Raw genomic sequence first — 54641 nt, 5'->3', positions numbered from 1 at the left:
AGGCAACAAAAGCGGTCTGCAGCGCGTCACCCTGGGCACCATCACCGCTCACATTGCCGTCCTTGCACAGCTGGTCCATCAACACATGCAACATGCGCCCGCAGGCGTTGGTCGAGGAAATCTTGCCGAACATCGGGCCACTGCCCTGCACGTACTTGCGCACCTGCTCGCGTGACAGCGCCAACGAGACGTGCTCGATCAAGCCGCTGGGGGTGATCTCGCAACGCCCGACCGAATCCATCAGCAGCAACTCGCCCGGCGCCAGGCTGACCTGCATGCCGCCTTGGGACACGGTCGAGTGGCCCGCGCGCTGGCTCACCAGAAAGCAATGCTGGTCATCGTCGAGGGTGGGGTTTTCGCCCAGCCGGCGGATGTTGCCGGCGTTGGTGCGCAGGTTGGCCAGCGGCAAGCCGGCGCGGGAAAAGGTGGAAACCTCGCCAATGAACAGCGAGTGATTGGACGCAAGCTCCGTCTCGAAGCGGCCGCAGATCTGCTGCATGGCCGTGGTCCAGCGTTCCAGCCCCTGACGGTTGGATTGTTGAGTATGCATGGCTGCCCTCGACGCAGGATTTGTTGTTATGCGCACATTGTTAACATGTTATCTATGTGCGCACAACTGTCATCATTTGTCGGTAGACACAGCAAGGCGTATGCCAAGCGTCATCAAAGAGCGGGTAGCAAGGTGCTGAAATGGGCCAGGCTGGCCATCAGATGCGCCCGTTGTTGCGGGCTGATCGAAATGTAGCGGCGAAACGCAGGCATGCGGTTGACCACTTCGCTGCCCCCCATGTGCTCCAGCGTCAGCAGCCACTGGCCCTCGTGGCAGGCCAGGGTCAGGCGCTTGAAGTCCAGCGGCATCAGTGCCGCCCGCAATGCGTCATGCTGTTGCAGGCCATCACGCAGCCGGGTGAAGCGCGCCTGGTCGCCCTTGCGGTATACACAGGTGAGGCCCGTGCGGCGCAACGCACCGGCATGGCGCACTTCAAGGCTCACATCGCCCCCTTGCCGGGCAGCGACCTGCAACTGGAACTCGCAGGTGACGATGTGCATCAGCAAGTGTGCCTCGACACGCTCATGCACCTCGGCCCGCCAGCCTTGAGCCGGGTCTTGAAACACCCCGGCCGACGCGATGCCCTGCTGCCCTAGGTTGCGCGCCAGACACACCAACGTCGCCCCTGGGCGGTAGCCGGAAGGCGCCCGAGGCGCCAACAGCTGCTTACGCAAACTTTTGATCATGCACGACGTGCTCCACGGCATGGCCAGGCTCGGCGGCGAACTCCTTCTCAAGCACATCTTCCACCCGCGCCGGCTTGAACGGGTTGACCTTCTGCACGCACAGCGTCCAGAACAATGCGTAGGCCGCAGTCGCCCCCAGCATGATGGCAAACGGCACATAGACGTCGGCGGGGTTCATGCCTGGCGGCGTGATGAACGCCATGCCGATCAGAATGCCCGTGCTGGAGACGATTTGCGGCAGCGGGAACAACGGCGAGCGGTAGGCACGCGGCAGGTCCGGGCGGCGGATGCGCAGGATCACCACCGACAGCGTCACCAGCAGGTAGGCGGTGCTCCACGCACACACGGCGGCCAGCACCAGGTGCAGGATGTTGTCCGGGTTGCCGCCCAGGTACCACGCGTGCAGGCAAGGGATCAGCGCCACCACCAGGATGCACAGCAGCGGCGTCTTGAAGCGCGGGTGCAGGTAGGTGAATACCTTGGGCAGCGCGCCGTCGACCGCCATGCCATAGAGAATGCGCGGCACACCGGCCATCAGCGTGTTGATCGTCGCAGCGCCAGCAAACAGGAAACCAATGCCCAGCCACACCGGGCCGATATCACCCATCACCTGCTCGGCAAAGCGCGGGATGGCCATGGGCGTGTCCAGCAGGTGCACGCCGCTGGCGGCATCGAGCAGCACGTTTTCCACCTGGCGCTTCATCGCCGCACCGTAGATGAACATGCAGCTGGCCACGCCGAACAGCCCAAGTGCCATTGCACGCGGCAGCACCCAGGCCGAACGACGCAGCTCGGGCGCCAGAGGCGTGACGAACTCGCAACCGACGAACATGAACATGGCCATGCCGATCAGCGACAGGATGGTCATCAGGTCAGTGCCCACCAGCGATACGCCGAACGGGCCGTCCAGCTCCACTGCCGGTGCTGCGATCAGGCCCAGCACACCGAACACCATCAAGGTGGTCCACATACCGAAGGTGAGGACCACTTCTGCACGGCTGAAGGCGCTGACGCCAAAGGCATTGAGCACCGCGAACGCCAGCACGAAGCACACCCCCAGCAGCCACGATCCGCCGGCGGATTCTGCCAGGGTGTTGAGGTGTTCGAAGTTCACCAGCGCCATCACGCCCGAGAGGATGGTTTCGGCGGTACCGGCAAACACATGCACGATCAGGTAGGCCGACAGCGTGCCGGTGATGGCGAAGAAGCGGCCCAGGCCGCAGTTGATGTAGTCGTACACCGAGCCTGTAGTCGGCAAGATCGACGCGGCCTCGGCGAAGGTGGTGGACTGCGCCAGCATCATCAGCGCGGCAATGACCATGGCCACGGCAAAGGCGCTGCCGCCGATGCCAAAGCCCATGGTCGCGGTGAGAATCACCGGGCTGGCCATGATCAGCCCGACAGTGCTGGCCAGTGCGGTGGGGAAACCGACCGTACCGCGGTTGAGGTGCTCGGTGAGCTTGTTATTGAGTGACATCGTTGTGCCCCGGCTTGTTTTTGTGGCGTTGAACGAGTGATTACTCTGCGCTGTGGGTGGCATTGCGTCTTGCCAATGGCTGCCGCCGGGTTTGTTGCTGCCTGCCAGCACCTGGCAGCCACAGTCATGCCGCTGTCACGCTGGCACAAGAACCGCTCTCGCCCGCTCACTAAGCTGCAGGCTTTGGCTTCCTGCCCCCGGAGTTTGCATGAGCGACATTACCCTCCTTCCTGCCGTCACGGCATTCCTGGCCCGCGAGCATGGCGTGTTCATCCACGGTCAGCACCTCGCCAGCCAATCGTCCGCGAAAGTTGCCGTGATCAACCCGGCCAACGGCCAGACCATCGCCCACATCGCCGACGCCAACCAGGCCGATGTCGACCAGGCCGTCAGCTCGTCGCGCCAAGGCTTCACAACGTGGTCGCGCACCAGCCCAGCCGCCCGCGCCGCCGTACTGTTCAAACTGGCCGACCTGCTGGAAGCCAACCGTGAAGAACTGGCGCAGCTGGAAACCTTGCAGTCCGGCAAGCTCATCGGCATCTCCCGCGCCTTCGAAGTAGAGCAGGCGGCACACTTCCTGCGCTACTACGCCGGCTGGGCCACCAAGATCACCGGGCAAACCATCACCCCGTCGCTGCCCTCGTTTGCGGGTGAACGCTACAGCGCCTTTACCCTGCGCGAACCGATCGGCGTGGTGGTGGGCATCGTGCCGTGGAACTTCGCCACCATGATCGCCATCTGGAAGCTGGCCTCGGCGCTCACCACCGGCTGCAGCATCATCCTCAAACCCAGCGAGTTCACCCCGCTGACGTTGCTGCGTATTGCCGAACTGGCCACAGAAGCTGGCCTGCCGGCCGGGGCACTGAACGTGCTGACCGGTGGCGGCCTGGTGGGCAAGGCGCTGATCGAGCACGCGGGCACCGACAAGGTCTCGTTCACCGGCTCCGTGCCCACGGGTATCGCCGTCGGCCAGGCCGCCATGGGCGCCAAGCTGACCCGCGCGACGCTGGAACTGGGCGGCAAGAACGCAGTGGCCTTCTTGCCCGATGTGGCAACCGACAAGGCCGTTAACGGCATCATCGAAGCCGGCTTCCTGCATTCGGGGCAAATCTGCGCTGCGGGTGAGCGCTTCTACGTGCACCGCTCGCGCATCGACCCGCTGCTGGACGCCCTGTCCCAGCGCCTGGGCCAGCTGAAAATCGGCTCGCCGCTGGACGAAGCCACCCAGTTCGGCCCGGTGGCCAACAAACCGCACCAGCAGAAGCTGGCCGAACTGTTCGCCATCGCACGCGCCGAGGGTAGCCAGATCATCCATGGTGGCAAGGTAGGCGATGGCCCGGGCTGCTTCGTCGAACCCACGGTAATCCTCGCCAGGTCGGCCAGCGACACCCTGCTCAATCAGGAAACCTTCGGCCCGGTAGCCACCTTCCTGCCCTATGACGACGAAGACGAACTGCTGCACCTGATGAACGCCTCGCCCTACGGCCTCAGCGCCAGCCTGTGGACCAACGACCTGGCCAAGGCCATGCGCATGATCCCGGAAATCCAGGCCGGCACCCTCTGGGTGAACATGCACACTCTGCTCGACCCGGCGGTACCGTTTGGCGGCATCAAGGCATCCGGCATCGGCCGCGAGTTCGGCTCGGCGTTCATCGATGACTTCACCGAACTCAAATCGGTGATGATCCGCTACTGACCCACCCCTTGGCCAAGGCGTGCAAGCGCCTTGGCAGCCACGAACAAGACCCCGCCCCAGCGCACACGCCCTAATAGGCCATCGCCGCCAACCGCGATGGCCCCTCGCCAAGCCGAGGGTGCCCCCGAACAACAAAGGCCCCCGTGAAGCGGGCCGAGAACAATCGAGGGATGTGTAATGGTCAAACCGCAAACGCTGTCCACCCTGGCACTGGCCACCCTGCTGGCCAGCCAGGCCGCGCAGGCTGTTGAGTTGTACGCAGACGACGACAGCCACCTGAACGCCGACATGCTGGCGGTTTGGGGCATGTTCAACAGCCGCAAGAACTACGACGGCACCTCGGGGGGATCAACCTGGCGCGAGGGCTTCATCAAGTATGGCCTCAGCGGTGACCAGGGCCTGGCCGGCAACGGCACACTGTATGGCAGCCTGAACTGGGTAAGCTCGGCCACCTGGGACGATGGCGATGCAGCCGGCAACACCGACGGCTCCGAACGCACCACCAAGATCGAGGACGCCTTCCTCGGCTGGCGCTCGGCCGACCTGTTCCCCGTGCTGGGCAAGGATGGCGTGGATATTTCCGCCGGCCGCCAGACCATTCGCCTGGGCAGCGGCTTCCTGATCAACGATGACGGCCCGAACCTGGGCAATGGCGTGGCAGAGGGTGCGCTGGACCGTGGTGGTGCCTACTACCTCGCCGCCCGCCACGCCTTCGACCGCACGGCGATGCTGCGCCTGGGTGGCAGCGAAGGTTTGCACGGCAGCCTGCTGTGGCTGAAATCCGACAACCGCGCCCAGGCCGAAACCGAACTGGCCGCTGGCACACTGGACTACACCCATGCGCTGGGCACCGTGGGGTTGACCTGGATCCACGGCATCGACGTCGCCGACCAGTGGGCCAGCGACTTCCAGAAGGCCCGTGAAGGCATGGACGTGTACAGCGTGCGCGGCGAAGGCAGTGCCGGCATCGACAATGCCAGTTTCGCCTTCGAATACGCCTGGCAGGACAAGACCGACGGCCCAGAGCAAGCCTGGTACCTGCAGGCCGGCTACACCTTCGCCGACCTGCCCTGGGCCCCCTCGATCACCTACCGCTATACCCGCTACTCGGCTGGCTGGGACTCGCTGTTCAGCGGCTTGTCCAGCGGTTACGGCACCTGGTTCCAGGGTGAAGTCGCGGCCAACTATGCCGGCCCCTTCAACAGCAACACCGGCATCCACCATGTGGGCGTGAAGGCGACGCCGCTGGAAAACGTTACGGTCGGCGCCCTGTACTTCGACTTCGACACCGTGCGCACCCGCGACAGCCTCAACCTCGATGCCCGCGAGCTGGACCTGTACGTGGAATGGGCGGTCAACGAACACCTGATCATCAGCCCGCTGGTGGGCCTGTACCAACCACGCAAGGACGAGCGTAACGGTGGCAACCAGGTGGGGGGAAATGGCACCAATGTGTACAGCCAGTTGACCGTGGCCGTGCCGTTCTGAAGCCACCTTTGAAACTGGCAGGATCCCTGTGGGAGCGGGCATGCCCGCGAAGCAGGCGACTCGGTGTATGGCACCGGCTTTGCCGGTGTTCGCGGGCATGCCCGCTCCCACAGAGGTGGGTGACTGGCCCACAGATGGGTTTGACCTTGCCTGGCCTGGCGAATAATATTCGCCAACCTACCGACCGGTAGGCGAAAAATCAACCAGAGAAAACCATGCAAGCAGATCCCTCCCCCCCAATACGCTTCAGCTTCGCCCTGGGCCTCGGCCTGGTCGGCGCCCTCGGCCCTTCCGCTGTCGACATGTACCTGTCGAGCCTGCCGGAAATCGCCAGCCACTATCAGGCAAGCTTCACCCGTGTGCAGCTGACGCTCACCTTCTTCCTGCTGGCCATGGGCGCCGGCCAGTTGATCTTCGGCCCCATCGTCGACGCCTATGGCCGGCGAAAACCGCTGCTGGCCGGCCTGCTGCTGTTCATCCTCTGTTCGCTCGGCGCAGCCGCAGCCCCCAGCCTCGATACCCTGATTGCGCTGCGCTTCTTCCAGGGCCTGGGCAGCGCACTGACCCTGGTGGTGATCATGAGCATGGTCCGTGACGTGAGCCAAGGCGTTGCCGCGACCAAGCTGTTCGCCTTGCTGATGACCATCGAAGGCGTGGCACCGATCCTGGCACCTGCCTTGGGCGGCGTGATCGATGCGCACTTCGGCTGGCGGGCAGTGATGCTGGTACTTGCCGGCATGGGCCTGGCGGTGCTGGTCAACAGCTTGCTGAACCTGCCGGAAACCCTGCCCGTCAGCAAACGTGCCCCCCTGCACCTCGGCCACGCCTGCCGCACCTACCTGGCCATCCTCGCCGACCGCCGCTTCCTGCGCCCGACCCTGGCCGTGGCTGCCGTGTTCTTCTTCCTGTTCGCCTACATCGGCGGCGCCACACTGGTGTACCAGGCCCACTACGGCCTGAGCGCCCAGGCCTTTGGCCTGTTGTTCGGTGCCACCGGGGTGTCGATCCTGTTCGGCGCCATGGCCGCAAGCCGCCTGATCGGCCGCCTGGGCCTGAACAACCTCACCCGCCTGGGCGTGCTGTGCATGGCTGGCGGCGCCTGCATCAGCCTGCTCGGTGCGCTCACTGGCCTGGGGCTACCGGGAGTGGCTGGCGGCATGGTGGTGGCGCTGTTCGGTTTAGGTATCGCCGAGTCGACGCTGATGTCATTGGTCATGGCTTCGCAAGACAAGGCTTTGGGCTCCACCGCAGCCCTGCTGGGCGCCATCCAGCTGTCGGTGTCGGCCAGCGCTGCCCCGCTGGCCGCCGTGGTACTCGGCCACGGTCCCACCGCATGGGCCGCGCTGCTCGCCCTGTGCACCCTGGTGGTGTGCCTGCTGACGGCCTTCAGCTTGCGCGACACCCCCGCCAGCTTCTCGCTCGCTGGCCATTGAAGCCCTGGCACTGACGGTCAACTCGGCTGGCAGGCAGGCACAAGACGACCTACCAGTCGTTAGCGAAACTGGCTGCCACGTCACCAACAATAAATCCGACGGCAGCCAGCCCCGCGAGACCCGCCATGACCCCCGATACCAGAATTGATTTCATCTACCTGTCCGAACAGGACATGATCCGCGCCGGCGTGACCGACATGCCCGCCTGCGTCGACACCATGGAAGAAATGTTCGGCCTGCTGTACCAGGGCGACTACCGCATGGCCGGCCCGAACAGCGACTCGCACGGCGCGATGATCACTTTCCCCGAGCACTCGCCGTTCCCCACCATGCCCAAGCCCACCGCCGACCGGCGCATGATGGCGATGCCGGCGTACCTGGGCGGCAACTTCCAGACCGCAGGTGCCAAGTGGTACGGCTCGAACATCGCCAACCGCGAAAAGGGCCTGCCGCGCTCGATCCTGATGTTCACCCTCAACGATGCCGACACCGGCGCTCCGCTGGCGCACATGTCGGCCAACCTGCTGTCGGCCTACCGCACCGGCGCCATCCCGGGTGTGGGCGCACGCCACCTGGCACGCAAGGACGCCAAGGTCATCGGCCTGGCCGGCCCGGGCGTGATGGGCAAGACCACGGTCGCCGCGTTCATGGCCGTCTGCCCGCTGATCGACACTCTCAAGCTCAAGGGCCGCGGCCAGAAGAACCTGGATGCCTTCGTTGCCTGGGTCAAAGCCACTTTCCCGCAAATCACGACGATCCAGGTGGTTGAAACCCTGGAAGACGTGGTACGCGGCTCCGACCTGGTCAGCTACTGCAGTTCGGGCGAAGTCGGTGACCCCAGCCAGTACCCGCTGGTACGCCGTGAGTGGGTCAAGCCCGGCGCGTTCCTGGCCATGCCGGCGCCGTGCAGCATCGACGCCGGCATGGAGCAGGACGACGTGCGCAAGGTGGTGGACAACACCGGCCTGTACGAAGCCTGGTTCGCCGAGTTGCCCAAGCCCGCACACAACCACGTACCGCTGGTTGGCGTGCGCTTCATGGACATGATTGCCGAAGGCAAGCTGGCCGCCGAGCAGGTGGAGGACATCGGCAAGATCATCAGCGGCGATGCACCAGGGCGCCTGCACGACGACGAAATCATCCTGATGTCGGTCGGCGGCATGCCCGTCGAGGACGTGGCCTGGGGCACCGTGGTGTACCGCAAGGCGCTCGAACAAGGCATCGGCGTAAAGCTCAACCTCTGGGAAACCCCCGTTCTCAGCTGATCCCTCCACTACCGGATAACAAGGCAAAGCCCATGACACAGATCACCAAACTGAAAACCGGCTCCAAATTCGAAGACATGGCCAGCTACTCCCGCCTGGTGGCGGTGGACAACTGGATTCACGTCTCCAACACCGCCGGGCGCAACCCGCAGACCCAGGTCATCCCGGAGGATGTGATCGAGCAGACCCACCAGGTGTTCGCCAACATCGAAACCGCCCTGGCCGCGGTCGATGCCAGCCTGGCCGACGTCATCAACTCACGCGTGTTCATCCAGGACCCGGCCGATGTGCCACGGGTAATGGACGTGATCGGTGAGAAGTTCCGAGGTATCGACCCGGCCACCACGGTCACCTGCCCGCCTCTTGGCTCGACCGTGTACAAGGTCGAGCTGGAAGTCACGGCCTATCGCGGCGCGGGGCAAGCACACGTGACCATGATCCGCCTTGGCCAGTAAAGGCTCTGACTGCCCCTGAGCACTCCCCTGTCTGACCTGTATCGAGTAAAGCCATGTCTCCCACGATCGCCCCTGTGCAAACCAGCGCCCGACACCCCGACGCCACCACCGTGGTCATCATCGGTGGCGGCATCATCGGCCTCACCGCCGCATTGACCCTCGCCGAACGCAACATCCCGGTGGTGGTGCTGGAAAAGGGGCGCATCGCTGGCGAACAGTCGTCCCGCAACCTGGGCTGGGTGCGCAAGACCAACCGCCACGCCCACGACATCCCCCTGGCGCTGGCGGCCGACCGGCTGTGGGCCGAAATGCCGGCACGGGTGGGCAGCGACGTCGGCTATCGCCAGGCCGGCATCATGTTCATCGGCCGCAACGACACGCAGATGGGCATGCATGAAGGCTGGCTGAAAAGCGTCAAAGCACTGGGCCTGGACTCGCGCTTGCTGAGCGCGCGTGAAATTGCCCAGATGGTGCCGGGTGGCCGGGCAGACTGGGCGGGCGGCATCTTTACCCCGTCGGACGCACGCGCCGAACCCACCCTGGCCGCCAGCGCCATTGCCCGTGCGGCAATGGCCAAGGGCGCGGTGGTGGTAGAGCACTGCGCAGTGCGCACCCTGGTCACCGCTGCTGGCCGAGTCAGCGGCGTGGTCACCGAGCAGGGCGAAATCCGCTGCGACCAGGTGTTGCTGGCCGGGGGCCTGTGGTCACGCAAGTTCCTCGGCAACCTGGGCATCAACCTGCCAACCTTGCCGCTGACCTGCTCCGTGCTGCGCACCGAGCCCATGGACGGGCCCACCGACATCGCCGTCGGTGCACCGGACTTTTCCTTCCGCAAGCACAAGGACGGCGGCTACATCATCACCCAGCGCGGCGCGCTGGATGCCTTCCTGACCCTGGACCACTTGCTGCTGGGCAAGCGTTACCTGCCCCAGTTGCGTGCCCAGCGGGACTTCCTGCGCATCAGCTTTGGCAAGTACTTCTTCAAGGATCTGGCCCTGGCCCGGCGCTGGAAAGCCACCGATGTCACCCCCTTCGAGCGCATACGGGTACAAGACCCGCACGCCAACCCGGCACTCAACGACGAAGCCATGCGCAACCTCAAGGCGGCCTGGCCCGTGTTCGAACAGGCCCGTATCGCCAGCGCCTGGGCTGGGACCATCGACGTCACCCCCGACTCCAACCCGGTGATCGGCCCGGTGGCCAGTCTTCCGGGCCTGACCCTGGCCACCGGTTTTTCCGGGCATGGCTTCGGCACCTCGCCTGCGGCCGGCCAGCTGGCAGCGGACCTGGTATCCCAGGCCACTCCGCTGATCGACCCCGCCCCTTACCGCTTCGAACGCTTCGCCTGACACCTGCGGGAACGGGCTCATCTGCAGCAGCCGTTCCCGACTATCCAGTTTACGCATAGTTGCATCCCAGTCCTTGGGGCCGATTGCCCATGGCGCCGGTGCTATATTCGGGGCCTCAGACAAGTGGTCCATGTCCCGAACAGGAGCAAGCGTGAATTCTTTCACCTACACCATCAGCCCGGACGTTTTTGCCGATCATCCGCACTACCTGCGCGGAGTGCTCGTCTTCAAGCACCTGGACAACAGCCAAACCCACGAAGCACTGACTGCCCAGCTCCGGCAGGCCGAAAACCAGCTGCGCCAGCGCATTACCGGCAACCCGGCCGAATACCCCAATATTGCCGCCTGGCGTGACGCCTACCGCCAGTTCGGCGCCAAGCCTTCAGAGCACCGTAGCTCGATCGAGGCCCTGGGCCGGCGCGTGCTCAAACCCGACAACCTGCCCGACATCAACCCCTTGGTCGATATCGGTAACCTGGTGTCCCTGCGTCACGTGCTGCCAGCCGGCGTCCACCCGGTAGGCCCTCAGTCGAAGCGCCTGGCGTTGCGCAAGACTCAAGCCGATGACCGCTTCCTCGCCACACCCGGTGAGGAACCAGAAGCCATCCAGCCGGGCGAAATCGTGCTGGCTGCAGACAGCCGCGTACTGACCCGCCGCTGGACCTGGCGACAGGCCGGTGATACCCGCACCCTCGCCGATACCGATTGCGTGTTTTTCGACATCGATGGCCTGCCTCCGGTATCGCGGGAAACCGTCAACGCCGCAATGGCCGATATCGTCGAGCTGGTGACCACCTACTGCGGCGGCCAATGCGTCGGGCAAGCGATCCTCGATGTCAAACAGCCCACCTTCACAGTCAGTCTTGGCTGAGCCCGCCAATGAACAGTGCCTTCAGCAACCTGAGCATTTCGCAACTGACGGCACTGTTGACCATCCTGGAACTGCGCAACCTCAGCCAGGCCGCCCTCCGTCTGGGCACCAGCCAGTCGGGCGTCAGCCGCCACCTGGCCCAGTTGCGCGACGCCTTCGCCGACCCGCTGATGATCCGCCAGCAACGCGAATATGTGCTGACCGAACGCGGTGAAGCCTTGGTGGAGCCAGTGCGCACCCTGCTGGAAAGGCTTCAGGAAATGAGCCGGCCCACCACCTTCACCCCGCAGGCCTGCAACCGACGCTTTCGCCTGGCCGGTTCCGACTACGTTGCCCAACACATCCTGCCAGGGTTGCTTGAGCACCTGGCAACAGTCGCGCCACAGGCCGACGTGGATTTTCGCCTGTGGCAACCCGACCGTTTCGACTGGCTGGCCACAGGTGAACTGGACATCGCCGTCAGCATGCTGCAGGACACGCCGGCGGCCTATCACGGCAGAATCATTGGTGAAGACCGGGCCGTTTGCTGCATGCGCGCCAACCACCCACTGGCCACGCGAACGGCACTGGGTATCGACGATTACCTGGCATGGAGCCATGTGAAGATCACCACTGGCGGAGACAAAGATGGCTTCCTCGACGCCTACCTGCGCAGGCACAGCCTGCAGCGCAACCTGAAACTTTGCGTACCGTTCTACTCCGCAGCCCTGGCCGTGCTTGGGACCAGTGACATGCTGCTGATGCTGCCCGAACACATTGCCCGAAAATGGTCAGCACAAGACGCTGTCTGCTACCGCCCACTCGACTTCATCGAACACCAGTTCCGTTATTGGGTGGTATGGCACAGCCGCACGCACAGCTCGCCGGAACAAGCGTGGTTCCGTCGCCTGGTGCACACACATTGCCAGCAGTCGCAGTCGTTGCGCCCTGACAACAGCCACTATCCAGTCTCTGCATAATTCACTTTCAGAAACCGGAATTCACATTAAGCCGATAACTGTTAACTTGTTAATCAACGCGGTGGCACGTTAAACACACGACACCTCGCCTAACAATAATATCGCGCGCAAGCCCCTATTATTCTGCCAAATCATTCTAGTGCGCGAGAAGGCATTCGCGCACCTGAAACAATCGAGAATAAAACGATGAGCAGAACAGAAAGTACCGAACCTACATTCGAGCGAAATCTTTCAAACCGACATATACAAATGATCGGCCTGGGCGGGGCCATCGGCACTGGCCTCTTCCTTGGCAGTGCGGGGGTTATCAAGTCTGCTGGCCCAAGCCTGCTGGTGGGTTACATGATCGCCGGCCTTATTGCATTCCTTATCATGCGCCAACTTGGCGAAATGCTGGTTGATGAACCGGTTTCCGGCTCCCTCAGTCATTTCGGCAATAAATACGGCGGTGGTTTCATGGGCTACCTCACCGGCTGGAACTATACCGTCACTTACTTCCTGGTCGGCATGGCCGAACTTACCGCACTGGGCAAATACATGCAGTTTTGGTGGCCCGAACTTCCCACGTGGGCAACCGCCGGTTTTTTCCTGCTGCTGATCAGTGGCATCAATACCCTCAACGTGAAAATCTACGGCGAGTCGGAGTTCTGGTTCGCCATCATCAAGGTCGGCGCTGTACTGCTGATGATCGTGATGGGCGCCTGGTTCCTCTTCGGCCCACATACGCCACCCCAGGCAACCATCGCCAACCTGTGGAGCCACGGCGGCTTCATGCCCAATGGCTGGCAGGGCTTGATCATGGCGCTGCCACTAATCATGTTCGCCTTTGGCGGCCTGGAGTTCATCGGCTTTACCGCTGGGGAGGCGCGCGAGCCGGGCAAAACCATCCCGCGTGCGATCAATGCCGTGCTCTATCGCATCGGCCTGTTCTACGTCCTGGCCTTGGCAGTGCTGCTGGCGCTCACCCCGTGGGACAACCTGGTCGCATCGCTGAGCGCGGCGGGAGACCCCTATAGCGCCAGCCCGTTCGTCAAGATACTGAGCTTGCTCAAGGTGGATTACGCCGCCCATGCGCTGAACTTCGTCGTGGTTACCGCTGCCCTTTCGGTCTACAACGCAGTGGTGTACTGCAACTCCCGCCAGTTGCACGCCATGGCACGACAAGGCCATGCACCACGTGCCCTGGTCAAGCTGAGTGATCGGCGCATCCCCATCAATGCCCTGCTGCTCACCGGCCTGGTGACAGCGGCTGCGGTGGTGCTCAACTACCTGTCCCCCGATGGCGCCCTGGAAACCCTGATGTCGCTGGTAGTGGCGACCACCATGATGAACTGGGCGCTGACCAGCGTCATCCACCTGAAATTCCGCAAGGCCAAACGCGAGGCCGGGCAACCGACCGCCTATCACTCGCCGCTGTACCCGCTGACCAACTACCTGTGCATCGCCTTCATTGCCGGCCTGTTGCTGATCATCGCCTTCATTCCGGGCATGCGCATTTCCGTCCTGCTCATCCCCTGCTGGCTGTTGGTCATGGCCATCACGTATCAAAAAGTCAAAAACAGCCCCGCTGCCATTCACCCCGTTTCCAGCAACGCCTGAAAGGTACCCCAATGAAAAACCACCCAACACCCGTGCAGACGCTGACCGGTGGCGATGCCCTCGTCGCCAGCCTGAAAGCCCACAACGTCGACACCGTGTTCGCCCTGCCCGGTGCGCAAATCTATGGCCTGACCGACGCCTTGGCCCGCAACAGCGACAGCTTGCGTATCTTCGGTGCACGTCATGAGCAAACCAGCGCCTATATGGCCTTCGGTTATGCCCGCTCCTCCGGGCGCCCCGGTGTGTTCGCTGTGGTACCCGGCCCTGGCATCCTCAACGCCAGCGCGGCGATGCTCACTGCGCACGGCTGCAATGCCCCGGTGCTGGCACTGACCGGCGACGTGATGAGCCCGTTCAAGGACCGTGGCCGCGGTCAGTTGCATGAACTGCCACGGCAACTGGAAGTGCTGCAAGGCATCGGCAAATGGGCTGCACATATCGAACAACCTGCCGAGGCGTCCTGGCGCGTTGCCGAAGCATTCCAGCACATGCAATCGGGGCGGCCTGGTGTGGTCTCACTGCAAGCGTCGTGGGACTTCTTCACCCGTCCTGCTGCGGTGCAGATTCAGCCGCCGCTGGCCCTGCAGCCAACCCCGCCGGTGGACAGCGATGCAGTGAGCGTGGCGGCAAAGCTGCTGAGCCAGGCCGCCAACCCGATGATCTTCGTAGGCTCCGGTGCGCTGGACGCGAGCGCCGAGGTCAACCAGTTAGCCGAGGTGCTGGGCGCGCCAGTGGTCAGCTTCCGTGGCGGGCGCGGCGTAGTGGCCGATGACCATCCGCTGGGTTTCACCGTGGCGGCTGGCGCGCGGCTGTGGCCAAAGACCGATGTCGCCGTCGTCATCGGCTCACGCTTCGAGCTGCTGGATATTCGCTGGCGCCATCGCCCGGCCGGGCTGAAGCTGATCCGGATCGACATCGACCCGGCAGAAGTGCGGCGCATACCGGCGGATGTCAACCTGGTGGCCGATGCCGCCGAAGCCTCTGCCGCGCTGGCCGAAGCCGTGCTCAAGCAGGGCGCGCCCAAGCTTCGTGACGCCGAACTGGCCGAAGCCAAGGCGGCTGCGGAGCAGGCTATCCAGTGTGTGCAACCGCAACTGGACTACCTGCGGGTGATTCGCGATGTACTGCCACGCGATGGCTTCTTCGTCGAGGAAATTTCCCAAGTCGGTTTCACCTCGATCTTCGGTTTCCCGGTATACAAGCCACGCACCCTCGTTACCTCGGGCCATCAGGGCACCCTGGGCTTCGGTTTCCCGACGGCATTGGGCGTGAAGGCAGCCCACCCGGACAAGGCGGTGGTGTCGATCTGCGGAGACGGCGGTTTCATGTTCGCCGCCCAGGAACTGGCCACAGCCGTGCAGTACCAGCTCAACCTGGTCACCATCGTGTTCAACAACAACGCCTTTGGCAACGTGTACCGCGACCAGCAGGAAAGTTTCGGCGGGCGCTTGTTGGGCTCCGAGCTGGTCAACCCGGACTTCATCAAGTTTGCCGAGTCGTTCGGCGTCGAGGCGCACCGAGTTGACAGCCCCGCCCGCCTGCGGCCGGTGCTGGAACGCGCCTTCGCCGCCGACAAGCCCGTGCTGATCGAGGTCAGTGTGCCACGCGGCAGCGACAGCAGCCCCTGGCAGTTCCTGCACCCCACTTTCTCCAACTGATTACCGAGGTAACCCCGATGTTCGAACAGGTCGAAGCCTACCCGGGCGACCCCATTCTGTCGTTGATGGATGATTTCCACGCCGATGTACGTGCCGAGAAGGTCAACCTCAGCATTGGCTTTTATTACGACGAAGCCGGGCAAGTGCCCGTGCTCGATACCGTGCAGGCCGCCAAGGCGAAACTCGATGCCCAGCCCCCGTCGGCCAACCTGTACCTGCCCATGGATGGCCATCCGGCATTTCGCAGCGCGGTGCAGGCCTACTTGTTCGGTGAACTCGACCGGCAAACCAGCGAGCGCATCGTTACCCTGCAGTCGGTAGGCGGCTCCGGGGCCCTGCGGGTGGGGGCCGACTTCCTCAAGCGTTACTACCCACAATCACAGGTGTGGGTCAGTGACCCGACTTGGGACAACCATCTGGCCATCTTCAGCGGTGCCGGGTTTACCGTAAAACGTTACCCCTATCTGGATGAAACCGGCAGCAACGTGGCGTTCGAGCGCCTGCTGGCCTGCTTCGAGCAATTGCCCGCGCACGCGATCGTGCTGCTGCATGCCTGTTGCCACAATCCGACGGGGATCGACCTGTCGCCCGAGCAGTGGGATACGGTATTCGAGCTGTGCCGCCAGCGTCGTCTGATCCCCTTCCTGGATGCCGCTTACCTGGGCATGGGCGACGGTGTCGAAGCGGATGCCTATGCCATCCGTGCTCTGGCCAAGGCGGGCATTACCGGGCTGGTCGCCAACTCGTTCTCCAAGGTGTTCTCGCTGTACGGCGAACGCGTGGGGTCGTTATCGGTGATCTGTGAGCACGCGGCCATCGCCACGCGTGTTGCCGGGCAACTGAAAGGCACCGTACGCACCAACTACTCCAACCCGCCACGGCACGGCGCCGAACTGGTGGTGACAATTCTCAGTGACGACGGCCTTCAGCGCGCCTGGCGTGCAGAGCTGGAGACCATGCGCACTCGCATGATCGCCATGCGCCAAGCACTGCATGACCGGATCAAGGCGCTGAACCCCGAGCAGGAAGTAAGCTACCTGCTGCAACAGAAAGGGATGTTCAGCTACACCGGCCTCAGTGCGCAGGCCGTTGACCGCATTCGCGAACAACATGCGGTGTACCTGATACGCAGTGGGCGCATCTGCATTGCCGGCCTTAACCAGGGCAACCTCGACGCCGTGGCCAGCGCCGTGGCCAGCGCCTTGGCCAGCACCAGGTAACTGCGCGCCCACAGAAGCAGCGCATATCGGTAGAGAGAACGCAAACAGCCCCGCTGCACGAGTGGGGCCGTTTGCAACAGCGGCCACACGTAACGATGGCAACGGCGATTTCGCAAACGCCATGACTGGCCAAGAAAGGATTTCCCCCGACAAGCTGTTGCGAATTTACTTACAGTGAAATACTGTATGTGCATACAGCAAAACAAGGAAATGCCTGTGTCCAGCACCGCCTCCGCCACCCCGAGCAGCTATGAACAGCTGGGTGTACGCATCCAGAAGATCATCAACAGCCCTACCGCCCAGCGCAGCCGAGCGGCGCTGATCTTCCGCCTGGAACAGGAAAGCCCGGAAGACTGGGAAACCTTGCTTGAGGAGATCGCAGAAAACGACAACGTCACCCTCGCTCACCGCGACGACGGTGGCGTACAGGTTTTCTGGACCGTACCGAAGGAAGACTGACCCCGCATGAGAGTTTCGTTTTTTGCCGCAGCCTGCCTGTTACTGACCGCTCCACTTGCCCAAGCCGATGCCCCACGCACCTTTCAGGAGGCCAAGAAGGTCGCCTGGAAGCTGTATGCGCCGCAATCGACCGAGTTTTATTGCGGCTGCAAATACAAAGGCAACAAGGTCGACCTGGCGTCCTGCGGCTATGCCCCGCGCAAGAACGCCCAGCGCGCGTCACGTATCGAGTGGGAGCACATCGTGCCCGCCTGGCAGATCGGCCATCAGCGCCAGTGCTGGCAGGACGGCGGGCGCAAGCAGTGCTCGCAGCATGATGAGGTGTACAAACGTGCCGAGGCTGACCTGCACAACCTTGTACCGAGCATCGGCGAGGTCAATGGCGACCGCAGCAACTTCAGTTTTGGCTGGCTGCCGGAGCAACGCGGCCAGTATGGCAGTTGCCTGACCCAGGTCGACTTCAAAGCCAGGAAGGTCATGCCACGCCCCTCGATACGCGGCATGATCGCCCGCACCTACTTCTACATGAGCAAGCAGTACAACCTGCGCTTGTCCCGGCAGGACCGCCAGTTGTTCGAGGCCTGGAACAAGACCTATCCGCCGCAGGCATGGGAGCGGCAACGCAACCAGCAGGTGGCTTGCGTGATGGGCCGGGGGAATGAGTTTGTCGGGCCGGTGAACCTCAAGGCCTGCGGCTGAGCCTCAGGCCAACGCCTGCAAATAGGCGCTGGCTTCCCGGTAGCGGGCCAACCGCGCCAGGTCGGCGGGGCCAGGGCAAGGAATGCGCGAAATGTCGCTGTTATCGGCCAGATCGGCCAGTTTGACGGTTCGCGCCAGCGGGTCATCGCCCAGACGCACCACGAAGTCCTGGTAAGCCTCACCCTCGCGGCGACTGAGCGCCAGCAAGGCTGCAAGGATTTTAAGCGCGAAACCCTCGCGCGCCAGGTCGGACAGGGTCAGCGGGGTGTCCTCGATCACATCGTGAAGTACTGCGACAATCCGTTGTTCGGGTGTGGACACCCGCATCATCACGCGTAGCGGGTGGAGGATATAAGCTGCCCCACCCTTGTCGTATTGCCCTTCATGCGCCCTGGCGGCCACGGCAATGGCCCGCTCCAGTGTAGACATGAGGCCCCTCCCCGTTCGGCATCGTCCCTCCAAGCATAGCCAAACTTGTGTGAACATTGTCTAGCGCAGGGTTAACTGTGCCTTGCGGGGCTGACAGGAGCGGTTAGCGTGTGGCCCCGTGCTGGATAACCACCGAATCGGTGCCCAGCTTGGCCATCACTTCATCTCTGCGCGCTTGTGCTTCTTCGCGGGTAGGGAATGGCCCCATCAGCACCACTGGCTTGCCGTCGCGGTATTCCACCGAAGACGGGATGCCCTTTTCGATAAGCCGTGCGGTCATGTCGCTCAGCGCGCCCATGTTGGCACCCTGAACCACCTCCACATCCCAGCCCTCGGGTGCCGGTTGGTCTGCCAGCGCCTCGGCACGGCGCTGCAGGTCGGCACCGCCGCACATCTCGCGGATGCGCAGGTTGTTGCCGGTGTCGTCGACGATGATGTCGTACTGGCCATCGCGCTTGATCGCCACGTAGCTGCGGTAGGCTTCGTACTGCCCGGCATCATCCTTGCCACGGACCTGGCCGCAGATGGTGCCCTGGGTGTCGATCCGTACGTTGCCGAACTTGGCGGTTTTGGGGTTGTGCAGGTGTTCGGCCACCTGCTTGTGCACGCCTTCGACCTCGTTCTCACAGCCCGCCAGGGCGAGCACTGCCATTACCACAGCCAGTTTGCGCACGCGTGTACCTCCAGATTCGAAGGGGCGGATTCTAGCACGCCGACCTCGGTCCCGAACCGCGACCAAACGTTACACGCTGCTTCACGCGCACATGCAAAAAGGGCGATCATTTCTGATCGCCCTTTTCGGATTTGGTAGGCACAATTGGACTCGAACCAACGACCCCCACCATGTCAAGGTGGTGCTCTAACCAACTGAGCTATGTGCCTGTCGTGTGGTGCGCATATTAGTGATCGAATGCACACCTGTAAAGCTTTTTTTTGAGAAAAATCAAAAACTTTCGAATGTAAGCGCTTCGCGCCCACGCAACGGTTTGCAGCACCCGAAACCGGGCAATGAAAAAAGGGGTGACCCTTGCGGATCACCCCTTCTTCGATTTGGTAGGCACAATTGGACTCGAACCAACGACCCCCACCATGTCAAGGTGGTGCTCTAACCAACTGAGCTATGTGCCTGTCGTGTGGTGCGCATTCTACGCATTCCTAAAACCCTGTCAACACTTTTTTTCGCGCTAAGCTACTGAATCTTAAACTCTTTATAGATAGAAGGGCTGTCAGGTACCCCGTAAAGGATTTTCATCAGACGACTAGCGGGTGTTTATTATTATTGATAGCATCGGTACATTCGTTAAAAATATAAAACACGAGGTTCCTGCAGCATGGCTAACACCCCCTACCCCCAGTCCTACTACGCCGCCTCGGCCAACCCGGTGCCGCCACGTCCGGCGCTGCAGGGTGAGGTGGAAACCGATGTGTGCATCATCGGCGCCGGCTACACCGGCCTGTCCAGCGCCCTGTTCCTGCTGGAAAACGGCTTCAAGGTAAGCATCGTCGAAGCGGCCAAGGTCGGCTTCGGCGCGTCGGGCCGCAACGGCGGCCAGATCGTCAACAGCTACAGCCGCGATATCGACGTCATCGAACGCACCGTTGGCCCCAAGCAGGCGCAACTGCTGGGCCACATGGCCTTCGAAGGCGGCCGCATCATTCGTGAGCGCGTGGCCAAGTACAACATTCAGTGCGACCTGAAAGACGGTGGTGTGTTCGCCGCCCTCACCAGCAAGCAGATGGGCCACCTGGAGTCGCAAAAGCGCCTGTGGGAACGTTTCGGCCACAACCAGCTGGAGCTGATGGACCAGAAGCGCATCCGCGAAGTGGTCGCCTGCGACAGCTATATCGGCGGCATGCTGGACATGAGCGGCGGCCACATCCACCCGCTCAACCTGGCCTTGGGCGAAGCCGCTGCGGTCGAATCGCTGGGCGGCATCATCTATGAGCAAACCCCGGCGGTGCGCATCGAGCGCGGTGCCAACCCGGTCGTACACACGCCACAAGGTAAAGTGCGCGCCAAGTTCATCATCGTCGCCGGCAACGCCTACCTGGGCAACCTGGTACCGGAACTGGCCGCCAAGTCCATGCCGTGTGGTACCCAGGTGATCACCACCGAGCCGCTGGGTGACGAACTGGCACGCACCCTGCTGCCGCAGGACTACTGCGTCGAAGACTGCAACTACCTGCTCGACTACTACCGCCTCACCAGCGACAAGCGCCTGATCTTCGGCGGCGGCGTGGTGTACGGCGCGCGTGACCCGGCCAACATCGAGGCGATCATCCGTCCGAAGATGCTCAAGGCCTTCCCGCAGCTGAAGAACGTGAAGATCGACTACGCCTGGACCGGCAACTTCCTGCTGACCCTGTCGCGCCTGCCGCAGGTTGGCCGTATCGGCGACAACATCTACTACTCCCAGGGCTGCTCGGGCCACGGCGTAACCTACACCCACCTGGCAGGCAAGGTGCTGGCCGAGGCCCTGCGTGGCCAGGCTGAGCGTTTCGACGCCTTCGCCGGCCTGCCGCACTACCCGTTCCCAGGTGGCCAGATGCTGCGCGTGCCGTTCAGCGCCATCGGTGCCTGGTACTACAGCCTGCGCGATCGTCTGGGCTTCTGATCTAAGCAGGCCAGGCCCTATCGCCGGCAAGCCAGCTCCCACAGGTACAACACAGGTTTCGAATCCTGTGCTGTACCTGTGGGAGCTGGCTTGCCGGCGATAGGGCCAACACAGGAAAAGTTACTTGTTCAGGCTACTCACAGCCTGCTTCGCCGCAACTTCCTGCCCCGCCCGCGCCAGCTCATCCGCCGCCTGCAGCCAGCGCTGACGATCCACCTGTGCCGGCAACTGCCTCGGCGGCTGTACCAGCACTGCCCAACTTCCCTGCTTCGCCCACGCCGAGGCAAAGTCATCGAACGCCATCACCTGCCGCCGGTGCATGCCCGAGCGCAACAGCACCCGTTGCTTGTAGCGGTCATAACCGATCAGCACCGCATAACGCGGCTCGCCCCACCACGCCGAACCGTCCTCATAACGCAGCAGCACCGGGTTGCCAGCCGCCACCTGGGCCAGCAGCGCGTCCAGCTGCTTGTCCAGCGGGTACACCACCATGCCGTAGTCCCGCGCCACACGAGGAATGCCGGTGTCCAGCGCTTCGGCGCCCTGAGGCAGGTTCAACGGTTTGTCCAGCAGCCCCGGGGTGATGGGCGCGCCCTGCTGCGACAGCACGGCCGCCAGGGCCATGGCGCCACTGTGGTTGGCGTTGCCACGGTAGAACGGCACGCTGCTGATCTCGACACGCTGCGGCAGGCCCTTGAGGTTGGCGGGCGGTGCACTGGCACAGCCGGCCAGGCTGGCCGCAATCAGGCAGGCAGCCAGCAGCCGACGGGGGACGGTTTTGAAGGAATGTTGCTGCATGGACGCTCGCTTGTTTCAACGCCAGGCAGGCAGCGCCTGGCTCTGGCCAACGATCATAGGTCCCACAGCGGCGCGGGTATAGTCCGACAGCGGCTTAGAGCAAATCGGACCCAGAGATAGACCTTTGTTCGATGGAACGTCACAGGCGAAGGGCTAGACTAAAGCAGTGTCTGGAAGGCAAGCGCTGGCTGACCGTGCGCTGCCCTTGGAGATGGAGGCACAGATGAGCCTGACCATGGCAATCCTCATGCTGGTGGGCATGTGGCTGAGCGTCGCAGCCGCCATGCTGTGGGGTGTACTGCGTATCGTGCGGCGTCATTCCCACCACCACCTGCCACCGCAGGCACCCGCCAGGCCGCAGCCTGTGCGCCGGGCACGGCGGCATGCCGGGGTGCACTAAGCTTTCAGAAACCGCGAACGGGGCGCAAAGCGCCCCGTCTTTTTATCAACCTTCAGCCGCCTCACGCTTCAATCGCGCCCTGCGAGCCAGGATGTTGAGGATCTCGATCGCGGTCGAGAATGCCATGGCCGCATACACATACCCCTTCGGCACATGGGCACCAAAGCCTTCGGCGATCAGTGTCATGCCGATCATGATCAGGAAGCCCAGAGCCAGCATGACCACCGTCGGGTTGTCATTGATGAAGTTGGCCAGCGGGTCGGCGGCCACCATCATCACGATTACAGCCGTGATCACGGCAATGATCATGATCGGCAAGTGCTCGGTCATGCCCACGGCGGTGATGATGCTGTCCACCGAGAAGACGATGTCCAGCAGCAAAATCTGGAAGATCGCCGCCGCAAAGCCCAAGGTAACCGTCGACGACACCTTGGCTTCTTCCTTGGCGCCGTGCGGGTCGACGTTTTCGTGAATCTCCTTGGTCGCCTTCCACAGCAGGAACAGGCCACCGGCAATCAGGATCACGTCCTTCCACGAGAAGGCGTTGCCGAACACTTCGAACACCGGGTCGGTCAGCTGAACGATCCAGGCCACCGTGCTGAGCAAGGCCAGGCGCATGACCAATGCCATGCTGATACCAATGCGTCGCGCCTTGGACCGGTATTCCACCGGCAGCTTGTTGGTCAGGATGGAAATGAAGATCAGGTTGTCGATGCCCAGTACAACTTCCATGGCCACCAGCGTAGCCAGGGCAACCCAGGCGGTGGGGCTAGCGGCGAGTTCCAGCAAGTATTCCATTGTTCAAATCCTGCAGCGGCGGGTTGGGGTCAGATTTCCTGAGTGTCTTTTTTCTTGTCGGCATCTTCAGGCTTGTGCCCTTCTTTGCCGATGGCCTCACTCAAGGCCTGCTGGGCGGCCTTGTTGGTGTCGTCGATCGCCTGCTTGGCCGACTGCGCCGCCTGATCGAGCATCTGCTGGGCAGATTTCTCGGCCTGGTCGCAACCCGCGAGCGTGAACAGGGCCAACGCCAGCACCAACGGGGTGCCAATGGATTTGAGTTGTAGCATGGTGTCCTCGCATGAAATATCCCGGCGGCGCATGGCGCCTGATGCCGTGCATTCTAGAGACGCCAATAGTTCAGGAAAATTCGTATTTTCATGGCGTATACTTCGGTTTTTACGAATCGGGGCGACCGACGGTGCTCAACTATCGCCAACTGCATTACTTCTGGGCCGTGGCCAAGACGGGCAGCATCACCCGCGCCAGCGAACAGCTCAACCTCACACCACAAACCATCAGCGGGCAGATCAGCCTGTTCGAGCAAACCTATGGCCTGGAGCTGTTCCAGCGCGCAGGCCGGCAGCTGGAGCTGACCGAGACAGGCCGCCAGGCGCTGGTCTATGCCGAGCAGATGTTCCAGCTCGGCGGTGAGCTGGAAGCCATGCTGCGCGCCGGCCCGCAAGAGCAGATCCTGTTCCGCGTGGGGGTGGCCGACGTGGTGCCCAAATCCATCGTCTACCGCCTGCTGGCGCCGACCATGGAGCTGGATGAGGTGCTACGCATCAACTGCCGCGAAGACAAACTCGAGCGGTTGCTGGCAGACCTGGCCATCCAGCGCCTGGACCTGGTGATTTCCGACAGCCCCATGCCCAGCCACCTGGACATCAAAGGCTACAGCCAGAAACTGGGCGAATGCGGGCTGAGCTTCTTCGCCACCCCGACGCTGGCACAACGGCTGGACGGCCCCTTCCCGGCTTGCCTGCAGGATGCACCGCTGCTTGTTCCCGGCCAGGAGACCGTGGTGCGCAGCCGCCTGCTGCGCTGGCTAGGCGAGCAACAGGTGCAGCCACGGATCGTGGGCGAGTTCGATGACAGTGCCTTGATGCAGGCGTTCGGGCAGTCAGGCAGCGGCATTTTCGTCGCCCCCAGCGTGATTACCGACGAAGTGTGCCGCCAGTATGGCGTGGAACTGATCGGGCAGACCGAGGCCGTGCATGAGTCGTTCTATGCCATTTCGGTGGAACGCAAGGTCAAGCACCCGGGGATCGTGGCGATTACCGAAGGCGCACGGCGGGAGTTGTTTCACTGGTGACGTTGGCCCCTGCGACGACACAGCCGAGGCTGCGCCGCCGCGCTCTGTGCTAAAGTCGCGCCCTTTCACAATAATGAGATTGTGCTGCACATGTCCCCTGTACTTCGCCTACTCAACCGAACCAGCCTGGTGACGCAGATCGTCATTGGCCTGCTTGCCGGTATTGCCTTGGCCCTTCTGGCGCCCGCCATCGCCCGCGACCTGGCCTTCCTCGGCAAGGTGTTCGTCAGCGCACTGAAGGCGGTGGCGCCCGTACTGGTGTTCATCCTCGTCATGGCCTCGATCGCCAACCACCGCCACGGCCAGGAAACCCATATCCGCCCGATCCTCTGGCTGTACCTGCTGGGCACCTTCGCCGCGGCAGTGGTAGCCGTGGTCGCCAGCATGCTGTTCCCCTCCAACCTGGCGCTCAGTACTGGCGAGGCCACGTTGAGCGCACCAGGCGGTATCGCTGAAGTGATGCAAAACTTGCTGTTGAGCGCGGTCGACAACCCGGTCAACGCCCTGCTCAACGCCAACTTCATCGGCATCCTCACCTGGGCCATCGGCCTTGGCGTGGCCCTGCGTCATGCCGGTGAAACCACCCGCACCGTGGTCGAAGACCTGTCCAACGGCGTCACGCTGATCGTGCGGGTTGTCATCCGTTTCGCCCCGCTGGGCGTTTTCGGCCTGGTCAGTTCCACCCTGGCGCAATCGGGCCTGGACGCCCTGTTCGGCTACCTGCACCTGCTCGCGGTGCTGATTGGCTGCATGCTGTTCGTGGCATTGATCATGAACCCGCTGATCGTGTTCTGGAAAATCCGCCGCAACCCCTACCCACTCACCCTGCTGTGCCTGCGCGAAAGCGGTATTACCGCGTTCTTCACCCGCAGCTCGGCGGCCAACATCCCGGTCAACCTGGCCCTGTCGGAGCGCCTTGGCCTGCATGAAGACACCTACTCGGTGTCGATCCCGCTGGGTGCCACCATCAACATGGCGGGTGCGGCCATCACCATTACCGTGCTGACCCTGGCGGCGGTGCATACCTTGGGCATTCCCGTGGACTTGCCAACTGCCGTACTGCTCAGCGTGGTGGCAGCCGTTTGCGCCTGCGGTGCCTCGGGCGTGGCCGGGGGCTCGCTGCTGTTGATTCCACTGGCGTGCAGCCTGTTTGGCATCCCCAGTGAAATTGCCATGCAGGTGGTGGCGGTGGGCTTCATTATCGGTGTGCTGCAGGATTCGGCCGAAACGGCGCTGAATTCTTCGACCGATGTGCTGTTCACTGCGGCAGCGTGCCAAGCCGAAGAGCGGCGCAACGCTTGAGATTGTCGGGGCCGCTTTGCGGCCCATCGCCGGCAAGCCAGCTCCCACAGGTACAGCGCCGGCCTGAGGCATTGTGCAGTACATGTGGGAGCCGGCTTGCCGGCGATGCTGCCAGTGATTGCTTAAGCCAGGCGCTTTACCTAGGCTAGTGGCCTTTCCCCAGCAATGAGACAGGGCCATGTCAGAACACGAAACCGCAGGTGAAGGCCGCTTCAACAGCATCGAGATCCGCGTTCTCGGCTCGCTGATCGAAAAGCAGGCCACCAGCCCGGAAAGCTACCCGCTGACCCTCAATGCCCTGGTCCTGGCCTGCAACCAGAAGACCAGCCGCGAGCCGGTGATGAACCTTACCCAAGGCCAGGTCGGCCAAGCCCTGCGTGCCCTCGAAGGGCAAGACATAACCCGCCTGCAGATGGGCAGCCGTGCCGATCGCTGGGAGCAGCGGGTGGACAAGGTACTGGAACTGGTGCCGGCGCAGCTGATACTGATGGGCTTGATGTTCCTGCGCGGCCCGCAAACCCTCAACGAACTGCTGACCCGCAGTAACCGCCTGCACGACTTCGACGACACCGAGCAGATCCAGCACCAGCTGGAACGCCTGATATCGCGGGATCTGGCCTTGCACCTGCCGCGCCAGGCCGGCCAGCGTGAAGACCGCTACACCCATGCCTTGGGTGACCCGGCGGAAATCGAGGCGATCCTCGTTGCACGCCAGCAGGAAGGTGGCGTGCGCAGCAGTGGCGCCAGTGTGTCGGAAGAACGGATCGAAGCCCTGGAAGCCCGCATTGCGGCGCTGGAGGCGCGCCTGGCCGAGCTGGAAGGCTGAGCCGTCACGGCTCGCGGTCGGGGAAGTTGCGGCAGCTCTTGCGTTCGGCCAGCTCCCGTTCACTGGGGCGCTGGTCGACGAACACGGTGTGGCCGTCGGCGTAGATCTCCAGGTAGCCCCAGTGCAGGTCCTGCTCTTTTTGCCCGGGCTTTGGAGGGACTAACCACCAGGGTTCGCGGCTGATCAGGGTCATGAGGGTTATTCCTGAAGGGTTCTGCAGTAAGCATAGACACCTTCAAGTACAGCTTTGCCAATACCGGCCCTTTCGCGGGCAAGCCCGCTCCCACAGTGACCGCCACAACGTCAAGGTGTGTGCAGTACTTGTGGGAGCGGGCTTGCCCGCGAAGAGGCCGGTACAGGCTTACGCCGGCGCCGAAGTCCGGATCAGGTGGTCGAAGGCTGCCAGCGAAGCCTTGGCCCCCTCGCCCACCGCAATCACGATCTGCTTGTACGGCACGGTCGTCACGTCACCCGCCGCAAACACACCCGGAACGCTGGTCTGGCCCTTGGCATCGACGATGATCTCACCACGCGGCGACAGCTCGACGGTGCCTTTCAGCCAGTCGGTGTTCGGCAGCAGGCCGATCTGCACGAAGATACCTTCCAGCGCCACTTCATGCTGTTCATCGGTGGTGCGGTCCTTGTAGCGCAGGCCGGTCACTTTCTCACCATTGCCCAGCACTTCGGTGGTCAGTGCGCTGGTGATCACTTTCACGTTCGGCAAGCTGTACAGTTTGCGCTGCAACACCGCATCGGCCCGCAGCTGGCTGTCGAATTCGATCAGCGTCACCTGGGCGACGATACCGGCCAGGTCGATGGCCGCTTCCACGCCCGAGTTGCCACCACCGATCACCGCCACGCGCTTGCCCTTGAACAGCGGGCCGTCACAATGCGGGCAGTAGGCCACGCCACGGGCGCGGTATTCCTGCTCGCCCGGCACATTCATTTCGCGCCAGCGGGCGCCGGTGGCCAGGATCACGGTCTTGGCCTTGAGCGAGGCGCCGCCGGCCAGGCGTACTTCATGCAGACCGCCATCGGTGGCCGGGATCAGTGCTTCGCCGCGCTGCAGGTTCATGATGTCCACGTCGTACTGCTTGACGTGCTCTTCCAGCGCCGTGGCCAACTTCGGCCCTTCGGTTTCCTGCACCGAGATGAAGTTCTCGATGGCCAGGGTATCGAGCACCTGGCCGCCGAAACGCTCGGCGGCGACGCCGGTGCGGATGCCTTTACGTGCGGCGTAGATGGCCGCTGCCGCGCCGGCTGGGCCACCGCCGACCACCAGCACATCAAAGGCGTCCTTGGCGTTGATCTTCTCGGCCTGGCGAGCACCGGCGTTGGTGTCGATCTTGCCGAGGATTTCTTCAAGGCCCATACGGCCCTGGCCAAACACTTCACCGTTCAGGTAGATGCTCGGCACCGCCATGATCTTGCGCGCTTCCACTTCTGCCTGGAACAGCGCACCGTCGATGGCCACATGGCGCACATTAGGGTTGAGCACCGCCATCAGGTTAAGCGCCTGAACCACATCCGGGCAGTTCTGGCACGACAGCGAGAAGTAGGTTTCGAAGGTGAACTCGCCTTCCAGCGCCTGGATCTGCTCGATCACTTCGGCACTGGCCTTGGACGGGTGGCCACCGACTTGCAGCAGCGCCAGCACCAGCGAGGTGAATTCGTGGCCCATGGGGATACCTGCAAAACGCAGGCTGATCTCGCCATTGGGGCGATTGAGCGAGAACGATGGACGACGGGCGTCATCACCATCCGCGCGCAGGGTAATCAAGGTTGACAGGCTGGCAATTTCCACCAGCAAGTCATGCAATTCGCGGGACTTCGCGCCGTCGTCGAGGGAGGCAACGATCTCGATCGGCTGGGTGACCCGCTCCAGGTAGGTTTTCAGTTGCGATTTAAGCGTGGCGTCCAACATACGGGCGATTCCTTTTTTCAAAACTCGGATACAAAAACGCCCAGGCGAGGTCGCCCGGGCGCTTTTACGGGGCGGTGACTACTTCAGCTTTGGCGGCTGGCTACCGCCCACGGCATGCACATGGCCTTAGATCTTGCCGACCAGGTCCAGCGATGGCGCCAGGGTGGCTTCGCCTTCTTTCCACTTGGCCGGGCACACTTCGCCTGGGTGAGCGGCAACGTACTGGGCAGCCTTCACTTTACGCAGCAGTTCGGCAGCATCGCGGCCTACACCACCGTCGTTCAGTTCGACGATCTTGATCTGGCCTTCCGGGTTGATCACGAAGGTACCGCGATCGGCCAGGCCGGCTTCTTCGATCAGCACGTCGAAGTTGCGCGAGATGACGTGGGTCGGGTCACCGATCAGCGGGTACTCGATCTTGCCGATGGTGTCCGAGGTGTCGTGCCAGGCTTTGTGGGTGAAGTGGGTGTCGGTGGACACACCGTAGATTTCCACGCCCAGCTTCTGGAACTCGGCGTAGTTGTCAGCAAGGTCACCCAGCTCGGTCGGGCATACGAATGTGAAGTCGGCCGGGTAGAAGAACACGACAGACCACTTGCCTTTCAGGTCGGCTTCGCTGACCTGAACGAACTCGCCTTTGTGGTAGGCAGTGGCGTTGAACGGTTTGACCTGGCTGTTGATGATTGGCATGAGAGACGCTCCTTCATGGGGTTGGAATCAGTTGATGGATAGAATCCTAACTAATCATCCCGCAGATGGCTCATTGGCAAAGCTCATGCTTGCGATTGGTTTTGGCTATAACCGGGGTTTATTAATAGAAGGGAATCGGCTGAGCAAAGGATTGCGGGGTGCGTTTGGGCCTCATTGCCGGCAAGCCAGCAATGAGGCCGTTAGCATCAGCGGGTAACGGTGCGCATGGTCACGAACTCTTCAGCCGCCGTCGGGTGCACGCCGATGGTCTCGTCGAACTGTTGCTTGGTCGCACCGGCCTTCAGGGCAATGCCCAGGCCCTGGATGATCTCGCCAGCGTCAGGGCCCACCATGTGGCAGCCCAGCACCTTGTCGGTGTCGGCATCGACCACCAGCTTCATCAGGGTCTTTTCCTGGATATCGGTGAGTGTCAGCTTCATGGCGCGGAAGCGGCTTTCGAACACCTGCACCTTATGCCCGGCCTCCAGCGCCTGCTGCTCGGTCAGGCCAACAGTACCAATAGGCGGCTGGCTGAACACCGCAGTCGGAATGTTCTGGTAATCCACCGGGCGGTATTGCTCTGGCTTGAACAAGCGACGTGCCACCGCCATGCCCTCGGCCAAGGCCACGGGGGTCAGCTGAACACGGCCGATGACATCGCCAATGGCCAGAATCGACGGGGCGGTAGTCTGGTACTGCTCATCGACGCGAATGTAACCGCGTGGATCCAGCTCTACGCCAGTGTTCTCCAGGCCCAGGTTGTCCAGCATCGGGCGCCGGCCTGTGGCGTAGAACACACAATCTGCCACCAACTCGCGGCCGTCTTTCAACGTGGCCTTGAGGCTGCCGTCTTCCAGCTTGTCGATGCGCTGGATGTCGGCGTTGAACTGCAGGTTCAGGCCGCGCTTTTCCAGCTCTTCCTTCAAGTGCGTGCGCACCGAGCCATCGAAGCCGCGCAGGAACAGGTCGCCTCGATAGAGCAGCGTGGTATCGGCCCCCAGGCCCTGGAAGATACCGGCGAACTCGACGGCGATGTAACCGCCCCCCACTACCAACACCCGTCGTGGCAGGTCCTTGAGGTAGAAGGCTTCGTTGGAGGTGATGGCCAGCTCCTTGCCCGGGATGTCCGGCACCTGTGGCCAGCCACCGGTGGCGATCAGGATATGCTCGGCCGTGTAGCGCTGGCCTTCGACTTCCACTTCGTTGGCGCCGGTCAGCCGCGCATGGCCCTGCAGCAGGGTCACACCGCTATTGACCAACAGGTTGCGGTAGATGCCGTTGAGGCGCTCGATCTCGCGATTCTTGTTGGCAATCAGGGTACCCCAGTCGAAATGCCCCTCTTCCAAGGTCCAGCCAAACCCTGCGGCCTGCTCGAGCTCGTCAGCGACATGCGCGCCGTACACCAGTAATTTTTTCGGTACACAGCCAACGTTGACGCAGGTACCACCCAGGTAGCGGCTTTCGGCCACAGCCACCTTTGCGCCAAAGCCGGCGGCAAAGCGCGCCGCGCGCACGCCGCCAGAACCGGCGCCAATCACAAACAGATCAAAATCGTAGGCCATGTATTCAGTCTCCTAGGCAGGCGCCCAGCATAACGCCGTTGGCCGCCGCAAACAAAAAAGCCACCCCGAAGGGTGGCTCTCGTACCAACAGGGCTTATCAGTAAGCCTTGCCAGCCTTGTAGAAGTTCTCGAAGCAGAAGTTGGTCGCCTCGATGTAGCCTTCGGCACCACCGCAGTCGAAACGCTTGCCCTTGAACTTGTAGGCAATCACGTTGCCTTCGGCCGCTTGCTTCATCAGGGCGTCGGTGATCTGGATCTCACCGCCTTTGCCCGGCTCGGTTTGCTCGATTTTCTCGAAGATATCCGGAGTCAGGATGTAACGGCCGATGATGGCCAGGTTCGATGGGGCATCTTCAGGCTTCGGCTTCTCGACCATGGCGTCGACACGGAAGATGCCTTCCTTGATTTCTTCACCGGCGATGACGCCATACTTGTTGGTTTCCTGCGGATCGACTTCCTGGATGGCGACGATCGAGCAGCGGTACTTCTTGTACAGTGCAACCATCTGCGCCAGCACGCCGTCACCTTCGAGGTTGACACACAGGTCATCCGCCAGCACCACGGCGAACGGCTCGTCACCGATCAGCGGGCGACCGGTGAGGATGGCGTGGCCCAGGCCTTTCATTTCGGTTTGACGGGTGTACGAGAACGAGCACTCGTCGAGCAGACGGCGGATGCCAACCAGGTATTTTTCCTTGTCGGTGCCCTTGATCTGGTTTTCCAGCTCGTAGCTGATGTCGAAGTGGTCTTCCAGGGCGCGCTTGCCGCGACCGGTCACGATGGAGATCTCGTTCAGACCAGCATCCAATGCTTCTTCAACGCCATACTGGATCAGTGGCTTGTTGACCACCGGCAGCATTTCCTTGGGCATGGCTTTGGTAGCGGGCAGGAAGCGAGTGCCGTAGCCGGCTGCCGGGAACAAGCATTTCTTGATCATAAACGTCCTTACAAAAGGCTAGGCCTGTGGAATTCGGCGCAGTCTAATCAGGCGGCAGTCACCTTACAATGCCCCCCGGTATCGACCGATGCCATCATAGAGATATCCCAGTGTAGATAGTTCCGGGGGATCGTAAATATTACGGTCATACATGACGGATGGATGACAGCAAAATGATGTTGCCCGTACCGGCCTTTTCGCGGGTTTATCGAGGTATCGAACCGCCGCGAAGAGGCCGGCACAGGCCCCCCATCAACTGCCCGTGCCCTGCCCGACCAACACCCCGTCAACCTTCTGCCCGTAAAGGTTCACCCCATCATTGGCATGAAACTTCACCCGCGTCTTCTCGATGGAGCCCTCCACCAGACGTGGGTCCTGAGGCCGCTCATGGCGGTTGATCCACGCCGCCACGTCCCAGGCCTGCTGGTCACTGAGGCTGCCCGGTTTGCCCAGCGGCATGTTGTACTTGATGAACGACGCCGCCGTGTTGATACGGTGCATGCCGGCGCCCCAGTTGTAGGAATCCTTGCCCCACAGCGGTGGCATCACGTATTCGCCCGCCACCTTCTGCCCTTCGCCGCTGTCACCGTGGCAAATCGCGCATTGCTCGCGGTACACCTGCTGGCCACGCTTGAAGTCGTAGCCGCCCTTGGGTTGCGGCACCTCAGGGTAGCCACGCCCGGCAATCTCCACGCCGGTGGGTGCCTTGGTCGAAAGCCAGTACGAGTACACGGCCAGCGCCGTCATCTGCGGGCTGTCGGCAGCAGGCGGCTTGCCATTCATGCTGAACTGGAAACACCCTTGGATGCGCTCGGCATAGGTATTCACCTTGTCGTTTTTCTTGCGATACGCCGGATACATCGGGTAGGCGCCCCACATCGGTGCCGAATGGGCTAGCCGCCCCTGATCAAGGTGGCAGTTGCTGCAGTTCATGCCGTTGCCCACGGCCTCTGGCATCAAACGACGGGTGTCGACGAACAAAGCGTGGCCTTCACGCACTGTCTTGCCAAAGGCATTGTCAGGCAACTCGCTTTCGGCGGGCGGCATGAACTGCGGCGCGACCTGCACATCAGGCACCTTCAACTGCGACTGGTCTTCCATGGCGATCGGCGCGGCTTGGGCGCTGCCCATGGCCAGCAGCAACAAGGCTGGAATCATCGGTTTCATGGCTTGACCTCCTGGCTGACGGGGCGGGCGAAGAACTCGGCAACGGCCTTGATCTCGTCATCGGTCATGGCCTTGGCCACGCCGACCATCAGCTGGTTGGGGTCATTGCTGCGGCTACCGTCGCGCCAGGCATTGAGCTGCGCCACCAGGTAGCTGGCGGGCTGGCCGGCCAAGGGCGGGAAGTGTTCGCCGACCCCACCGCCACCGGGGCCATGGCATTGCACGCAGCCGGGAATCTGCCGGCTCCAGTCGCCGTACAGGGCCATGCGAGTGGTAGGGTCATCGGCAATCTGCTGGCGGCGCAGGTCGCCAACGGGGTCTGCCGGCAGGCTGGCCAGGTACAGGCTGACCGCCTTGATTTCATCTTCGCTCAGGGCCTTGGCCAACGGCTCCATCACCGGCTGCTTGCGGCTGCCGTTGCGCCAGTCATGCAATTGCTTGCTGAGGTAACCGGCCGGTAGCCCGGCCAAACGAGGGAAGCCGGCAGCAGCAATACCCTTGCCGTCCGGGCCATGGCAGCCGAGGCAGGCCATGGCGGCGGGGTTGGCCCCACCCTGGGTGAAGATTTTCTGGCCATCGGCGGCATGCGCCATCGGCCAGGCCAGGATCAGCAGGCTGCCGATCACGACGCGTCTCAACGGTGTCATCACGAAACTCCTTTTCTTTTGTTATATGTTTAGGCTTAAAACATATAAGCAAAGAGCGGAAGGTCCGTTGCCTCAGATCAATTTCCGGAGATGCACTGGGTGGCTGCGGTACGCACATCGCCCAGGCGCAGGGGGAAGTTGTTCAGCCGCTCGCGCAGCTTGATGCTGCTACCGCTGCCACGCTTGTCGATATCCACAAGCGCCGCTGGCCCGGCACCCGACGTGAGTTTTTGCGGCACGATCAGCCGCAGGCCGTCACCGCGCTGCTCTTCAGTCAGCGGGTCGCGGGTATCGGCCAGCTTCTGCTTGACGCAGTCGGCATATTCACGCGGGCTCTTGCCAGAAATCACATCCAGCGTTTCGCGTGATTGCTCCAGCTCCGTAACGCTCACGCAGCCCCCGAGCGTCACCGCTAACGCGGCCACCATCCACTTCATTTGCAACACCTCTGCCTTCAAGAGTTCGGTTCGACCACAGCCGGGCGGTTTTGCTCCCTGCTTTGGCAGAATTATCTGCGCCGGGTGAACAGCGCGGCAGTGTAACGGCACATCGTGGTATCGTTTGCGTTTGCAGATCCAAACCTTGCGGAGCATCACATGAAATTCGTACACCAGCGCGAGCACCTGAACGAGGACGACATCGTCGTCATCGAGTGCTCCCAGCGCTGCAATATCCGCCTGATGAACGACGCCAACTTCCGCAGCTTCAAGAATGGCGGCCGTCACACTTACCACGGCGGCCATTTCGAGAAGTTCCCGGCGAAAATCACCGTACCCAGCACGGGCTTCTGGAACATCACCATCGATACCGTCACCACCCGCCCGATCTCGGTCACCCGCAAGCCGACCCTGACCCACAAGATCAAGATCATCCGCCGTTCGTCGTCGAAACTCAGATAAGGCCCCCATGACCCAGACCATCAAGTACGTCATCAAATACAAGCTCGACGGCCAGCGCCGCTGGGACTTCGCACTCATGCCGGATGCCTCTCAGGAGCAAGCCCTGGAAGCCCTGCGCAAGATCCACGGCGAAGACGCCGAGAAGATCAGCGACATCCAGGTCAGCAAGGCCTTGTAAAACTCGCTTCAAGCCCCTGTAGCGCCGCCCGCCCCGCACATGGAGAACCGCATGAGCCACTGGCCCGACCGCCGAATCCTCGATCTGCTGGGCATCGAGCTGCCCATTCTCCAGGCCCCCATGGCCGGTGCGACAGGCTCGCCCATGGCCATCGCCGTGGGCCTGGCAGGCGGGCTGGGCGCCCTGCCCTGCGCCATGCTTACCGGCGAACAGATACGCGCGGAAATCGCCGCATTCCGCGCCGGTTGCCCGGGCCGCCCGCTGAACCTGAACTTCTTCTGCCACCAGCCACCCGCGCCCGACAGCGCGCGCGATGTACGCTGGAAGCAGGCCCTGGCGCCTTATTACAGTGAAACGGGGGCCGACTTCTCTGCACCCACGCCGGTGTCCAACCGTGCGCCGTTCGATGAGCAAAGCTGCCAACTGGTCGAGCAACTGCGCCCGGAAGTGGTCAGCTTTCACTTCGGCCTGCCGCAAGCTGAACTGCTGCAACGGGTGAAGGCCAGTGGTGCCAAGGTACTGTCCAGCGCCACCACGGTGGAAGAAGCGGTTTGGCTAGAGCGCCACGGTTGTGACGCGGTCATCGCCATGGGGTACGAAGCCGGCGGCCACCGCGGCATGTTCCTTAGCGATGACATCACCAGCCAGATCGGCACCTTCGCCCTGGTGCCGCAGGTAGTGGATGCGGTCAGTGTGCCGGTCATCGCCGCTGGCGGTATCGGTGACCACCGCGGCCTGGTGGCGGCACTGGCGTTGGGCGCTTCGGCTGTGCAGATCGGAACCGCTTACCTGTTCTGCCCCGAGGCCAAGGTTTCGCCGGCTCATCGCAAAGCCCTGGACAGCGCCCCTGCCAGCGACACCGCGTTGACCAACCTGTTTACCGGGCGCCCGGCGCGTGGCATCAACAACCGCATCATGCGTGAGCTGGGGCCGATGAGCGCGCTTGCACCGCGCTTCCCGCTGGCGGGTGGGGCATTGATGCCACTGCGGGCGATTGCCGAGCCGCAGGGCAACAGTGATTTCAGCAACTTGTGGTCGGGGCAGGCGCTGCGGCTGGGCCGGCACATGCCGGCCGGGGATTTGACCCGGGCGATTGCCGAACAGGCACTGGCCGTGGTTCATCGTTAGGCTTCTTCAGCAGGCTGGCCCTCTTCCCGGCAAATGGCCTATCGCTATATAGTTCAGGACATAACGATAACCCCAAGGAGTTGTTTTCATGCGTATCCGCCCGTCCCACCTGGCCTTGACCGCCCTGGCCAGCCTGTTCGCCTTCAACACTGCCTGGGCCGATGAGGTTCAGGTCGCGGTCGCAGCCAACTTCACAGCCCCTATCCAGGCCATTGCCAAAGACTTCGAGAAAGACACCGGCCACAAGCTGGTCGCGGCCTACGGCGCCACCGGGCAGTTCTATGCCCAGATCAAGAACGGCGCACCGTTCGAAGTGTTCCTCGCCGCTGACGACACCACCCCGAAAAAGCTTGAAGACGAAAAAGAAATCGTCCCCGGTTCGCGCTTTACCTACGCCATCGGCACCCTCGCCCTGTGGTCGGCCAAAGAAGGCTATGTAGATGCCAAGGGCGAAGTACTGAAGAAAAACACCTACCAACACCTGTCGATCGCCAACCCGAAAGCGGCACCCTACGGCCTGGCCGCCACCCAGGTGCTGGACAAGCTGAAGCTCACCGAAGCCACCAAAGGCAAGATCGTCGAAGGCCAGAACATCACCCAGGCCTTCCAGTTCGTCTCCACCGGCAATGCCGAACTGGGCTTCGTCGCCCTGTCGCAGATCTACAAGGACGGCAAGGTGACCAGCGGCTCGGCCTGGATTGTGCCAGCCAACCTGCACGACCCGATCCGCCAGGACGCCGTAATCCTCAACAAAGGCAAGGACAACGCCGCCGCCAAGGCGCTGGTCGAATACCTGAAAGGCCCAAAAGCCGCAGCGGTAATCAAGTCCTACGGCTATGAACTCTGATGCCACTGGATGCCAGTGACCTGGGGGCAATCTGGCTGACCGTTAAACTGGCCAGCCTGACCACCCTGATCCTGCTGGTTATCGGCACACCCATCGCCTGGTGGCTGGCGCGCACGCGCTCATGGCTGCGCGGGCCGGTGGGTGCGGTGGTGGCACTGCCGCTGGTGCTGCCACCGACGGTGATCGGCTTTTACCTGCTGATCGCCCTCGGCCCGCACGGCTGGCTCGGTCAGGCTACCCAGGCGCTTGGCCTGGGCAGCGTGGTGTTCAGCTTCACGGGCCTGGTGATCGGTTCGACGGTGTATTCCATGCCGTTCGTGGTGCAGCCGTTGCAAAATGCCTTTGGTGCGATCGGCCAGCGTCCACTGGAAGTCGCTGCCACCCTGCGCGCCAGCCCGTGGGACACCTTCGTGCATGTGGTGCTGCCACTGGCCCGGCCTGGCTTCGTCACCGCCAGCATTCTTGGCTTTGCCCACACCGTGGGCGAGTTTGGCGTGGTGCTGATGATTGGTGGCAACATCCCCGACAAGACCCGCGTGGTTTCGGTGCAGATCTTCGATCACGTCGAGGCCATGGAGTATTCGCAAGCCCACTGGCTGGCCGGTGCCATGCTGGTGTTCTCTTTCTTGGTGCTGCTCCTGCTGTACGCCGGACGCCGCGGCAAAGCTGGCTGGAGCTGAAATGACCGCATCGATTGTGGCGCGCCTGAACCTGGCGCGCGACGACTTTACCCTGGACGTCGACCTGCACCTTCCGGGGCGCGGCATCAGCGCGCTGTTCGGCCACTCGGGCTCTGGCAAGACCAGCTGCCTGCGCTGCCTGGCCGGGCTGGAACGGGCCGCCAGCGCCTACATCGAGGTTAACGGCGAAGTCTGGGAGGACAGCGCCCGCGGTTACTTTCAGGCACCGCACCTGCGCCCGGTTGGCTATGTGTTCCAGGAGGCCAGTCTGTTCCCGCACTTGTCAGTGCGCGGCAACCTTGAGTTCGGCTGGCGCCGGGTGGCCGCTGCCGAACGCAAGGTCAGCCTCGACCAGGCCTGCCAGCTACTGGGTATCGGCCACCTGCTGGATCGCCGCCCCGCTACCTTGTCGGGCGGCGAAGCGCAGCGGGTGGGCATTGCCCGCGCCCTGCTCAGCAGCCCGCGCCTGCTGTTGATGGACGAGCCCCTGGCGGCCCTGGACGGGCCGCGCAAGCGCGAGATCCTGCCTTACCTGGAGCGCCTGCACGACGAACTGGACATTCCACTGGTGTATGTCAGCCACGCCCAGGATGAAGTGGCACGCCTGGCCGACCATCTGGTGCTGCTGGAGCAAGGCCAGGCGGTGGCCAGCGGCCCGATCGGCGAAACCCTGGCACGCCTGGACCTGTCATTGGCCCAGGGCGAGGATGCCGGCGTCGTCTTCGAAGGCATGGTGGTGGGGCATGACCCGCACTACGACCTGCTCGACCTGCGTCTGCCCGGCAGCGGCGCGCCGCTGTTGCGCATCGCCCACCCGGCACATGTGATGGGCAGTACCCTGCGGGTAAAGGTGCAGGCCCGGGACGTCAGCCTGGCGCTGACGGCTGACAGCACATCGAGCATTCTCAACCGCCTGCCGGTGCGTGTGCGCGAAAGCCGCCCGGCCGATAACCCGGCCCATGTGCTGGTGAGCCTGGATGCCGGCGGCAATGCCTTGCTCGCCCGCATCACCCGCTTCTCGGCAGACCAGCTCGGCCTGCACACGGGCCAGGCGCTGTTTGCCCAGATCAAGTCGGTGGCCCTGTTGGGCTGAGAAACTGGCCTCCAAGAAGTGGCGTTGCTGGTATTTCTGCAGGCACTTGAGGAACAGGATGACCATTAAGCCTGTCTATTCACCTCATGATGCGAAGAAATTTCCCATTGGCCGCCAAGCCCCCTATTCTTGCCACCGAGCACCTTGACCGACAAACCGCTGACGGTTTGCTTCGGCACCTGCAACTGAAGACTCGCAACAGAATTTGTCTGTCGGGGAATTACTATCCGCCGAAAGCGTCTTTAATGAGAAGGAAGAGGGACCCGCTCCCGCCGCCACGGCAATTAGCCCGGCGGTCTTTTACATCACCAAGGAGAACTACATGCTGATACTCACCCGCAAGGTTGGCGAAAGCATCGTCATCAACGATGACATCAAAGTCACCATTCTGGGCGTCAAAGGGATGCAGGTGAGGATCGGGATCGATGCACCGAAAGATGTTCAGGTTCATCGCGAAGAAATCTTCAAGCGCATCCAGGCCGGCAGCCCAGCCCCGGAAAAGCACGACGACTCGCACTGAGCGACCTGCCTCAAGCCGCACGGACGCGCTTGATCGCCCCACGCCTCAGGTGCCGAGCAGTTCGTGCACCTTGGCGATCATACAGTCCATGTCGAACGGTTTGTCGAACACGGCGGCGAACAGTTCCGGGCATCCCTGGTTGGCCTGCGCGCCGCTCATGAGGATGACCGGCAACTCGCTCAAGGCCGGGTCTTCACGCATCGAGCGCACCAGCTCTTCACCGTTTAGCAGCGGCATCATGTAATCGGTGATGACCAGCTGAACACGCTTCTCCTTGAGCGCTTCCAGCGCCTTGCAGCCGTTGCTCGCCTTTTCCACCAGGTAGCCTTCGTCCTCCAGGGCAAAACCGAGGATATCGGCAATCAGGTACTCGTCATCGACGATCAGGATGGTGTTCATGGGCCTGCTCCGTCACCCGCCCCCTTGCGGCACCGGCGTTCCCGAGAGCACGCCACAGGCGCCTTCGAACGCCTTGCGTAGGGTAATGCCTTGCGGCCCGATCAACAGCTCGTGCAAAGCAGGGTCATGGTGACTGTCACGCACCTTGAGGATCGACAGCATGCGCCGCAGCTGCGAATCCAGCTCGACGAAGCGCATCAGCATCAGGTTGTCGACGATGCTCGACAGGTCCGGGGCCGGGGCGCTGATTTCCGAGCCGAAGATATCGCGCATTTCCCAGGTCAGCATCACGCTCACATCACGCGCGCGAAGTTCACCGGTCAAGGCGCGGAAAAATGCATTGAGACGCGCCGGGTCGACAGCCAGTCGGCTGAACGCCCCGAGGCTGTCAATCAGCACGCGCTTGCTGCCCTGCGCCTCGACACGTTCGAGCAGACGCGCCCCGACCTGGTCCAGCAAGCCTTCGGTGGTCGGTTGCCAGCACAGCTGCAGGCTGCCGGCCTGCTCCATCGCTGCAAAGTCGTAACCCAGTGATGCAGCCTTGCTACGCAGGCGTTCGGGTGTTTCGTAGAAGCCGAAATGCAGCCCCGGCGCTTGCGCAGTACTGGTCCCCAGAAAGGCCAGCCCCAAGGATGTCTTGCCAATACCCGAAGGCCCGATCAGCAAGCTGACCGACCCCGTGGACAGGCCACCGTCGAGCATCTCATCCAGGCTTGGCACGCCGCTGCTGATGCGTGCAGGGATGGCGCTGCCCATCTGGCTGGGGTGGCTGAACAACGCCTCAAGGCGAGGGTAGACATGCGTGCCGCTTTCATCGATAAGGCACTCATGGCGCCCCGACAACGCCCCGCTGCCGCGCGTCTTTCGCAGCTGGATATGGCGCACGGCGCGGCTGCCCACCAGTTGCTCACCCAACTCGATCACGCCATCGACCATGGTGTGCTCCGGGCTGCCCTCGTCCAGCCGTGCGCTGGTGAGCAGCAGCACCGTGCAGCCGGCGAAGGCCGCATGACCCTGCAGCTCGGAGACGAACTTCTTGGTATCCAGCGCAGTTTCCGCGCGCACCCGGGCATTCAGTACACCGTCGACGATCAGCAAGCTGGCCTGCTGCCGGGCAATTTCCTGGCGCAGCAGCCGCACAACGGCATCCAGCCCTTCCTGCTCAAGGGTATCGAAGGCACTGACGAACTGGATCTGGTCGCCGACCAGCGCAGGCTCGAAGAAGTCCAGCGTGCCCAGGTACTGGAACAGCCGCTCATGCGACTCGCTCAGCAAGGTGGCCACCAGCACCCGGCCACCGCCGCGTACATGGCCGCAGGCCAGCTGGTTGGCGAGAATGGTCTTGCCCGCGCCCGGCGGGCCCTGAATGATGTAGGAGGCACCGGCTACCAAGCCACCCTTGAGCAAGGCATCGAGCCCTTCGATACCCGTCACCAGCCGCCTGAGTGCCTGCGCCATGATGCTCACCTGTCGAGATTGCTGTGGGTCTTGTCCTGATACGTTGGCAAGTAAAGTTGCATGGAAGTTCCGTGGCCGGGCTCGCTGTCGACAAAAATGGCGCCGCCGCTCTGCCTGGCAAAACCATATACCTGGCTAAGGCCCAAGCCAGTGCCCTTGCCGAAAGGCTTGGTCGTGAAGAACGGCTCGAAGATGCGTGGCAATACCTCAGGCGCAATGCCTTCGCCGCTGTCTTCCACCACAAAGCGCACGAAACGGCCTTGCAACCCTTCCACTTCGCCCGCCAGCTCAACTACTTCGGCCGTCAAGCCTATCCGGCCCTCCCCTGCGATGGCATCGCGGGCGTTGAACAACAGGTTCAGCAGCACCATCTGCAATTGCCCGGCATCCACTTCGATCAGCGGCAAGTCCGCCTGCAACTGCACCTGCAGGTCAACCGAACTGGGCAGGGCATGTTCCAGGAGCCCACGCGTGGCCGCTACAAGGTCTGCTGGCGCTACACACGCCACATCGAGTTTTCGGTGGCGGGCAAAGCTGAGCAGTTGCTGGGTCAGTTCAGTGCCTCGCTGCCCGGCATCAAGAATATGCTGCAGCATGCGCTGGGCACGCGCCGGGTCCTGGGTGGCTATCGCCAGGCGCGCCGAACTGATGATGATGGTCAGCATGTTGTTGAAGTCATGCGCCAGCCCGCCAGTCAGTTGGCCGAGGGCCTCCAGTTTCTGTGCCTGGAACAGCTGGGCGCGCACCGCGTCCAGTTGCATCGCCGACTCGCGGCGGTCGGTGATGTCCCGGGTAACTTTGGCCAGGCCGATGATCTGGCCCTGGTCGTCGCGGATCACGTCCAGCGCCGCCAAGGCCCAGAACTGTGTACCATCCTTGCGCACACGCCACCCTTCATCCTGCGCTACACCTTGCTCCAGCGCCTGGCGCAACAAGCGCTCCGGGCGGCCGTCGGCACAGTCCTGCGGCGTGAAGAACAGCGAGAAATGCTTGCCGATCACTTCATCGGCGCGGTAACCCTTGATCCGTTGCGCACCGGCATTCCACGACACCACATGGCCGGCTGGGTCAAGCATGTAGATGGCGTAGTCCACCACCGACTGAACCAGCTGCTCGTAGCGGTGGGCAGGCATGACGGGGTGGTCGGGGCAGTCAGCTGAAACCATGCAAGCTCCACTGGCACAGCGGGAGGAACAAAATGAGCTTAGCCGAACACGCCCGGCGACAGGCAGCCGTGCGGCTACCGAAAGTCACCGTTCAGGCTCGACCAGTATCGGGCTGATGCGTCGCGGCATGGCGACTTTCAGCAGCCACACGCCAACCAGCATGATAACCCCGCCACCTGCCAGGGCCATCAGCCGCTGCGGTTGAGGATGTTCGGCATCGAACCCCAACATCAGCAGGTAAACACCCAGGCTGACCAGGCTGAGGTAGAGAAAAGCCCCCAACACGATCACCTGCGCAAACAGCAGCCGCCAGAACAGCCGTGGGCGCACGACACGCTCGCAAGCGTCGGACTGAGTCATCGCCGCATACTCTTGGATCCAATAAAAGGGCAACAGTGGCGTAATGACAGCAAGGTGTCAATTATCCGTTCGCTCGACCCTTCATTCTGTTGATCATAGGTGCTGCAGTTGACTCAACTATAACAATGGGTTATAAAGCGCGCTTGATTGCGAAGCCCTTCTGCTTAGAAGCGAGCCGGTCGTTACGACCCCTTCAAGCGTGCGAGTGTGGTGGAATTGGTATACACAGCAGACTTAAAATCTGTCGGCGTGAGCCTTGCGGGTTCGAGTCCCGCCACTCGCACCAAACTTCGTTGAAAAGGCGCCCTTGCGGCGCCTTTTTGCTGCCTGCCGGCAATGTCTCGCGCAGCTGCTAGAGTGGAGCTTGTACTCGTCCACTGGAACGCCGCCATGCGCTACTCCCTGTTTGATGGCCAACGCGACATCATTATCCTGATAGCCCGCGTGCTGCTGATGATCCTGTTCGTCTTGTCTGGCTGGGCCAAGCTGACCGGCTTTGACGGCACGGTCGGCTACATGACCTCGCTGGGTGCCCCTGCCCCCATGCTGGCGGCTGCGATTGCCGTGCTCATGGAGTTCGTGGTCGGCATCCTGCTGATCCTGGGCTTCTATACCCGGCCGCTGGCGTTCCTGTTCGCACTGTTCGTGCTGGGCACGGCACTGCTGGGCCACCCGTTCTGGAACATGGTCGACCCTGAGCGCAGTGCCAACATGACCCAGTTCCTGAAAAACCTCGCCATCATGGGCGGCCTGCTATTGCTGGCCGTAAGCGGCCCAGGGCGCTTCTCGGTGGACGGCCGCTAGGTCAGTCGTCTTCGCAATCGTCGAACCAGGCTGGGTGATCCCGCTCCTCGTCATCGAGGTCATCCAGCGTTTCCTCGTCTTCTTCCACTTCATCCTCGGCGCCCTGGGCATCTGCCTCGTGCTCCATGTCGTCGTAGAGAAACTCATGGTCGAGCAGGTGATCGTGTTCGGGTTCGTGCAGGTCGTCTTCGTCGTGCATGCTGGCTCCTGGCGTGATGGCAGGCCTGTATAGGCTGATCAGGTTCCGAGGTCAATGCGTTGCCACTTAATCCTGGGTTAACCAGCCGGGCGCAACCTGCAGGCTCTCCCTTCAAACGTCTTTTGCCCGCCGCTCATGGCGGGCTTTTTTATGGTGTTGCGCACATGACAGCCTCATGACCTGCGCTTCACGAAATACTGACAAACGGATGGGCACACTGACCCTGCTCCGTACGTTCTTGCAGCCCGCCGCATCATTGCCGCGGGCTTTTCTTTTTGTGGCGCCCGCAGCTAGCCTTGCTGGAACTGATAACTCAGCCAGATGCGGTGCGTGCCATCCGCTTCGATAGCGATACCGCCCGCCCCGGTGATCCCTGCCAACTCATCCGTACCACTGCCAGCGACAATGCTGAAGAACTCGTCCGCACGATCCGTACCGCTCGTAGATGCAGAGTGAATGAAGTTGAACGCACCCTGCCTCCCGTTCACTGCGCCCTTGAAGCTTTCAATCGCGATGTAGCTCCCGGTTCTGGTCGCTTGATTGAATGCCGCCGTGAATACTGTCGAGGACGTGCCCTCGATGGCGCCTGAATACCGTTTTTCCATGGTGCTGATGGAGACTGGCAAACCCGTTTCGACCCGAGGCTCAAGGCTTACGCTGACGGGTTTGAAATTGCTGGTAGAAAAAGTGGCTGATGCTTCCATAAGGGCTACCTCCATCCATGTTCGAGATGTTTCGCGATTTCTGCTGATGTTCCGGCTTATGCCGGCGATCATGACCTGAAGCAGTTTTGCCCGGCCACGCAAGGGCTATGCTAACCCAGCGATAACCCAAGCTCACTCGGATAGACACGGAGGCTCTTATGAAAGCTGCTGTTGTTGCGCCAGGCCGTCGCGTGGATGTGGTTGAGAAAACCCTGCGCCCCCTCGAACACGGTGAAGCGCTGCTGAAGATGCAATGCTGCGGTGTGTGCCACACCGACCTGCATGTGAAAAATGGCGACTTCGGTGACAAGACCGGCATCGTGCTGGGCCATGAAGGCATCGGCGTGGTCCAGGAAGTCGGGCCGGGCGTTACCTCGCTCAAGCCGGGCGACCGTGCCAGCGTGGCATGGTTTTATCAGGGGTGCGGGCATTGCGACTATTGCACCAGCGGCAACGAAACCCTGTGCCGCGAAGTGAAGAACTCCGGGTACACCGTGGACGGCGGCATGGCAGAAGCCTGCATCGTCAAAGCCGACTATTCGGTCAAAGTACCTGACGGCCTCGACTCCGCCGCTGCCAGCAGCGTTACCTGCGCCGGCGTAACCACCTACAAGGCGGTAAAAATCTCCAACATCCGCCCTGGCCAATGGATCGCCATCTACGGCCTCGGCGGGCTGGGCAACCTGGCGCTGCAATATGCCAAGAACGTGTTCAACGCCAAAGTGATCGCCATTGACGTCAACGAAGAGCAACTGCGCTTCGCCAGCGAAATGGGCGCCGACCTGGTGATCAACTCACGCACCGAAGACGCAGCGAAGGTCATCCAGGCCAAGACCGGGGGCGCCCATGCCGCTGTGGTGACGGCCGTTGCCAAAGGTGCATTCAACTCAGCTGTAGATGCGCTGCGCGCAGGCGGCCGCCTGGTTGCCGTCGGGCTTCCGTCAGAGTCCATGGACCTGAATATCCCCCGCCTGGTGCTGGACGGGATCGAAGTGGTTGGCTCGTTGGTCGGCACACGGCAAGACCTGCAAGAGGCCTTCCAGTTTGCCGCTGAAGGCAAAGTAGTGCCCAAGGTAACCCTGCGGCCGATCGAGGACATCAACCAGATCTTCGACGAGATGCTGGAAGGCAAGATCAAAGGCCGCATGGTGATCCAGTTCGAAGGTTGATAGCCTGAAGGCCGATCATTTCGAACGACCCAAAGCCCGTGGATGATCATTCACGGGCTTTTGCCCTTTTTCATAGTCAAGGAACAGACCATGAGCTTCGACTGGCACGCCGGGCCGATTACCCGCACCACGCCCCTGGACAAGCACTACCGCAACACGCAGAAGGTACGTCAGTTTCTGCTCGACGAGTGTGGCCAGGCATTCAAGTTCGACCGAGCCTTCATGGCGTGGATCAAGAGCGGTACGCCGTCCACTATGGGCGACGTCGCGGATGAATGGTTACGGATGCATCGCTGACTTTCATTGGCGGGTGCCTGCGCGCATGCCTGCGTTACAGCCGCTTTCTCCAACATCTTGTCCAACGCTTCAACCATGCTGGAATAATCCATTTCCTGACAACCTCGCTGGTGGAATGGGCTTGAGCTCAACTTTAGCTCGCGAACATTTCAATACGTGGTGAGGGAACCGGGGCGTCATTACCACCCTCCCTTCTGATGACCCGCGTATGGGTGGCGCGGTTCAAGATAAGTGCTCAAGATGCAGCATCGGGCCTGTACACAGGAGGAGATGGGCATGTCGATTCGAAGCTTGGCCAAGCATCTACCGCCAGATCCTTCCAGAGCGGGCTGGGTTCTGGGATGGGGCGTTCTGAGAGACAGGCATCCCTGGCATTTCGTCGATGTCTATGCCGATCAGAAGACGGCCGAAGCGGAGGCAAAGCGCCGAGGGGAAGGTTACGTCGTGGAGTTCGGCTCGCATCGCCTGGGGTCGCGTGATTTTGTCTGTGGCGTAACCTTGCCTGAAGGCTAGCGCCCAAGCGGAAACGATCAGATTTTCCAGCGCGCAAATAAAAACCCCGCAGACGTTAATCTGCGGGGTTTTCGAATGGTGGAGGCCGAGGTCGGAATCGAACCGGCGTAGACGGATTTGCAATCCGGAGCATAACCACTTTGCTACTCGGCCTCAAAGGTCGGATCTAGCTGCTTGCGCTTTGCTATCTCCTTGAAACGCTGAACCTTTTTCAAAGTTTGCTGCGTTTCGATGGGCGCCATTATGTCTTCATTCCTTTAACCTTGCAACCCCCTGAACGAAAAAAAATTTCAACGGGTTCAAGGTGTTAGCGCAGACGCCCGAGTTTACTCCACAAACCTACCACCGTGTTCTCCACCGTGCCGCTGGCCGCCATGCCGATGCGTTCCTGCAGGCTCTTGCGTTCGGCATAGTGCAGGTGGAACAGGTTGGCAGTGCGCGCACGCTCGCTGAGGTATTCGTCGCTGGTCTGCAGTTCGTCCACCAGCTTTCGGTTGAGGGCCGCAACCCCGAGCCAGACTTCGCCGGTGGCCACTTCATCAATGTGCAACTGTGGGCGGTAGCGTGCAACGAAGTCCTTGAACAGCTGGTGGGTGATGTCCAGGTCTTCCTGGAACTTCTCCCGGCCCTTCTCGGTGTTTTCGCCAAACACGGTGAGGGTACGTTTGTACTCGCCAGCCGTCAGCACTTCGAAGTCGATGTCATGCTTCTTCAACAGGCGGTTGACGTTGGGCAGCTGCGCCACCACGCCGATCGAACCCAGCACGGCGAACGGCGCACTGACAATCTTCTCGCCGATGCAGGCCATCATGTAACCACCGCTGGCGGCCACCTTGTCGATGCACACGGTCAGTGGGATGCCAGCCTGACGAATGCGCGCCAGCTGCGACGCTGCCAGGCCGTAGCTGTGCACCAGGCCACCGCCACTCTCCAGGCGCAGCACCACTTCGTCACGCGGGGTGGCGAGGGTCAGTAGCGCGGTGATTTCGTTACGCAGGCTTTCAGTGGCCGAGGCCTTGATGTCGCCATCGAAATCCAGCACGAAGACCCGGCCCTTTTCCTCGGCCTTGCCCTTCTTCTGCTGTTTTTCCACCTTGGCCTGCTGCTTGCGCAAGGCCTTGAGCTGGGCCTTGTCCAGCAGGCCAGACTCCAGGCGCTCGCGCAGGTCCTTGTAGAACTCGTTCAGGCGGGTGACCTGCAATTGCCCACCCGGTTTGCGCCGCCCCTTGCCGCGCAGCCCGGCGATGGCTGACAGCACCACCAGGATGGCGATGACCAGGGTGGCGGTTTTGGCGAGAAAGCTTGCGTATTCGGCAAGAAACTCCACGTTGACTCCTTAAATACCTGCGCCACGGCGGCGCGTAACTGTTGCAAGCATACCGTTGCACCCGAGGTGCTGCCAGCCGGTGCAAACGCTGGCAACATCTTTCAAACAACCTTTTCAAACGCTTGTATGTTTTTTCGTTGACAGCCCGTGTGCCGCATCCTAACCTCGCAACAACCTCCAACAGGCCGGAACCTTTCGTGGGCAACCTCTACCTGATCCGACATGGCCAAGCCTCCTTCGGTGCCGATGACTACGACGTCCTCTCCCCCGTGGGCGTGCGCCAGAGCCAGGCCCTGGGTGAGCACCTTGCCCAACTGGGTGTGCGGCTGGACCGTTGCGTGGCAGGCGACCTGCGCCGCCAGCAGGATACCGCGCACCTTGCCCTGGAGGCCTTGCAGGCCAACGGTTGCCCGGTGCCAGCGGTTGAGACCGACGCGGCGTTCAATGAGTTCGATGCCGACGGCGTCATCCGTGCCCTGTTGCCCGGGCTGCTGCCGCAAGAGCCAAACGCCCTGCACATCCTGCGCAATGCTGCGCAGCACCGCAGCGAGTTCCAGCGCCTGTTCGCCTTGATGGTACAGCGCTGGCACGACGGGGAGCATGCCGACGACGGCCTGGAAACCTGGCACGCTTTTACTGCCCGCGTACAGGGTGGGCTGCAACGCGTACTGGATACCGCCGACAGCGGCGACAATATCGCCATTTTTACCTCGGGCGGTACCATTGCCGCCCTGCTCCACCTGGTTACCCGTATCACCCCCAGCCAGGCGTTCGCGCTGAACTGGCAGATCATCAACACGTCGCTCAGCCAGCTGAAGTTCCGCGGCCGCGACGTGGCACTGGCTTCCTTCAACAGCCAAGCCCATGTGCAGCTGTTGAGGGCGCCGGAGTTTGTCACCTACCGATAAGCCCGGCTTTGTTGTGTCCCTGCGGGGACGTGTAAATCACTCTATAAGGAATGCGCCATGACCTCCGTAGCTGATGCCGTCAAAAAGATGCAAGAGAAGTTCAACCCATCCGCTGCCGCCGGCCTGGACCTGGTGTTCGGCTTCAACATCACCGACGAAGGCAAGCAGTACGCGCTGATCGTCAAAGACGGCACCTGCGACCTGCAGGAAGGCGAAAACCCGGATGCCAACTGCACCCTGGTAATGGACAGCGAAACCCTGAAGGGTATCGTCAGCGGCGAAACCGACGGCATGCAGGCCTTCATGGGCGGCAAGCTGCGCGTTGAAGGCGACATGATGCTGTCGATGAAACTCAGCGAGCTGTTCCCGTCCTGAGGGTTGGGGATACCGAATGACCGAAAACCGAAGCCCTCGCGGCTTCGGTTTTTTTTTGCCCGGCATTCGGTGCAGTGATCCACCGGCAACACCCGCACCTATATGGCACCTGGCACGCTTGTTCCAGCCTGGGCAGGCCATTAGATTAGCCAATAGTCCTTGCGATCGAGAATAAGGAAAACGCATGACGCTCACCGACCAGTCCACCCAGGTACGCCCCGGCGAAGAACTCGACGCGGCCGTCATCGACCCTTACCTCAAGGCCAATATCCCCGGCCTGGATGGCCTGCCCAGCATCAGCCAGTTCCCGGGTGGCGCCTCCAACCTCACCTACCTGGTCAGCTACCCGGGCCGCGACTTCGTGCTGCGCCGCCCACCGTTCGGGCAGAAAGCCAAGTCGGCCCACGACATGGGCCGCGAGTTCCGCATCCTCAACCAGCTGAACAGCGGCTTCCCCTACTGCCCCAAGGCCTATGTGCACTGCACCGACAGCAGCCTGATCGGCGGTGAGTTCTACGTGATGGAGCGGGTCAAGGGCATCATCCTGCGCTCGGATATCCCCGCCGAACTGAACCTGGACGCCAGCCGCACCGAGGCCCTGTGCAAAAGCTTCATCGACCGCCTGGTCGAGCTGCACCAAGTGGACTACAACGCCTGCGGCCTGGCCGACCTGGGCAAGCCGGAAGGTTATGTGCAGCGCCAGATCGAGGGCTGGACCAGCCGCTACGAAAAAGCCCTGACCCCGAATGCCCCGCGCTGGGAGCAGGTGACCGCCTGGCTGCACGACAAGATGCCCGCCGACCACCCGAAGCCCGGCATCGTGCACAACGATTACCGCTTCGACAACGTGATCCTCGACGCCGACAACCCCATGCGCATCATCGGGGTACTGGACTGGGAAATGGCCACCCTGGGTGACCCACTGATGGACCTGGGCAACAGCCTTGCCTACTGGATCGAGGCAGACGATCCGGCACCGGTGCAACTGATGCGCCGCCAGCCGAGCAATGCACCAGGCATGCTTACCCGTCGCCAGTTCGTCGATTACTACGCCGAGCGTGCGGGCATCCAGCTCGACAACTTCGATTACTACTATTGCTATGGCCTGTTCCGCCTGGCCGGCATCGTCCAGCAAATCTACTACCGCTACTACCACGGCCAGACCCAGGACAAGCGCTTCGCCCAGTTCATCCACATGAACCGTTTGCTGGAACAGATGACCTTGCAGGTCATTGCCAAGTCCAGCCTCTGAGCACCGACCACGACGACGGATAACAAGGAAAACAGCATGTCCAAGACCCACCTGTTCGACCTCGACGGCAAGATTGCTTTCGTTTCCGGTGCCAGCCGTGGCATTGGCGAGGCCATCGCCCACTTGCTGGCACAGCAAGGGGCCCATGTGATCGTTTCCAGCCGCAAGCTCGACGGTTGCCAGCAGGTGGCCGACGCCATCATCGCCGCCGGCGGCAAGGCCACGGCAGTAGCCTGCCACATCGGTGAACTGGAGCAGATCCAACAGGTGTTCGCCGGTATTCGCGACCAGTTCGGTCGCCTGGACGTGCTGGTCAACAACGCCGCCACCAACCCGCAGTTCTGCAACGTCCTGGACACCGACCCGAATGCCTTCCAGAAGACCGTGGACGTGAACATCCGCGGCTATTTCTTCATGTCGGTGGAAGCCGGCAAGCTGATGCGCGAGCACGGCGGCGGCAGCATCATCAACGTGGCATCCATCAACGGTGTGTCGCCCGGCCACTTCCAGGGGATCTATTCGGTAACCAAGGCGGCGGTCATCAACATGACCAAGGTCTTCGCCAAGGAGTGCGCCCAGTTTGGCATTCGCTGCAACGCCCTGTTGCCGGGCCTGACCGACACCAGGTTCGCCTCGGCACTGGTGAAAAACGACGCCATCCTGAACGCCGCACTGCAGCAGATCCCGCTCAAGCGTGTGGCCGACCCAAAGGAAATGGCAGGCGCAGTGTTGTACCTGGCCAGCGATGCGTCCAGCTACACCACCGGCACGGCACTCAATGTAGACGGCGGCTACCTGTCCTGATCAAGCCTTGATTGCCACCAAGGTGTAGCTCAAGGGCAGCCGTGCGGGCTGCTCGCGCAAGCGATACTCACCGTCGCTGCCCTTGACCATCTGCCCCGGCAGCGCCTCCCAGGGGATGCTCTGGTGCTCGACCAGTGCCGTCAGTTGCAGCCCATGCGCCAGCAAGGCAGTCACCACTTCGCCCAGGCCGTGGTTCCATTCATGGGTTTCGGTGTGGGCAAGGCGCTGGTCGGTTTCGACGTAGGTCTGGTCGTTGTGCCACACCGTCGGCGCTTCGTGCTCGAAATACGGGTATTCGAGCTGCAGGCGGTCCTGATGGTCTTCGTTGACCGCCATCAGCATCGGGTGCCCATCGCGCAGGAATAGCCGCCCGCCTGGTTTCAACAGTGCTGCCACCGTACGCGCCCACGGCTCGATGCTGGGCAACCAGCACAGTGCGCCGATACCGGTATAAACCAGGTCGAACGTGCCTGCCGGAAGCACCTTGTCGGCAGCATAGACGTCGGACTCGACATAATCGATCGGCACCGCACAACGCTCGGCCAGTGCACGCGCCTCGGCCAACGAGGCTGCGGAATAGTCCAGGCCGCAGACCTTGGCCCCAAGGCGCGCCAGCGAGAGGGTGTCGGTACCGATGTGGCACTGCAGGTGAACAGCGTTCAGCCCATTGATATCGCCTAGCAATGGCAGGTCGAAGCGGACGGTTTCGGAAAGGTGCCCGGGGCGCTGGACCAGAAGCTCGACTTCGTAGTCCTTGGAGGCAGCATGTAGCGGAGCGCGTTCGTCCCAGCTGGCACGGTTGAGTTGCAGTGAGCGATCCATGGTGTCGTCCTTGAGTGGTAACGGCCCATGCTAGCCGTCACCACGCGTCTTGTGACACAACTGCCTTGCTAAAAATTGTAAAGCCCCGCTCGCGCCGCTGGGGCTGCTCTGCAGCCCATCGCCGGCAAGCCAGCTCCCACAGGGTTCGCACAATGCTGAAGGTTTGCGCAACACCTGTGGGAGCCGGCTTGCCGGCGATGAGGCCAGAACAGGCCACTCCAAGCTTACAAACAGGTAGCCGCTGCCGCCCGGCGCTGCAATGCCACGCCGTCATTTTTCTGTGCGTAATAGTCAACCCGCGCCCCACCCGCCTGCGGGTAAACATCCACGAACGCTTCGGCTTCGCGGGTATACACGGTGAACCCGCCCTGCTTGCGCGGCTCCAAATAGCCACTGGCATCGTCGCCGAACACCTTCTCTTCCTGCCAGCTGAACTGAATGCACTGGGCCACCAGCTCTGGCGTCTTGTGCGAATCGAGCTGCGCCGTCGGCTTGCCGCCGCGGGCCGTCTCCATGGTCGCAGAAGCACAACCGACCAGCATCAGTGCTGCGGCCATCGGCAGAATCGCACGCATGTTCCATCCTCAGGGTAAAAAAGAACGCGACTCTAGCACTGGCCGGCATCACGCGTGAATGCTTGTTCGCACTCAACCCGCTTCGGCCATTGCCGCCATATGCACCGTATTGCGCCCGGCGGCCTTGGCCTGGTAAAGCGCTGCGTCAGCCTGGGCCAACAGGCTGGCGGTGCTGTCTTTGAGCCCAGGCACGCCGCACCACAAGCCAACGCTGAAGCGCAGTTCGATCTGGTCACCGGCAAAACTCGCCGGGTTGCGCGCAATGGCCTCACGCAGCCCTTGCAGCGCAGCCATCGCCCCGCTGCGGTCAGCGCCCGGCAGCAGCAACAGGAACTCCTCACCACCATAACGGCCCAGGCAGTCACCTTGGCGCAGCCGCTGTTGCAACTGGCGCACGCAATGGCACAGCACCTCGTCACCTGCCAGGTGCCCATACAGGTCGTTGATGCGTTTGAAATGGTCGATGTCGATCATCGCGACAGCGAGGCTGCCCTGCTGCTGGCGAGCCTGGTCCAGTTCCACGGCAAAGCGCTCAAGGATCGCCCTGCGGTTCAGCGTGCCGGTCAGCACATCGTGCAGGGCCAGGTGCTGCAAGCGGGATTCGCTGCGCTCCTTGGCCATCAACACCAGCCCGATCGAATACATCATCACCGTGGCTGTGCCAATCGCCACGGAAATGCTCTGCTTGAGGTTGCTGGTGTCATAGCGCAACTCCACCGCCGTGCCATTGGCCACCGCCACCACACGCATGCCCAGGCCGACCAGGCTGATCAACGCACCGATCTGCAGCAGCAAGTGGGCCTTGCCCGGCCGCTCGGCATAGCGTCGCGCCCAGTACAGAATCATCGAACACTGCAGCATCAGCACCAGCGTTGCCAGCAGCATACGTGGCTCCACCGTATCGAGCAGCAGCATCAACCCCACCAGCATGCACGCCGGGATAATGAAGATACTGCGCCAAGGCACCACCTGCTGACGCACCCGGAACAGGCTGGCCGTATAGAACGCCAGGGCCAGCGACAACAGGCTGTTGCCCAGGCCATAGCTGAGCCACAGCGGGGCCTGGGCATAGACGGTGTAGCAGACATAGGCCAGGGCATGCACCAGCAACCCGCACCCCGTGAGTAAAAGGTTGTCACGGCGGTTACTGCGCCCGACCAGCAACAGGCAGAAGGCCAGAATGGTTGCAACCAAGGCAACGGCGGCGAACAACGTGGGGGTATGGGCGATCATCATGATTCACTGTGTGGCAAATTGCCGTCTTGCCTGCGGCTTACCCCACAGTCTAGAGGGGCATTACCGGCTCGACCATGACCGAATGGGACAGAACAGCAGCCCACAAGCACGCCGCTCATCACTGGCGCGACAAATTTTTGCCTGCCAGGGAAACCAAATGGATCATTCCCAGTCTCAGCAAGTGCCCTGTAAACCATTGCGGATCAAGGACCTATATCGTGATGACCCGCCTTGCAAGCCTTTCGCTGGTTGCTGTTGTCCTGCTGACCGCAGGCTGCCATAGCCATCGCTACCATGACGACGACGATGGCTGGCGTGACCGCGACCGTGACCATCGGCACCACCATCGCCATGACCGCGACGATGATGACGATGACAATCGCCAGTATCGCGGTGACCGCTACTACCGCTGAAGCGTCTTTGCACCCCTGACCCGCCGCCCGTTGCGCGGCACCTTAACCTGATGATTCCTTTGAGGTTCGTATCATGCGTCTGACTCTGCCTTCCCTTGCCCTCGGCCTGCTGCTGTGCCAGGGCGCTTTCGCCGGTGACGGTACTGCCGCCATTGGCGGTGGCCTGGGTGGTGCCCTGGGTAACGTTGTCGGTCAATCGATCGGTGGCAAGACCGGGGCGGCCATCGGCGCGGGCCTCGGCGGCGCAGCCGGCAGTGCGGTAGGTGCACGCAAGGGCAACCGTACCGAAGCCGCCATCGGCGGTGGCCTGGGCTCGGCCGGCGGCTCGCTGCTGGGCGGCGCGGTGGGCGGCAAGACCGGCTCTACCGTCGGTGCCGGCCTGGGCGGCGCGGCCGGTGGTGCCATCGGCAACCACCTGGGCGACAATAACGGCAGCAAAAAGCACCGCCGTCACCGTCACTGATCCGGTGACCCCAGGGGCCGCAATGCGGCCCCTTTTGTTTGGCAAACCCTGCAGCACATCAACACCCCCTTCATCACAAGCTGGCACACTGGCTGCTACTGTCTATCGTGCCCCTGTGTGAAGGAACACCCCCTCCCCATGAACCAAGAGCTGCTCTGGGTCCTCGGCCTGCTGGCCATCGTCATCCTCCTGTTCGTCATCAACCGCCCGCGCATGGACGTGGTCGCACTGCTGGTGATTCTCGCCCTGCCGCTACTGGGCATCCTCACCGTCGAGCAGGCCCTGGCCGGCTTCAGCGACCCCAACGTGGTGCTGATCGCCGCCCTGTTCGTGATTGGCGAAGGCCTGGTGCGTACCGGCATTGCCTACCGCATCGGCGAATGGATGAGCGAGCGGGCCGGCAACAGCGAGGCACGCCTGCTGGTGCTGCTGATGGTGGCGGTGGCCGGGCTGGGCTCGATCATGAGCTCCACCGGCGTGGTGGCCATCTTCATCCCGGTGGTGCTCAGTATTGCCGCACGCCTGAAACTCTCGCCCAGCCGCCTGATGATGCCGCTGGCGTTCGCCGGCCTGATCAGCGGCATGCTCAGCCTGGTGGCCACACCGCCCAACGTGGTGGTGCACAGCGAGCTGGTGCGCAATGGCGAAGCCGGTTTCAGCTTCTTCAGCTTTACCCCGTTTGGCCTGGTGGTGCTGGTGCTGGGCATCGGCTACATGCTGCTGACCCGCCACTGGCTCAACGGCGAAGTGCGCAAGGACGGCCGCGTGGAAACCCGCCGGACACTGCTGGACCTGGTGC

62 protein-coding genes and 4 tRNA genes (2 of these 66 only partly in view) are annotated in these 54641 nt (G+C 62.3%); 37 read left to right on the top strand and 29 right to left on the bottom strand.

What is annotated here, in order from left to right; genetic code table 11:
* From feaR to N436_RS08180, 3 genes are all read right to left on the bottom strand, one after another.
* On the bottom strand, positions 1 to 550 hold the 5' portion of the coding sequence (feaR, locus tag N436_RS08190; protein WP_025752803.1) for a transcriptional regulator FeaR. Its footprint begins 395 nt before the window's first position; 550 of the gene's 945 nt are visible here — the first part of the coding sequence; the start codon lies at positions 548 to 550; the stop codon falls past the left edge of the window.
* A 113-nt stretch (positions 551 to 663) separates the two neighbouring features.
* Entirely contained in the window at positions 664 to 1236 is a 573-nt protein-coding gene (locus N436_RS08185; protein ID WP_105946701.1) for a DUF3156 family protein, read from the bottom strand.
* Positions 1217 to 2713: an APC family permease gene (locus N436_RS08180; RefSeq protein ID WP_110740770.1), complete on the bottom strand. Its 1497-nt coding sequence runs from the start codon at positions 2711 to 2713 to the stop codon at positions 1217 to 1219. The genes N436_RS08185 and N436_RS08180 overlap by 20 nt, the downstream gene beginning before the upstream one ends.
* 208 nt (positions 2714 to 2921) lie before the next feature.
* Between N436_RS08180 and N436_RS08175 the strand changes: the two genes are divergently transcribed.
* The 13 genes from N436_RS08175 (at position 2922) to N436_RS08115 (ending at position 17864) form a co-directional block, all read left to right on the top strand.
* Complete coding sequence (locus N436_RS08175; protein ID WP_110740769.1) at positions 2922 to 4409, top strand: aldehyde dehydrogenase family protein; 1488 nt, start codon at positions 2922 to 2924, stop codon at positions 4407 to 4409.
* Between the two features lie 177 nt (positions 4410 to 4586).
* Positions 4587 to 5897: a hypothetical protein gene (locus tag N436_RS08170; protein WP_110740768.1), complete on the top strand. Its 1311-nt coding sequence runs from the start codon at positions 4587 to 4589 to the stop codon at positions 5895 to 5897.
* A 215-nt stretch (positions 5898 to 6112) separates the two neighbouring features.
* Positions 6113 to 7330 carry a multidrug effflux MFS transporter gene (locus N436_RS08165; protein ID WP_110740767.1) on the top strand — a complete coding sequence of 406 codons (1218 nt, stop codon included), beginning with the start codon at positions 6113 to 6115 and terminating at the stop codon, positions 7328 to 7330.
* Between the two features lie 125 nt (positions 7331 to 7455).
* Complete coding sequence (locus N436_RS08160; protein WP_110740766.1) at positions 7456 to 8595, top strand: tyramine oxidase subunit B; 1140 nt, start codon at positions 7456 to 7458, stop codon at positions 8593 to 8595.
* Positions 8596 to 8627: 32 nt separating this feature from the next.
* A complete protein-coding gene (locus N436_RS08155) occupies positions 8628 to 9050 on the top strand; it encodes a RidA family protein (RefSeq protein WP_110740765.1) in 423 nt (140 codons plus the stop codon).
* A 53-nt stretch (positions 9051 to 9103) separates the two neighbouring features.
* The gene (locus tag N436_RS08150) at positions 9104 to 10399 is read left to right on the top strand and encodes an FAD-binding oxidoreductase (RefSeq protein WP_110740764.1); all 1296 of its coding nucleotides are present in this window, start codon (positions 9104 to 9106) and stop codon (positions 10397 to 10399) included.
* Between the two features lie 151 nt (positions 10400 to 10550).
* Positions 10551 to 11270 carry a B3/4 domain-containing protein gene (locus N436_RS08145; protein ID WP_158261457.1) on the top strand — a complete coding sequence of 240 codons (720 nt, stop codon included), beginning with the start codon at positions 10551 to 10553 and terminating at the stop codon, positions 11268 to 11270.
* An 8-nt stretch (positions 11271 to 11278) separates the two neighbouring features.
* Complete coding sequence (locus tag N436_RS08140; RefSeq protein WP_105946693.1) at positions 11279 to 12229, top strand: LysR family transcriptional regulator; 951 nt, start codon at positions 11279 to 11281, stop codon at positions 12227 to 12229.
* 186 nt (positions 12230 to 12415) lie between these two features.
* The gene (locus N436_RS08135) at positions 12416 to 13828 is read left to right on the top strand and encodes an amino acid permease (protein ID WP_110740763.1); all 1413 of its coding nucleotides are present in this window, start codon (positions 12416 to 12418) and stop codon (positions 13826 to 13828) included.
* 11 nt (positions 13829 to 13839) lie between these two features.
* Entirely contained in the window at positions 13840 to 15486 is a 1647-nt protein-coding gene (locus N436_RS08130) for a thiamine pyrophosphate-dependent enzyme (protein ID WP_218277644.1), read from the top strand.
* Positions 15487 to 15503: 17 nt separating this feature from the next.
* The gene (locus N436_RS08125; RefSeq protein ID WP_110740762.1) at positions 15504 to 16706 is read left to right on the top strand and encodes an amino acid aminotransferase; all 1203 of its coding nucleotides are present in this window, start codon (positions 15504 to 15506) and stop codon (positions 16704 to 16706) included.
* 216 nt (positions 16707 to 16922) lie between these two features.
* Positions 16923 to 17165, top strand: a complete 243-nt coding sequence (locus N436_RS08120; RefSeq protein ID WP_016711353.1) for a DUF1654 domain-containing protein — start codon at positions 16923 to 16925, stop codon at positions 17163 to 17165.
* A gap of 6 nt (positions 17166 to 17171) precedes the next feature.
* Complete coding sequence (locus N436_RS08115) at positions 17172 to 17864, top strand: endonuclease (RefSeq protein WP_105946690.1); 693 nt, start codon at positions 17172 to 17174, stop codon at positions 17862 to 17864.
* A 3-nt stretch (positions 17865 to 17867) separates the two neighbouring features.
* Here N436_RS08115 and N436_RS08110 read toward each other — a convergent pair whose 3' ends face one another.
* From N436_RS08110 to N436_RS08095, 4 genes are all read right to left on the bottom strand, one after another.
* Positions 17868 to 18293, bottom strand: coding sequence for a GTP diphosphokinase (locus N436_RS08110; RefSeq protein WP_019096842.1), 426 nt, complete (start codon positions 18291 to 18293; stop codon positions 17868 to 17870).
* Positions 18294 to 18396: 103 nt separating this feature from the next.
* The gene (locus N436_RS08105) at positions 18397 to 18966 is read right to left on the bottom strand and encodes an SPOR domain-containing protein (protein WP_016711406.1); all 570 of its coding nucleotides are present in this window, start codon (positions 18964 to 18966) and stop codon (positions 18397 to 18399) included.
* Positions 18967 to 19098: 132 nt separating this feature from the next.
* Positions 19099 to 19175: transfer RNA gene (locus tag N436_RS08100), tRNA-Val, on the bottom strand.
* Between the two features lie 169 nt (positions 19176 to 19344).
* A tRNA-Val gene (locus N436_RS08095) sits at positions 19345 to 19421 on the bottom strand.
* Positions 19422 to 19624: 203 nt separating this feature from the next.
* Here N436_RS08095 and N436_RS08090 point away from each other — a divergent pair.
* Positions 19625 to 20908, top strand: a complete 1284-nt coding sequence (locus N436_RS08090) for an FAD-binding oxidoreductase (protein WP_060497609.1) — start codon at positions 19625 to 19627, stop codon at positions 20906 to 20908.
* A 120-nt stretch (positions 20909 to 21028) separates the two neighbouring features.
* Here the strand turns inward: N436_RS08090 and N436_RS08080 are convergent, their stop codons facing one another.
* Positions 21029 to 21706, bottom strand: a complete 678-nt coding sequence (locus N436_RS08080; protein ID WP_110740761.1) for a peptidase C39 family protein — start codon at positions 21704 to 21706, stop codon at positions 21029 to 21031.
* 223 nt (positions 21707 to 21929) lie between these two features.
* On the opposite strand from N436_RS08080, the gene N436_RS28550 reads away from it, so the two are divergent.
* The gene (locus tag N436_RS28550) at positions 21930 to 22106 is read left to right on the top strand and encodes a hypothetical protein (RefSeq protein ID WP_164524771.1); all 177 of its coding nucleotides are present in this window, start codon (positions 21930 to 21932) and stop codon (positions 22104 to 22106) included.
* A 45-nt stretch (positions 22107 to 22151) separates the two neighbouring features.
* On the opposite strand, the gene N436_RS08075 is transcribed toward N436_RS28550, so the two are convergent.
* Together N436_RS08075 and N436_RS08070 are read right to left on the bottom strand one after the other, a co-directional pair.
* Entirely contained in the window at positions 22152 to 22904 is a 753-nt protein-coding gene (locus N436_RS08075; protein WP_019096844.1) for a TerC family protein, read from the bottom strand.
* 29 nt (positions 22905 to 22933) lie between these two features.
* The gene (locus N436_RS08070; protein WP_105946687.1) at positions 22934 to 23173 is read right to left on the bottom strand and encodes a hypothetical protein; all 240 of its coding nucleotides are present in this window, start codon (positions 23171 to 23173) and stop codon (positions 22934 to 22936) included.
* Positions 23174 to 23304: 131 nt separating this feature from the next.
* Here N436_RS08070 and nhaR point away from each other — a divergent pair, with 131 nt between their 5' ends.
* The 3 genes from nhaR to N436_RS08055 all read left to right on the top strand — a co-directional run bounded on the left by nhaR (position 23305) and on the right by N436_RS08055 (position 26326).
* A complete protein-coding gene (nhaR, locus tag N436_RS08065; protein WP_019096846.1) occupies positions 23305 to 24198 on the top strand; it encodes a transcriptional activator NhaR in 894 nt (297 codons plus the stop codon).
* A 90-nt stretch (positions 24199 to 24288) separates the two neighbouring features.
* Complete coding sequence (gene sstT, locus N436_RS08060; RefSeq protein WP_105946686.1) at positions 24289 to 25500, top strand: serine/threonine transporter SstT; 1212 nt, start codon at positions 24289 to 24291, stop codon at positions 25498 to 25500.
* A gap of 178 nt (positions 25501 to 25678) precedes the next feature.
* Entirely contained in the window at positions 25679 to 26326 is a 648-nt protein-coding gene (locus N436_RS08055) for a YceH family protein (RefSeq protein ID WP_110740760.1), read from the top strand.
* Between the two features lie 4 nt (positions 26327 to 26330).
* Here the strand turns inward: N436_RS08055 and N436_RS08050 are convergent, their stop codons facing one another.
* The 8 genes from N436_RS08050 to N436_RS08010 all read right to left on the bottom strand — a co-directional run bounded on the left by N436_RS08050 (position 26331) and on the right by N436_RS08010 (position 33690).
* The gene (locus N436_RS08050; protein ID WP_110740759.1) at positions 26331 to 26519 is read right to left on the bottom strand and encodes a hypothetical protein; all 189 of its coding nucleotides are present in this window, start codon (positions 26517 to 26519) and stop codon (positions 26331 to 26333) included.
* A 168-nt stretch (positions 26520 to 26687) separates the two neighbouring features.
* Positions 26688 to 28250, bottom strand: coding sequence for an alkyl hydroperoxide reductase subunit F (gene ahpF, locus N436_RS08040; protein WP_110740758.1), 1563 nt, complete (start codon positions 28248 to 28250; stop codon positions 26688 to 26690).
* 126 nt (positions 28251 to 28376) lie between these two features.
* Positions 28377 to 28940 (bottom strand): alkyl hydroperoxide reductase subunit C, encoded by a 564-nt coding sequence (gene ahpC / locus N436_RS08035; protein WP_003250537.1) that lies wholly within the window; start codon positions 28938 to 28940, stop codon positions 28377 to 28379.
* Positions 28941 to 29146: 206 nt separating this feature from the next.
* Positions 29147 to 30502 (bottom strand): glutathione-disulfide reductase, encoded by a 1356-nt coding sequence (gorA, locus tag N436_RS08030; protein ID WP_110740757.1) that lies wholly within the window; start codon positions 30500 to 30502, stop codon positions 29147 to 29149.
* A gap of 97 nt (positions 30503 to 30599) precedes the next feature.
* Positions 30600 to 31439, bottom strand: a complete 840-nt coding sequence (gene galU / locus N436_RS08025) for a UTP--glucose-1-phosphate uridylyltransferase GalU (protein ID WP_105946682.1) — start codon at positions 31437 to 31439, stop codon at positions 30600 to 30602.
* A gap of 252 nt (positions 31440 to 31691) precedes the next feature.
* Positions 31692 to 32606, bottom strand: coding sequence for a c-type cytochrome (locus tag N436_RS08020; protein ID WP_105946681.1), 915 nt, complete (start codon positions 32604 to 32606; stop codon positions 31692 to 31694).
* A complete protein-coding gene (locus N436_RS08015) occupies positions 32603 to 33253 on the bottom strand; it encodes a cytochrome c (RefSeq protein WP_110740756.1) in 651 nt (216 codons plus the stop codon). Before N436_RS08015 ends, N436_RS08020 begins: the two co-directional genes overlap by 4 nt.
* 77 nt (positions 33254 to 33330) lie before the next feature.
* Positions 33331 to 33690, bottom strand: coding sequence for a hypothetical protein (locus N436_RS08010; RefSeq protein WP_110740755.1), 360 nt, complete (start codon positions 33688 to 33690; stop codon positions 33331 to 33333).
* A 159-nt stretch (positions 33691 to 33849) separates the two neighbouring features.
* Between N436_RS08010 and N436_RS08005 the strand changes: the two genes are divergently transcribed.
* The 7 genes from N436_RS08005 (at position 33850) to csrA (ending at position 38598) form a co-directional block, all read left to right on the top strand.
* Complete coding sequence (locus tag N436_RS08005) at positions 33850 to 34152, top strand: DUF1883 domain-containing protein (protein ID WP_003250918.1); 303 nt, start codon at positions 33850 to 33852, stop codon at positions 34150 to 34152.
* A 7-nt stretch (positions 34153 to 34159) separates the two neighbouring features.
* Positions 34160 to 34330, top strand: a complete 171-nt coding sequence (locus N436_RS28545) for a hypothetical protein (protein ID WP_012051910.1) — start codon at positions 34160 to 34162, stop codon at positions 34328 to 34330.
* A gap of 51 nt (positions 34331 to 34381) precedes the next feature.
* Positions 34382 to 35458, top strand: a complete 1077-nt coding sequence (locus N436_RS08000) for a nitronate monooxygenase family protein (protein ID WP_110740754.1) — start codon at positions 34382 to 34384, stop codon at positions 35456 to 35458.
* An 88-nt stretch (positions 35459 to 35546) separates the two neighbouring features.
* Positions 35547 to 36305 (top strand): molybdate ABC transporter substrate-binding protein, encoded by a 759-nt coding sequence (gene modA / locus N436_RS07995; protein WP_110740753.1) that lies wholly within the window; start codon positions 35547 to 35549, stop codon positions 36303 to 36305.
* The gene (modB, locus tag N436_RS07990) at positions 36305 to 36985 is read left to right on the top strand and encodes a molybdate ABC transporter permease subunit (RefSeq protein ID WP_016487935.1); all 681 of its coding nucleotides are present in this window, start codon (positions 36305 to 36307) and stop codon (positions 36983 to 36985) included. Before modA ends, modB begins: the two co-directional genes overlap by 1 nt.
* Before the next feature lies 1 nt (position 36986).
* Positions 36987 to 38078: a molybdenum ABC transporter ATP-binding protein gene (modC, locus tag N436_RS07985; protein ID WP_105946677.1), complete on the top strand. Its 1092-nt coding sequence runs from the start codon at positions 36987 to 36989 to the stop codon at positions 38076 to 38078.
* A 322-nt stretch (positions 38079 to 38400) separates the two neighbouring features.
* On the top strand, positions 38401 to 38598 hold the full coding sequence (csrA, locus tag N436_RS07980) for a carbon storage regulator CsrA (RefSeq protein ID WP_004375914.1): 198 nt from the start codon (positions 38401 to 38403) through the stop codon (positions 38596 to 38598).
* A 45-nt stretch (positions 38599 to 38643) separates the two neighbouring features.
* Here the strand turns inward: csrA and N436_RS07975 are convergent, their stop codons facing one another.
* The 4 genes from N436_RS07975 to N436_RS07960 all read right to left on the bottom strand — a co-directional run bounded on the left by N436_RS07975 (position 38644) and on the right by N436_RS07960 (position 41981).
* The gene (locus N436_RS07975) at positions 38644 to 38997 is read right to left on the bottom strand and encodes a response regulator (protein ID WP_105946676.1); all 354 of its coding nucleotides are present in this window, start codon (positions 38995 to 38997) and stop codon (positions 38644 to 38646) included.
* 12 nt (positions 38998 to 39009) lie between these two features.
* A complete protein-coding gene (locus N436_RS07970; RefSeq protein ID WP_110740752.1) occupies positions 39010 to 40455 on the bottom strand; it encodes an ATPase domain-containing protein in 1446 nt (481 codons plus the stop codon).
* 5 nt (positions 40456 to 40460) lie between these two features.
* Positions 40461 to 41621, bottom strand: a complete 1161-nt coding sequence (locus tag N436_RS07965; RefSeq protein WP_105946674.1) for a nitrogen regulation protein NR(II) — start codon at positions 41619 to 41621, stop codon at positions 40461 to 40463.
* Positions 41622 to 41705: 84 nt separating this feature from the next.
* Positions 41706 to 41981 carry a hypothetical protein gene (locus N436_RS07960; protein WP_110740751.1) on the bottom strand — a complete coding sequence of 92 codons (276 nt, stop codon included), beginning with the start codon at positions 41979 to 41981 and terminating at the stop codon, positions 41706 to 41708.
* A 201-nt stretch (positions 41982 to 42182) separates the two neighbouring features.
* Between N436_RS07960 and N436_RS07955 the strand changes: the two genes are divergently transcribed.
* Positions 42183 to 42267, top strand: a tRNA-Leu gene (locus N436_RS07955).
* 104 nt (positions 42268 to 42371) lie between these two features.
* Positions 42372 to 42785: a DoxX family protein gene (locus N436_RS07950; protein WP_016711429.1), complete on the top strand. Its 414-nt coding sequence runs from the start codon at positions 42372 to 42374 to the stop codon at positions 42783 to 42785.
* A 1-nt stretch (position 42786) separates the two neighbouring features.
* On the opposite strand, the gene N436_RS07945 is transcribed toward N436_RS07950, so the two are convergent.
* Together N436_RS07945 and N436_RS07940 are read right to left on the bottom strand one after the other, a co-directional pair.
* On the bottom strand, positions 42787 to 42984 hold the full coding sequence (locus N436_RS07945) for a hypothetical protein (RefSeq protein ID WP_105946672.1): 198 nt from the start codon (positions 42982 to 42984) through the stop codon (positions 42787 to 42789).
* A gap of 290 nt (positions 42985 to 43274) precedes the next feature.
* Complete coding sequence (locus N436_RS07940; RefSeq protein ID WP_105946671.1) at positions 43275 to 43688, bottom strand: DUF3224 domain-containing protein; 414 nt, start codon at positions 43686 to 43688, stop codon at positions 43275 to 43277.
* 158 nt (positions 43689 to 43846) lie between these two features.
* Between N436_RS07940 and adhP the strand changes: the two genes are divergently transcribed.
* The 3 genes from adhP to N436_RS28685 all read left to right on the top strand — a co-directional run bounded on the left by adhP (position 43847) and on the right by N436_RS28685 (position 45667).
* Positions 43847 to 44857, top strand: coding sequence for an alcohol dehydrogenase AdhP (gene adhP, locus N436_RS07935; RefSeq protein WP_105946670.1), 1011 nt, complete (start codon positions 43847 to 43849; stop codon positions 44855 to 44857).
* Positions 44858 to 44947: 90 nt separating this feature from the next.
* Positions 44948 to 45154, top strand: coding sequence for a DUF6434 domain-containing protein (locus N436_RS07930; RefSeq protein WP_105946792.1), 207 nt, complete (start codon positions 44948 to 44950; stop codon positions 45152 to 45154).
* Positions 45155 to 45430: 276 nt separating this feature from the next.
* Positions 45431 to 45667 carry a hypothetical protein gene (locus tag N436_RS28685; protein ID WP_081717231.1) on the top strand — a complete coding sequence of 79 codons (237 nt, stop codon included), beginning with the start codon at positions 45431 to 45433 and terminating at the stop codon, positions 45665 to 45667.
* Between the two features lie 79 nt (positions 45668 to 45746).
* Here the strand turns inward: N436_RS28685 and N436_RS07920 are convergent.
* Both N436_RS07920 and sohB read right to left on the bottom strand, forming a co-directional pair.
* Positions 45747 to 45820, bottom strand: a tRNA-Cys gene (locus N436_RS07920).
* A gap of 154 nt (positions 45821 to 45974) precedes the next feature.
* Positions 45975 to 46994 carry a protease SohB gene (sohB, locus tag N436_RS07915; protein WP_110740750.1) on the bottom strand — a complete coding sequence of 340 codons (1020 nt, stop codon included), beginning with the start codon at positions 46992 to 46994 and terminating at the stop codon, positions 45975 to 45977.
* A gap of 197 nt (positions 46995 to 47191) precedes the next feature.
* On the opposite strand from sohB, the gene N436_RS07910 reads away from it, so the two are divergent.
* The 4 genes from N436_RS07910 to N436_RS07895 all read left to right on the top strand — a co-directional run bounded on the left by N436_RS07910 (position 47192) and on the right by N436_RS07895 (position 50333).
* Positions 47192 to 47902, top strand: a complete 711-nt coding sequence (locus tag N436_RS07910) for a histidine phosphatase family protein (protein WP_110740749.1) — start codon at positions 47192 to 47194, stop codon at positions 47900 to 47902.
* A 57-nt stretch (positions 47903 to 47959) separates the two neighbouring features.
* Positions 47960 to 48277: an SCP2 sterol-binding domain-containing protein gene (locus tag N436_RS07905; protein ID WP_016487959.1), complete on the top strand. Its 318-nt coding sequence runs from the start codon at positions 47960 to 47962 to the stop codon at positions 48275 to 48277.
* 184 nt (positions 48278 to 48461) lie between these two features.
* Positions 48462 to 49529: a phosphotransferase family protein gene (locus N436_RS07900; RefSeq protein WP_110740748.1), complete on the top strand. Its 1068-nt coding sequence runs from the start codon at positions 48462 to 48464 to the stop codon at positions 49527 to 49529.
* 36 nt (positions 49530 to 49565) lie between these two features.
* The gene (locus tag N436_RS07895) at positions 49566 to 50333 is read left to right on the top strand and encodes an SDR family oxidoreductase (RefSeq protein WP_110740747.1); all 768 of its coding nucleotides are present in this window, start codon (positions 49566 to 49568) and stop codon (positions 50331 to 50333) included.
* Here the strand turns inward: N436_RS07895 and N436_RS07890 are convergent, their stop codons facing one another.
* The 3 genes from N436_RS07890 to N436_RS07880 form a co-directional block, all read right to left on the bottom strand.
* On the bottom strand, positions 50334 to 51155 hold the full coding sequence (locus N436_RS07890; RefSeq protein WP_110740746.1) for a bifunctional 2-polyprenyl-6-hydroxyphenol methylase/3-demethylubiquinol 3-O-methyltransferase UbiG: 822 nt from the start codon (positions 51153 to 51155) through the stop codon (positions 50334 to 50336).
* A gap of 224 nt (positions 51156 to 51379) precedes the next feature.
* Positions 51380 to 51730 (bottom strand): hypothetical protein, encoded by a 351-nt coding sequence (locus N436_RS07885; RefSeq protein WP_110740745.1) that lies wholly within the window; start codon positions 51728 to 51730, stop codon positions 51380 to 51382.
* A gap of 72 nt (positions 51731 to 51802) precedes the next feature.
* Entirely contained in the window at positions 51803 to 52963 is a 1161-nt protein-coding gene (locus N436_RS07880) for a GGDEF domain-containing protein (protein ID WP_105946791.1), read from the bottom strand.
* Positions 52964 to 53187: 224 nt separating this feature from the next.
* Between N436_RS07880 and N436_RS07875 the strand changes: the two genes are divergently transcribed.
* The 3 genes from N436_RS07875 to N436_RS07865 all read left to right on the top strand — a co-directional run.
* The gene (locus N436_RS07875) at positions 53188 to 53379 is read left to right on the top strand and encodes a hypothetical protein (RefSeq protein WP_016711445.1); all 192 of its coding nucleotides are present in this window, start codon (positions 53188 to 53190) and stop codon (positions 53377 to 53379) included.
* Positions 53380 to 53452: 73 nt separating this feature from the next.
* Positions 53453 to 53842, top strand: coding sequence for a glycine zipper domain-containing protein (locus N436_RS07870; protein WP_025753699.1), 390 nt, complete (start codon positions 53453 to 53455; stop codon positions 53840 to 53842).
* A 138-nt stretch (positions 53843 to 53980) separates the two neighbouring features.
* On the top strand, positions 53981 to 54641 hold the start of the coding sequence (locus tag N436_RS07865) for an SLC13 family permease (protein ID WP_110740744.1). 1169 nt of this gene lie beyond the right edge of the window; the window shows 661 of its 1830 coding nt (coding positions 1–661); the start codon lies at positions 53981 to 53983; the stop codon falls past the right edge of the window.

This window comes from Pseudomonas sp. RV120224-01b (genome assembly GCF_003208145.1).
Classification (GTDB): Bacteria; Pseudomonadota; Gammaproteobacteria; order Pseudomonadales; family Pseudomonadaceae; genus Aquipseudomonas; species Aquipseudomonas monteilii.
The sequence above is the reverse complement of the archived record's forward strand: the minus strand, read 5'-3'. Positions and strand labels throughout refer to the sequence as shown.

Bases quoted from the DNA above. Each gene is read 5' to 3' on its own strand.
- ahpF (WP_110740758.1), bottom strand. From the start codon at position 28,250: ATGTTGGACGCCACGCTTAAATCGCAACTGAAAACCTACCTGGAGCGG.
- N436_RS07965 (WP_105946674.1), bottom strand. From the start codon at position 41,621: ATGGTTTCAGCTGACTGCCCCGACCACCCCGTCATGCCTGCCCACCGC.
- N436_RS07950 (WP_016711429.1), top strand. From the start codon at position 42,372: ATGCGCTACTCCCTGTTTGATGGCCAACGCGACATCATTATCCTGATA.
- modB (WP_016487935.1), top strand. From the start codon at position 36,305: ATGCCACTGGATGCCAGTGACCTGGGGGCAATCTGGCTGACCGTTAAA.
- N436_RS08020 (WP_105946681.1), bottom strand. From the start codon at position 32,606: ATGAAACCGATGATTCCAGCCTTGTTGCTGCTGGCCATGGGCAGCGCC.
- N436_RS08075 (WP_019096844.1), bottom strand. From the start codon at position 22,904: ATGGAATACTTGCTGGAACTCGCCGCTAGCCCCACCGCCTGGGTTGCC.
- N436_RS07895 (WP_110740747.1), top strand. From the start codon at position 49,566: ATGTCCAAGACCCACCTGTTCGACCTCGACGGCAAGATTGCTTTCGTT.
- N436_RS07960 (WP_110740751.1), bottom strand. From the start codon at position 41,981: ATGACTCAGTCCGACGCTTGCGAGCGTGTCGTGCGCCCACGGCTGTTC.
- N436_RS08135 (WP_110740763.1), top strand. From the start codon at position 12,416: ATGAGCAGAACAGAAAGTACCGAACCTACATTCGAGCGAAATCTTTCA.
- N436_RS08050 (WP_110740759.1), bottom strand. From the start codon at position 26,519: ATGACCCTGATCAGCCGCGAACCCTGGTGGTTAGTCCCTCCAAAGCCC.
- ahpC (WP_003250537.1), bottom strand. From the start codon at position 28,940: ATGCCAATCATCAACAGCCAGGTCAAACCGTTCAACGCCACTGCCTAC.
- N436_RS07890 (WP_110740746.1), bottom strand. From the start codon at position 51,155: ATGGATCGCTCACTGCAACTCAACCGTGCCAGCTGGGACGAACGCGCT.
- N436_RS07930 (WP_105946792.1), top strand. From the start codon at position 44,948: ATGAGCTTCGACTGGCACGCCGGGCCGATTACCCGCACCACGCCCCTG.
- N436_RS08070 (WP_105946687.1), bottom strand. From the start codon at position 23,173: ATGCTACAACTCAAATCCATTGGCACCCCGTTGGTGCTGGCGTTGGCC.
- modC (WP_105946677.1), top strand. From the start codon at position 36,987: ATGACCGCATCGATTGTGGCGCGCCTGAACCTGGCGCGCGACGACTTT.
- N436_RS08175 (WP_110740769.1), top strand. From the start codon at position 2,922: ATGAGCGACATTACCCTCCTTCCTGCCGTCACGGCATTCCTGGCCCGC.
- N436_RS08055 (WP_110740760.1), top strand. From the start codon at position 25,679: ATGTCAGAACACGAAACCGCAGGTGAAGGCCGCTTCAACAGCATCGAG.
- N436_RS07885 (WP_110740745.1), bottom strand. From the start codon at position 51,730: ATGCGTGCGATTCTGCCGATGGCCGCAGCACTGATGCTGGTCGGTTGT.
- N436_RS07975 (WP_105946676.1), bottom strand. From the start codon at position 38,997: ATGAACACCATCCTGATCGTCGATGACGAGTACCTGATTGCCGATATC.
- N436_RS28550 (WP_164524771.1), top strand. From the start codon at position 21,930: ATGAGCCTGACCATGGCAATCCTCATGCTGGTGGGCATGTGGCTGAGC.
- N436_RS07905 (WP_016487959.1), top strand. From the start codon at position 47,960: ATGACCTCCGTAGCTGATGCCGTCAAAAAGATGCAAGAGAAGTTCAAC.
- N436_RS08110 (WP_019096842.1), bottom strand. From the start codon at position 18,293: ATGTCTACACTGGAGCGGGCCATTGCCGTGGCCGCCAGGGCGCATGAA.
- N436_RS08090 (WP_060497609.1), top strand. From the start codon at position 19,625: ATGGCTAACACCCCCTACCCCCAGTCCTACTACGCCGCCTCGGCCAAC.
- N436_RS07880 (WP_105946791.1), bottom strand. From the start codon at position 52,963: ATGATCGCCCATACCCCCACGTTGTTCGCCGCCGTTGCCTTGGTTGCA.
- N436_RS28685 (WP_081717231.1), top strand. From the start codon at position 45,431: ATGTCGATTCGAAGCTTGGCCAAGCATCTACCGCCAGATCCTTCCAGA.
- sstT (WP_105946686.1), top strand. From the start codon at position 24,289: ATGTCCCCTGTACTTCGCCTACTCAACCGAACCAGCCTGGTGACGCAG.
- csrA (WP_004375914.1), top strand. From the start codon at position 38,401: ATGCTGATACTCACCCGCAAGGTTGGCGAAAGCATCGTCATCAACGAT.
- N436_RS07870 (WP_025753699.1), top strand. From the start codon at position 53,453: ATGCGTCTGACTCTGCCTTCCCTTGCCCTCGGCCTGCTGCTGTGCCAG.
- N436_RS07970 (WP_110740752.1), bottom strand. From the start codon at position 40,455: ATGGCGCAGGCACTCAGGCGGCTGGTGACGGGTATCGAAGGGCTCGAT.
- N436_RS07940 (WP_105946671.1), bottom strand. From the start codon at position 43,688: ATGGAAGCATCAGCCACTTTTTCTACCAGCAATTTCAAACCCGTCAGC.
- N436_RS08125 (WP_110740762.1), top strand. From the start codon at position 15,504: ATGTTCGAACAGGTCGAAGCCTACCCGGGCGACCCCATTCTGTCGTTG.
- N436_RS07945 (WP_105946672.1), bottom strand. From the start codon at position 42,984: ATGCACGACGAAGACGACCTGCACGAACCCGAACACGATCACCTGCTC.
- N436_RS07875 (WP_016711445.1), top strand. From the start codon at position 53,188: ATGACCCGCCTTGCAAGCCTTTCGCTGGTTGCTGTTGTCCTGCTGACC.
- modA (WP_110740753.1), top strand. From the start codon at position 35,547: ATGCGTATCCGCCCGTCCCACCTGGCCTTGACCGCCCTGGCCAGCCTG.
- N436_RS08160 (WP_110740766.1), top strand. From the start codon at position 7,456: ATGACCCCCGATACCAGAATTGATTTCATCTACCTGTCCGAACAGGAC.
- N436_RS08005 (WP_003250918.1), top strand. From the start codon at position 33,850: ATGAAATTCGTACACCAGCGCGAGCACCTGAACGAGGACGACATCGTC.
- N436_RS07900 (WP_110740748.1), top strand. From the start codon at position 48,462: ATGACGCTCACCGACCAGTCCACCCAGGTACGCCCCGGCGAAGAACTC.
- N436_RS08130 (WP_218277644.1), top strand. From the start codon at position 13,840: ATGAAAAACCACCCAACACCCGTGCAGACGCTGACCGGTGGCGATGCC.
- galU (WP_105946682.1), bottom strand. From the start codon at position 31,439: ATGATCAAGAAATGCTTGTTCCCGGCAGCCGGCTACGGCACTCGCTTC.
- N436_RS08170 (WP_110740768.1), top strand. From the start codon at position 4,587: ATGGTCAAACCGCAAACGCTGTCCACCCTGGCACTGGCCACCCTGCTG.
- N436_RS08180 (WP_110740770.1), bottom strand. From the start codon at position 2,713: ATGTCACTCAATAACAAGCTCACCGAGCACCTCAACCGCGGTACGGTC.
- N436_RS08150 (WP_110740764.1), top strand. From the start codon at position 9,104: ATGTCTCCCACGATCGCCCCTGTGCAAACCAGCGCCCGACACCCCGAC.
- N436_RS28545 (WP_012051910.1), top strand. From the start codon at position 34,160: ATGACCCAGACCATCAAGTACGTCATCAAATACAAGCTCGACGGCCAG.
- gorA (WP_110740757.1), bottom strand. From the start codon at position 30,502: ATGGCCTACGATTTTGATCTGTTTGTGATTGGCGCCGGTTCTGGCGGC.
- N436_RS08000 (WP_110740754.1), top strand. From the start codon at position 34,382: ATGAGCCACTGGCCCGACCGCCGAATCCTCGATCTGCTGGGCATCGAG.
- N436_RS08080 (WP_110740761.1), bottom strand. From the start codon at position 21,706: ATGCAGCAACATTCCTTCAAAACCGTCCCCCGTCGGCTGCTGGCTGCC.
- N436_RS08140 (WP_105946693.1), top strand. From the start codon at position 11,279: ATGAACAGTGCCTTCAGCAACCTGAGCATTTCGCAACTGACGGCACTG.
- N436_RS08155 (WP_110740765.1), top strand. From the start codon at position 8,628: ATGACACAGATCACCAAACTGAAAACCGGCTCCAAATTCGAAGACATG.
- N436_RS08185 (WP_105946701.1), bottom strand. From the start codon at position 1,236: ATGATCAAAAGTTTGCGTAAGCAGCTGTTGGCGCCTCGGGCGCCTTCC.
- N436_RS08115 (WP_105946690.1), top strand. From the start codon at position 17,172: ATGAGAGTTTCGTTTTTTGCCGCAGCCTGCCTGTTACTGACCGCTCCA.
- adhP (WP_105946670.1), top strand. From the start codon at position 43,847: ATGAAAGCTGCTGTTGTTGCGCCAGGCCGTCGCGTGGATGTGGTTGAG.
- N436_RS08010 (WP_110740755.1), bottom strand. From the start codon at position 33,690: ATGAAGTGGATGGTGGCCGCGTTAGCGGTGACGCTCGGGGGCTGCGTG.
- N436_RS08015 (WP_110740756.1), bottom strand. From the start codon at position 33,253: ATGACACCGTTGAGACGCGTCGTGATCGGCAGCCTGCTGATCCTGGCC.
- N436_RS08165 (WP_110740767.1), top strand. From the start codon at position 6,113: ATGCAAGCAGATCCCTCCCCCCCAATACGCTTCAGCTTCGCCCTGGGC.